We start from the raw sequence: 43,021 nt of genomic DNA, 5'->3' as shown, positions 1-43,021 counted from the left end.
TTAAGGAACTCGGCAAAATGCCCCCGTAACTTCGGGAGAAGGGGGGCCATCACTGGTGATCCGATTTACTCGGTGAGCTGGGGGTGGCCGCAGAGACCAGCGAGAAGCGACTGTTTACTAAAAACACAGGTCCGTGCGAAGCCGTAAGGCGATGTATACGGACTGACGCCTGCCCGGTGCTGGAACGTTAAGGGGACCGGTTAGCTGACTTTCGGGTCGGCGAAGCTGAGAACTTAAGCGCCAGTAAACGGCGGTGGTAACTATAACCATCCTAAGGTAGCGAAATTCCTTGTCGGGTAAGTTCCGACCTGCACGAATGGCGTAACGACTTCTCGACTGTCTCAACCATAGGCCCGGTGAAATTGCACTACGAGTAAAGATGCTCGTTTCGCGCAGCAGGACGGAAAGACCCCGGGACCTTTACTACAGTTTGATATTGGTGTTCGGTTCGGCTTGTGTAGGATAGGTGGGAGACTTTGAAGCGGCCACGCCAGTGGTTGTGGAGTCGCCGTTGAAATACCACTCTGGTCGTGCTGGATGTCTAACCTCGGTCCGTGATCCGGATCAGGGACAGTGTCTGATGGGTAGTTTAACTGGGGCGGTTGCCTCCTAAAGAGTAACGGAGGCGCCCAAAGGTTCCCTCAGCCTGGTTGGCAATCAGGTGTTGAGTGTAAGTGCACAAGGGAGCTTGACTGTGAGACCGACGGGTCGAGCAGGGACGAAAGTCGGGACTAGTGATCCGGCAGTGGCTTGTGGAAGCGCTGTCGCTCAACGGATAAAAGGTACCCCGGGGATAACAGGCTGATCTTCCCCAAGAGTCCATATCGACGGGATGGTTTGGCACCTCGATGTCGGCTCGTCGCATCCTGGGGCTGGAGTCGGTCCCAAGGGTTGGGCTGTTCGCCCATTAAAGCGGTACGCGAGCTGGGTTTAGAACGTCGTGAGACAGTTCGGTCCCTATCCGCTGTGCGCGTAGGAATATTGAGAAGGGCTGTCCCTAGTACGAGAGGACCGGGACGGACGAACCTCTGGTGTGCCAGTTGTCCTGCCAAGGGCATGGCTGGTTGGCTACGTTCGGAAAGGATAACCGCTGAAAGCATCTAAGCGGGAAGCCTGCTTCGAGATGAGTATTCCCACCCCCTTTGAGGGGTTAAGGCTCCCAGTAGACGACTGGGTTGATAGGCCAGATGTGGAAGCCCGGTAACGGGTGGAGCTGACTGGTACTAATAGGCCGAGGGCTTGTCCTCAGTTGCTCGCGTCCACTGTGTTGGTTCTGAAATAACAACCGCCGTGTTTTCATCCGGTTGGTTAATTTCATAGTGTTTCGGTGGTCATTGCGTTAGGGAAACGCCCGGTTACATTCCGAACCCGGAAGCTAAGCCTTTCAGCGCCGATGGTACTGCAGGGGGGACCCTGTGGGAGAGTAGGACGCCGCCGAACAATTTTTCCGGGAGACCCCCGTGCCTTGTGGCACGGGGGTTTTCTGCGTTCTGAGCGTCTAGGCTCGAACCATGCGCTACGAACTGGTCATCTTCGACAACGACGGCGTGCTCGTCGACAGTGAGCCGATCTCCAACACGATCCTCGCCGCGTACCTCACGGAGCTCGGTCACCCCACCACGTACGAGGAATCCCTCCGCGACTACATGGGGTCCGCCGTGCACCGGGTGCACGATCTGGTCCTGGAGCGTACGGGCGGGAAATTGCCCGACGACTTCGAGACGACGCTCAACGCCCGCCTGTTCGCCGCCTTCCAGGAAGAACTCGTCGTCGTCCCCGGAGTCGAAGGCGTGCTGGAGGCGCTCGTCGCGGAGGGAGTGGACTACTGCGTGGCCTCCTCCAGCAGTCACGAGCGGATTCGCGTCAGCCTGCAGAAGGCCGGCCTCGACCAGTGGTTCGAGGAGGAGTGGATTTTCAGCGCGGAGGACGTCGGCCGCGGGAAGCCGGCGCCGGACCTGTTCCTCCACGCGGCGCGCTCGATGGGCGTCGCCCCCGAGCGGTGCGTCGTGATCGAGGACAGCCCGCTCGGCGTCGAAGCGGCGCGGGCGGCGGGGATGGACGTCTACGGCTTCACCTCGATGATGCCGGCCGACCGGCTCACCGGAGTGACCGGGCACTTCTCGGACATGGCCCAACTCGCCACATTGCTCGCCTGATCCGTCTACCCACGGGTAGATCTGGGCCCTACGCTCCCGCCATGACAGAAGCGCGGTTGCGGTACGGCAGGGGTTCGTTGGCGTTCAGCTTCTTCGTGCAAGGGGTGACCTTCGCACTGCTGGTGACGCGTATCCCCGCCATCCAGGACCAGTACGGGATATCCGACGGGCTGCTGCCCGTCTTTCTGGCCGCCGTGCCGATCCTCGCCGGGGTCGGCAGCGTGGTCACCGAGAAGGTGGTCGCGCGGGTGCGGCCCGGGACCGTCCTGCGTGGGGCCCAGCCCTTCGTCATGCTGGCCCTGCTCGGGGTCGGCGCGGGCGACGCGGTGTGGCACGCGGCCGTCGCGCTCGCTCTCTTCGGGCTCTCCGTGGGAGCGCTCGACGCTTCCATGAACATGATGGGCGTCAGCCTCCAGCGGGCCTACGGCCGCAGCATCATGCTCGGCTTCCACGCGGTGTTCAGTCTCGGCGGGATCGTCGGGGCCTCGCTCTCCTGGGCCGGTGCGCACGGGGACCTCTCCCTCCTCGTCTCGTATCTGCCGGCGGTGGCCGTCCTGCTGCCCGCCGCGCTGATCGGCAGCCGCTGGTACACGGAGGGCGGGGCGAAGGGCGAAGAGGCCGAGGACGCCGGCGGGGCCGCGGCGGCGTCCGTGTCCTTCCGGCTGCTGCTGCCGCTCTGCCTGGTGATGTGCTTCGCGTACATAGGGGACTCGACGGTCTCCAACTGGAGCGCCAAGTACCTCCAGGACGTGCTGGGGAGTTCGGAGCAGCTGTCGACGGTCCCGTACAACGTGTACATGGTGACGACGCTGCTGGGGCGGGCCGTGGGGGACTACGGGGTGCGGCGGATCGGGGCGGCGGCCGTGGTGCGGCTGGGTTCGGTGGTGGCGGCCGTCGGGTTCGGGGTGGTGGCGGTGGCGCCGGGCGCGTGGGCCGGGATGGCCGGGTTCACTCTGCTCGGGTTCGGGCTCTGTGTGATCGTGCCGCAGACCTTCGCCGCCGCCGGGCGGCTGTTCCCCGGTGCCAGTGACGTCGCGGTGGCCCGGCTGAACATCTTCAACTACGTCGGGTTCCTGGTCGGTTCGCCGCTGGTGGGCGCGCTCGGCGATGCGTGGAACTACCGCGGCGCGATGCTGGTGCCGATGGTCCTGGTGCTGGTGACGCTCGTGTACGCCCGGTCGTTCGGCGGGGGCGGCGCCCGATACGGTGGCGGGCATGAGCGGGCGCGCACGGTTGATGTGGGATGACGCGGTAACGGGATACGACTTCGGGCGTGGCCATCCGATGGACCCGGTCCGGCTGGCACTGACGATGGGGCTGGTACGGGCGTTCGGGCTGGACGGGGCCGTGGACGTGCGGTCGGCGAAGACCGCGGGCGACTCCACCCTGCGGCTGGTGCACCGGCCGGACTACGTGGCGGCGGTACGGGCCGCCTCGGCCGATCCCCTCGCCGCCGACCAGGATTACGGTCTCGGTACCACCGACGATCCCGCCTTCGCGGGGATGCACGAGGTCTCCGCGCTCATCGCCGGGCTCTCCGTGGGCGCCGCCGAGGCCGTGTGGCGGGGCGAGAGCGACCACGCGGTGAACTTCACCGGCGGCCTGCACCACGCGATGCCCGGGGCCGCAGCGGGGTTCTGCGTCTACAACGATCCGGCGCTCGCCATCGCCCGGCTGCTGGAGCTGGGCGCCGAGCGCGTCGCCTACGTGGACGTGGACGTGCACCACGGCGACGGGGTCCAGGCGGCTTTCTGGGACGATCCCCGGGTACTGACCGTGTCGCTGCACGAGCACCCGCGCGCGCTCTTCCCGCACACCGGCTTCCCGCAGGAGACCGGCGGCCCGGCGGGCGAGGGCGGGGCGGTCAACGTGGCGCTGCCGCCCGGGACCGGCGACGCGGGCTGGCTGCGGGCCTTCCACGCGGTGGTGCCGGAGCTGATCGCCGACTTCCGTCCCCAGGTGCTGGTCAGCCAGCACGGTACGGACACCCACTTCGACGACCCCCTCGCCCATCTGGCGGTCACGCTGGACGCGCAGCGGGCCGTGATGGAGGCGTGCCACGAACTGGCGCACGCGCACGCCGAGGGCGGGCGGTGGGTGGCGCTGGGCGGCGGCGGGTACGCGGTCGTCGACGTCGTGCCGCGCTCCTGGACCCACCTCGTGGGGATCGCGGCGCACCGGCCGGTCGACCCGGAATCGGTGATCCCGGCTTCCTGGCGGGACGAGGTGCACGCCCGCACCGGGCAGCCGGGCCCCCAGCGGATGACGGACGGCCGCACCCCCCACTGGCAGTCCTGGGAGTCCGGTTACGACCCGGTGGACCGGCTCGACCAGGCGGTACTGGCGACGCGTCGTGCCGCGTATCCGTTGCGCGGACTGCTTGCCTGAAAGATGCGCGAAAGTACGGCGGCTGACGGGGCGTCGGGCGGCGTCGGCCCGGGGGCCGGTTGTTCGTTACGCCAACGGTGGTGCGGCTCGCGGGTTTTGGTGTCCGCGGGACGCTCGTGCGGAAGCATGGCAAGGGTGTTGAGCACCGGGGCGCTGCGCGCCCACCTGCTGGCGGCCCGGTTGGCGGGGCCCGTCGCCACCTCGCGCGAGAACAGCCTGCGCAGCTACCGGCTCTTCGCCGCCGGAGACCCGCGGGTGACCCTGGGGGTCCGCCCGGAGGGGGTCTGGGGCGCGGGGGAGGTCCTCGGGCTGATGGCCGAGAGGTGCGGGGTGTCGGCTGATCCCGGGCGCGTGACGGGCGGGGACACGATCGACCCGGAGCGCACCCTCGCGCGGCTGGACGCGTTCGCCGCGCGGCTCGCCGAGGCGGCCGCGCGGCGCGCACCGGTCCTGTTCGGTACGGGCCACCCCGAGCGGCTGATCGGCTTCTACGCAGGGCTGGCAGACGCCCTGTCGGCGGCCGGCTGTACGGTCCTCACTCCCGCGCGGGGCCGTCGTGTCGACATAACGACTCGATTCGGCGTACGTCCGTACAGGCTCGATTACGTACGCGGGGTCGCGCTCGTGCGGGAGCCCGGTGCACGCGGCACGAACGGGGGAGCCGGGGCGCACACCCACTCCCCGCTGCCCGTGCGGGCCGTGCTGGAGAGCGCCGCGGCCGAGTCCGGCGGGCTGCCCCGGCTGGTGATCGGTGACCACGGATGGGCCTGCGGTGCAGGTCAACTGGGCATCGAGGCCATGGGGCCGGCCGATGTGAACGACCCGGCGCTCTTCGTCGGCGAGGCGGAGGGGCGGGTCTCGGTCGCGGTGCCCCTGGACGACGCCGTGGCGGCGGAGCACTACCTGCCGGTGACGCGCTATGTGCTCAATCGGGCCCGTCTGTCACAGTAGGCGCCCGATCGCCTCACCTCTTCCCCACTCGCATCACCCGCCCCTAATCTGGGCAGTGAGCGCACAACGACGAAGAGTCACCGGAGGGGAAGCCGGTGCGCGTCGCCTGCGGAAGGTACAGGTGGGTCATGGCTGCTGGCAGCGAGAGACCTCTGAACGAGGTCAAGTTTCTGACCGTGGCGGAAGTCGCCTCGGTCATGAGAGTGTCGAAGATGACCGTGTACCGCTTGGTGCACAGCGGTCATCTGCCGGCGATCCGGGTGGGCAGGTCCTTCCGGGTGCCGGAGCAAGCGGTTCACGAGTACCTCCGAGAATCCTTTGTGGGGGTCGAGTCGGCCTGACGTCTTTCCCTCGGATTACGTCCCTCACCAAGTGACGGGTAGGCTAGGCCGACGTAGGTCGTGTGGGCCCAGACGCCCCGCACCAGGATGAGAAGTGAGCGAGGGTAGTCGTGGGCTCTGTTATCAAGAAGCGGCGCAAGCGGATGGCCAAGAAGAAGCACCGCAAGCTGCTCAAGCGCACGCGCGTTCAGCGTCGCAACAAGAAGTAAGCGAACGCAGTTCGTGCCTCCGCAGCCCCTCCGCCGTCATGGCGGAGGGGCTGCGGTATTTTCCCGCCGCGGTTTTCCCGGTGCCGCCCGTGGTGCCTCTCTCGGGGCCGCTTCCGGTGCGCTCCGGGTGCGGTTTCTCCGGCGCCGGTCGAGGTCCTGGACGCGACGAGTTCGTCAAACCCCGCTCCGGGGAACCCGCAGGGAAACATCCACCCGCTACGGTGACCGGCAGGGGACGGCCCTTTCCGCGGGCGTCCCGCCTCGCGGACCGACGGAAGGCGCTGATCTTGGGGAAGGTCGTGCTCGTCACAGGAGCGGCTCGGCAGCTGGGAGGCCGCTTCGTACGGCGCGTCCAGCGCGACCCCGGTGTGGACCGGGTGATCGCCGTCGACGCGACCGAGCCCGGGCACCGGCTGGGCGACGCGGTGTTCGTGCGCGCCGACATCCGGCAGCCCGCCATCGCACGGGTGCTCGCGGAACACTCCGTGGACACCGTGGTCCACCTGAACGTCTCCGGCAAGGCGCTCGGCGCGGCCGGCCGGACGGCGATCAAGGAAACCAACGTCATCGGCACCATGCAGCTCCTCGGTGCCTGCCAGAAGTCGCCCACCGTCCAGCGCCTGGTGGTGAAGTCCACCACCAGCGTCTACGGCTCCGCCCCGCGCGACCCGGCCGTCTTCACCGAGACGACCCCGCCGAAGTCGCTGCCGAGCGGCGGCTTCGCCAAGGACGCGGTGGAGGTCGAGGGGTACGTGCGCGGCTTCGCCCGCCGCCGCCCGGACGTCGCGGTCTGCGTCCTGCGCTTCGCCAACATCCTCGGCCCGATGCCGGACTCGCCGCTCGCGGACTACCTCGCGCTGCCCGTACTCCCCACCGTCCTCGGGTACGACCCCCGGCTCCAGTTCGTCCACGAGGACGACGTGATCGACGTGCTGGGGATCGCGGCGGGCGAACCCCGGCGGTCCACCCTCAACAGCGGCACCTTCAACATCGCCGGCGACGGGGTGCTGCTGCTCTCGCAGTGCGCGCGCCGCCTCGGGAGGCCCACGGTCCCGGTGCTGCTGCCCGCCGTCACCTGGGTCGGCTCCGCGCTCCGCGCGGTCGGCATGACGGACTTCTCGCCGGAGCAGATCCGGCTGCTCACCCACGGCAGGGTGGTCTCCACCACCCAGATGTACGAGACGCTGGGCTTCCGCCCCAGGTTCACCACGGCCGGGACCTTCGCGGAGTACGCCCGCAGCCGCGGCCCCGGGCTGCTGCCGCCGGAGGTGGTCGGCCGCGCGGTCGACCACCTCGCGGCGCTGCCGCTCGCCGGTCCGGCGCGCCGTACCCCGCCGGCCGACCCGACGACGGCCCGTACGACGACGCAGACGACGCACGGCGCCAGGTAGAGGAGCGCATCGACGATGGCGGACGCCAAGGTCATTCCGTTCGACGAGGACCGGCCCCGGGGAGGCGCGGGCGGATCACGTTCCGCGCGGCGCCGGACCGGTACGGGCCCCGGCGCGCCGGCCGGGCGGCCCGAGGGCACCGCCGCGCCCGTGAGCGCCCTGCCGGGCGCCCAGGTGCCCGGACAGGGCCGCGCGGGCGCGGGGCCGCCCCAGGACGCGCGCGAGCCCCACGAGGGGGCGGGGGCGGCAACCCCCGGGACGCAGGAGGCGCACGAGGCGGAGGAGACCCACGGGAGCCCGGCGCGCGCCGACTGGGACCGGCGGATCGCCGGCGGACTGGCCTTCCTGCGGCGGCGGGTGACCGGTGATTACGAGGTGGACGAGTTCGGCTACGACGAGGAGCTGACCGACCAGGTCCTGATGTCGCTGCTGCGCCCCCTCGCGGACAAGTACTTCCGCGTCGAGGTGAAGGGGATCGAGAACATCCCCGCGGACGGCGGCGCGCTCGTCGTCGCCAACCACTCCGGGACCCTGCCGCTCGACGGGCTGATGCTCCAGGTCGCCGTGCACGACCACCACCCGGCCGAGCGCCACCTGCGGCTGCTCGCCGCCGACCTCGTCTTCCGGCTGCCGGTCGTCAACGAACTGGCCCGGAAGGCCGGTCACACCCTGGCCTGCGCGGAGGACGCGCAGCGACTGCTCGAACTCGGCGAGATCGTCGGCGTGATGCCGGAGGGCTTCAAGGGACTCGGCAAGCCCTTCGGAGACCGGTACAAGCTCCAGCGCTTCGGCCGGGGCGGGTTCGTGTCCACCGCGCTGCGGGCCGGGGTACCGATCGTGCCCTGCTCGATCGTGGGCGCCGAGGAGATCTACCCCATGCTCGGCAACGCGAAGACCGTCGCGCGGCTGCTGGGCTTCCCGTACTTCCCCGTCACCCCGACCTTCCCCTGGCTCGGCCCGCTCGGCATGGTGCCGCTGCCGACGAAGTGGACCATCCAGTTCGGCGAGCCCATCCCGACCGACGGCTACCCGCCCGAAGCGGCGGAGGACCCGATGCTGATGTTCAACCTCACCGACCAGGTACGCGAACAGATCCAGCACACGCTCTACAAACTGCTGGTGCAGCGCCGCTCGGTGTTCTTCTGACCGCAGCCCGAAGCAGACCGAGCGGGCGGACGTCCGGTGTCGATCCGGATGCCCGCCCCCTGAGGGCCGTCCCGCAATTCCTGGCGGGTGCGCGACGACAGCTACGGCACCTGGCGGCGTTGTCGGACCGCCCGAGTACATCCCGTACTCGGGCGGTCCTCCGCCTTGCGACGCACCGCCCCGGACACCGCCCGCTGACCCGACGCGCATGGTCAGACACGGCCGGCGCCGTACGGATGGCCTCTACTCGCCCGCGTCCTCCGCGCTGATGCCCAGGCCGGGGAGGAGGCCGGGCAGGAGCGGCGGCAGGGTGACGTCCGGCGTGCCGGAGCTGTCGGAACCGCCCGAGCCCTCCGCGTCGCCCGAGCCCGAGGGCGTGCCGCCGTCGTCCGTCGGCAGGCCGTCCAGGAGACCGTCCGTACCGCCGAGGAGGCCGTCCCCGGACTCCGGGGACGCCGAGCCCGAGGGCGAGGGAGAGCCGCCCTCGGCGGACGAGGCCGCGGAGGAGGGCGCCGACGACGGCGCCGCGGACGGGGCGGTCCGCGAGGAGCCGCCTCCTCCCTGCGGTACCCCGGACCGCTGCGTGGTGCCCCCGCCGTTCTTGTCCGGGGTACGCGGCAACAGCGATTCCAGCGGTGCGACCTCTTCGTCTATGGCCGCCAGCACCGAGCTGACCTTGTCCCCGACGTCGGTGAGCTGGACGGGAAGCCGGTCGCGCAGGCTGCTCCAGCTGTCACGGTGCGAACGGGAGAACGAGTCCAGGGTCTGGATGGGACCGAGGGTGCCCTCGCGTTCGTACGCGGCGTGGAGCAGCCGGTGCCCCTCGGAGGCGTCGTGCGACATCCCGCTGAGGGCACGCCGGATCTCGCCGAGCGACTCGTGGTCCAGGTGGCCGGACCGGCCGCGCTCCATCAGGCGGCGCGCTTCGCTGAGCCGGGTCGAGGCCTGGTCGAGGAAGGCCTCGCCCCGGTCGGTGTCGCTGTCGGCCATGGAGCGCTGGATGTCCTCCATGCCCCGCTTGAGGCCGTACAGCGAGTCACCGGGGAGGGCGTCGGAGCTGGCGGCGGCGACACCGCCGAACGCGCCCGCCGCCACACCCACGGTCAGTCCGCCGGCCGTGAGCCCCTTCGCCCAGCGGGAACGGGGCCGGAGCTTGCGGAGCGGGGAGGCCCGGTGGGCTCCCCTGGGGCGTTGCTCGGGCACCGTAGGGCCCGTGGACGCGCCACCCTCCGCGAACATCGCCTCCATGGCGGCGACGAGCTGTGCTCGCTGCACCACTTTGACTTCGGGATCGAACTGCGGCGACGGCAGTTCACCGAGGCCGTTCGCCAGGGCCAACAGTGCTCCGTGGTCGGCCTGTTCGGCCGGTTCCTCGGGCTGTACGGCCGCCGCACCCTGGGGCGACTGCTCCTCCAGGGCCTGGGCGAAGGCGTTCGCCCGCCGGTGTGCCGAAACGTTTGCGATCACTGGCGGCACCTCCTCTCGTCATGACGGTCGACTCCCCTGAGGGTCCGGAAGGTTGTACACCCGGAGTCGATGCCACTCGATGGGGTGAGTGGCGCCGGTCGAGGTGTAGCTACAGGGGGCCTGCGTCCGGCACAACGAGCGGCGCGGCACTTGGGTTACGGACGAAAGATGATCGGACCAGTGCGTCATGAACGCGACACACTGGGCGACAGGGCTGTGCCCTGCCGGCGGCGGCCTACGGCGGGCCGCGTCAGCGGGCGTCGTCCGGCAGCAGGCGGGCGAGCGTGCGGACGGCCCGGTACTGGAGGGTCTTGATCGCGCCCTCGTTCTTGCCCATCACCCGGGCCGTCTCGGCGACCGAGAGCCCTTGCAGGAACCGGAGCGTCACGCACTCCTGCTGCTGCGGGTTGAGGCGTCGCACGGCCTGGAGCAGCGCGGCGTTGGAGAGGGACTCCAGGACGGAGTCCTCGGGGGAGCGCTCGACCTCGTTGGCGTCGAGCATCTCGCCGGTGGTCACCTCCAGCCGGAAACGGCTGGACTTGAAGTGGTCGGCGACGAGGTTGCGCGCGATGGTGACCAGCCAGGCGCCGAAGTCGCGGCCCTGCCAGGTGAACGTGGAGATGCGGCGCAGCGCGCGGAGGAAGGTCTCGCTGGTGAGGTCCTCCGCCGTGGCCTTCCCACCCACGCGGTAGTAGATGTACCGGTACACGGTGTCGCTGTACTGGTCGTAGAGGCGGCCGAACGCGTCGGCCTCGCCGGCCTGCGCGCGCTCGACGAGGTCCATCATGCGGGCGCTGTCGCTGTCGGCGGTGGGACGGCGGACGGCCGTCGTGGCCGGCGTGGACGAGGCCGACGACGACGCGGAGGATGCGGTCGAGGCGGCGCGGTTGCTGCGTCTTCCGACCACCGCACCGCGTTCCGCCAGGGCATGGCAAGGGGCGGCAGGTGCGGGTGCAGGGGTGGCGAGCGCGGGTACGGCGTACGCGGTGGGGACGAAGCCGCGCAAGCGGTCGAGGACCGTTGCACGCAGCGTAGCCAGGCCCGAGGCGTCAACCCCGACGTGTGGGTACACGGGACTCCCAGAGGCAGAGCTTCCATCACGAGCAGTTCGAAATCCGTCACCTTTTACCTGGGGTGGCGGGCTCCGTCATGCGTTTGAGGAGAATAACGCTTCGTACAGGCGGCGCTACACCGAGTTGCTAAAATCACCGGTTGCGCCAGATTCCGTACCGCTCGGTGACTACTTTGATCGCAGATGGTGACCGGTTATTGATCGAATTGCTTCGGGATCTGTCTCTGCTCGGTACCGGTTGTGGTCGGTCGCCGCCCCTCGGCAGCCGCCGGGGCTGGGCGGCGCGGGGCTTTCGCGGCCTTCCCGCAGGAGGTCGCGCGGGCGTGTGGACCCGGCCGCGGCCGTGCGGGGGCGCGGGTCGACGGAGGGGGAGCGTGCGGCGCACAAGGGCGCGCGGGCGGAGTGTTCGGAGGGCCGCGCGAAGGCGCACAGATGTCCGTGTCGGGGTAGAGCGGCCGGGAGGTCGCGCGTCCGTACGGATGTGCAGGCGCACGAACGCCCGCACGCACCGGCGTTCGGCGGGGCGAACGACGGGTGAGCGCGGGCGGAGACGGGCGGTGACGGGCGTGGCCGGGAGGCGGGGCGGGCGGAGGTGGGCCGACCCGCTCGCCGCCGGGGCGGCGAAGTCGGGTCAGCGGCGGCGGCGGTGCAGCGCGACGGCGGCGACGGTGCCGCCGGCCAGCGCTCCGACCCCGGCAGCGGCCGGGAGGGCGACCTGCGCGGCCTTGCGGCCGGTGCGGTAGTCCCGCAGTCGCCAGTCGTGGGCGCGGGCGTGCTTGCGGAGCTTGGCGTCGGGGTTGATCGCGTAGGGATGGCCGACCAGCGAGAGCATCGGGATGTCGTTGTGCGAGTCGCTGTACGCGGCGCAGCGCCCGAGGTCCAGGCCTTCGCCCGCCGCCAGGGCGCGCACCGCCTCTGCCTTCGCGGGGCCGTGCAGCGGTTCGCCGACCAGGCGCCCGGTGTAGACGCCGTCGACGGACTCGGCGACCGTGCCGAGCGCGCCGGTGAGGCCGAGCCGGCGGGCGATGATCGTGGCGGTCTCCACCGGAGCGGCGGTGACCAGCCAGACCTTCTGGCCCGCGTCGAGGTGCGCCTGGGCCAGTGCCCGGGTGCCCGGCCAGATGCGGTCGGCCATGTACTCGTCGTAGATCTCCTCGCCGATGGACATCAGCTCGGAGACGCGGTGCCCCTTGACGATGGAGAGGGCGCTGTCGCGGGCGTCCTGCATGTGTTCCGGGTCTTCCACGCCGGCCAGCCGGAACCACGCCTGCTGCCAGGCGAACCGGGTCAGCTCGCGGCGCTGGAAGAACTTCCGTTTGTAGAGTCCCCGGCCGAAGTGGAAGAGCGCGGCGCCCTGCATGACGGTGTTGTCGAGGTCGAAGAACGCGGCGGCGCGGTCGTCGCCGGCCACCGGGAACGCGGGTTCCCCGGGCTCGCCCTCGCCCGGTTTCGCTTCGAGGAGAGTGTCGCCGTCCCCGTCCAGCGTCGCCTTGCGGGCGGCCTCGGCCGCCGCCTCGCCCGCCAGCACGCTCCGTGCCGTGGCGGGGCGCCTGCGAGGTGTGAGCCATCCAAGAGAGGCCATGCGGCGAGCATAACCATTTCGCCGGGCACTTCCCGTCCCGCCGGGTGCCGGGGACGTGAACTCTGCGGTACCCACTCGTTGAGCCGATGCGCGGGGCGGTGTCCCGGCGGTGGCGCGTACGCGTCCGGGCCACCGGAACGCGGTGCGCGACGGGGTGCCGGAGCCGGGAGCGGCGGGCGGAGAATGGGGGCATGAGTGCCCTGCTGCGTCGTACGAAGAAGAAGCCCGCCGACCGGGTCGTCACGCTGCTCCAGAAGCCCGGCTGTCATCTCTGCGAGGACGCGAGGGCGGTGGTGGAGGCGGTGTGCGCGGAGACCGGCTCGGTGGTGGAGGAGAAGGACATCACCCAGGACGAGGCGCTGTACGCGCGGTACTGGGAGCAGATCCCGGTGGTGCTGATCGACGGGGAGCAGCACACCTTCTGGCGGGTGGACCCGCAGAGGCTCCGTACGGCGCTGGGCCGCGGCTGACGAGGCGCGGACGCGGCACTGGGTGCCTGAGTCAACGATTTTCGCGTACCATCATGGGCGTTTTGAGTGGTCTCGGGGGCTTGATCATGAGGAGTGTGTTCGGTTTTGCCCCCTTCGAGCCCGCAACGGGTTGATGCGATCCGTGGTTCCGGGATCAGGCGGCGAATTCGCGTGACCCCGGTCACTTTGACCGGACAAAACGGACACAATCTTTGTGCACGTGTTCACAAAGACATAGCCTGCATTCGACGGGGCGGTCTTGGGACATACGGCCGCCTACAGCCCCGCTCATCCCGCAGGAGCACCGTGGCAACTGGCCGAACTCACCGACCGGCGACCCGAAGCCGAGGAATTCCCGAGGCCACTGTCGCCCGACTCCCCCTGTATCTGCGCGCACTGACCGCGCTGTCCGAGCGTTCCGTACCGACGGTCTCGTCCGAGGAACTCGCCACGGCCGCGGGGGTCAATTCCGCGAAGCTCCGCAAGGACTTCAGCTACCTGGGGTCCTACGGCACCCGGGGTGTCGGCTACGACGTCGAGTACCTCGTCTACCAGATCTCCCGTGAGCTCGGCCTCACCCAGGACTGGCCGGTCGCCATCGTCGGCATCGGAAACCTCGGCGCCGCTCTCGCCAACTACGGCGGGTTCGCCTCCCGCGGCTTCCGGGTCGCCGCGCTGATCGACGCGGACCCCGCGATGGCCGGTACGCCGGTCGCCGGGATTCCCGTCCAGCACACCGACGACATGGACCGCATCCTCACCGAAAACGGTGTGTCCATCGGCGTGATCACCACCCCGCCCGGCGCGGCCCAGCAGGTCTGCGACCGTCTCGTGGCCGCCGGTGTCACCTCGATCCTGAACTTCGCGCCGACCGTCCTCTCCGTCCCCGAGGGCGTCGACGTGCGCAAGGTCGACCTCTCCATCGAGCTCCAGATCCTCGCGTTCCACGAGCAGCGCAAGGCCGGCGAGGACGGCACCGCGGACGAGACCGACGAGGCCGCGCCGCCTATGCGCGCGACCCCCGTGAACCGGAAGGGACCCGACGGGGACGTGCCCGCCGTGATGCCGGCATGAGCCTTCTCGTCGTCGGACTGAGTCACCGCAGTGCCCCCGTCTCCGTGCTGGAGCGGGCCTCGCTCGCCCAGGACGCCCAGGTCAAGCTGTTGCAGGACACCCTCGCCGCGGAGCCCGCGGCCGAGGCCACCGTGCTGGCCACCTGCAACCGCATCGAGCTCTACGCCGACGTGGACAAGTTCCACGCGGGTGTCGCCGAGCTGTCGACGCTGCTCGCGCAGCACAGCCAGGTCGGGCTGGACGAGCTCACTCCCCATCTCTACGTGCACTACGAGGACCGTGCCGTCCACCACCTCCTCTCGGTGGCCTGCGGGCTGGACTCGATGGTCGTGGGCGAGGGGCAGATCCTCGGCCAGATCAAGGACGCGCTCGCCCTGGGGCAGGAGCTCCACACCGCGGGCCGGCTGCTGAACGACCTCTTCCAGCAGGCCCTGCGGGTCGGCAAGCGTGCCCACAGCGAGACGGGGATCGACCGCGCCGGACAGTCGCTGGTCACCTTCGGCCTGGAGCAGCTCGCCGCCGGACAGGACGTCGACGCCTGGGCCCGGGGCAAGCGCGCCCTGGTCATCGGGGCCGGTTCGATGTCCTCGCTGGCCGCCGCGACACTGGCCCGTACCGGGGTCGGCGAGATCGTCGTCGCCAACCGGACCCGGGCCCGCGCCGACCGTCTCGTGGAGATCCTCGGCCAGGCGTCCGGGCCGGAACTGCGTGCCCGCGCCGTGGAGATGAGCACCGTCACGGACGAGCTGACACGTGCCGACATCGTGGTGTCCTGCACCGGTTCCACCGGTCTGGTGCTGACCGCCGGGGCGATCGCGAAGGCCGTCGGCGCGGAGTACGACGCCGCGGCCGTCCCGGCGCCGAAGACCGGGTCCGCCGCGCCCGTGGACGCGCTGGACCAGCACGCCGCCTGGGTGGAGAACGGCTCGTCCGCTCCGGAGGACCACGACGCGCTCGGCACGGGTGCGAACGCGCGGGCGACCGCGCCGCGTCGCACCATCCCCGCGCAGAACAACGGACCCGTGCGGCTCGCGATCCTCGACCTCGCGATGCCGAGGGACGTGGACGGCGGGGCGCACCGCGTCGACGGCGTACGCCTCGTCGACATCGAGTCGCTCGCCGAGGCGTCCGCGGACGCCCCGATGGCCGCCGACGTCGACCGGGTGCGGGGCATCGTCTCCGCCGAGGTGGCCGCCTTCGGCGCCGCCCAGCGCGCCGCGCACATCACCCCGACCGTCGTCGCCCTGCGCACGATGGCCGCCGACGTGGTGGCCGGCGAGATCGCCCGGCTCGACGGGCGGCTGCCCGACCTCGACGAGAAACAGCGCGCGGAGATCACGCAGACCGTGCGCCGTGTCGTCGACAAGCTCCTGCACGCGCCGACCGTGCGGGTCAAGCAGCTGGCGAGCGAGCCCGGCGGCGCCGGGTACGCGGACGCGCTGCGAGAACTCTTCGACCTCGACCCGCAGACGGTGGCCGCCGTCTCCCGGGCAGACCTGAACGACCCGAATAGAGGGCGGTCATGACCGACAGCTCACCCCAGGGTGGGACCGACAACACGCCGCTGCGGCTCGGCACCCGGCGCAGCAAACTCGCCATGGCCCAGTCGGGCCTGGTCGCCGAGGCGGTCAGCGAGGTGACCGGGCGCGCCGTCGAACTGGTGGAGATCACCACGTACGGCGACGTCTCCCGCGAGGACCTGGCGCAGATCGGCGGCACCGGCGTGTTCGTCGCCGCGCTGCGCGAGGCGCTGCTGCGGGGCGAGGTGGACTTCGCGGTCCACAGCCTCAAGGACCTGCCCACGGCACAGCCCGAGGGACTGGTGCTGGCCGCCGTGCCGCTCCGCGAGGACCCGCGCGACGTGCTGGTGGCGCGCGACGGGCTGACCTTCGAGGAGCTGCCGCCCGGTGCCCGGGTGGGTACGGGTTCGCCGCGCCGCATGGCGCAGCTGAACGCGTACGCCCGGTCGCACGGCCTCTCCATAGAGACCGTGCCGATCCGCGGCAACGTGGACACGCGCATCGGATTCGTCCGCGACGGCGTGCTGGACGCGGTGGTTCTCGCCGCGGCCGGTCTCAGCCGTCTCGGCCGGACGGACGAGGTGACCGACTTCCTGTCGCCCGACACCGTCCTGCCCGCTCCCGGTCAGGGAGCACTGGCGATCGAGTGCGCCGCTTCGAGCGCCGACCTCGCCGCCGCGCTCGCGGAGCTCGACGACCCGTACACCCGGGTCGCCGTCGCCGCCGAGCGATCCCTGCTCGCCGCCCTGGAGGCCGGCTGCTCCGCACCCGTGGGTGCGTTGGCCGACCTCCTGGTCGACGGTCAGGCTGTCAACGAACTGCGCCTGCGCGGTGTCGTCGGTTCCCCCGACGGTTCCTCGCTGGTTCAGCTGTCCACTACCGGTCCCGTTCCCACGTCGCAGGACGACGCGGCGGCCCTCGGTCGCGAACTCGCGTCGGAGATGCTCGCCAAGGGTGCGGCCGGTCTTATGGGGGAGCGAGCACTTTGAGCCCCACCGGCCCCGCCGTGTCCGACTTTCCGCTGCTGTCCGCACAGGGACACGTCACCTTCCTCGGCGCCGGTCCCGGCGATCCGGGTCTGCTGACGCTGCGCGCCGTCGAGGCGCTCGCGAGCGCGGACGTTCTTGTCGCAGAGCCCGAGGTGCTCGACGTCGTGCGCACGCATGCGCGGGCAGGCGTGAGCACCCCTGAGCTGACCGTCGTTGACTCCGCGTCAACAGCCGCCGGAGTGCCTGTACTCAGGGACGCGGCCAATATTGTCATGGAGGCCGCGAAGGGCGGCAGGCGGGTCGTCCGTGCTGTCGCCGGTGACCCGGGACTGGACGGTGGCGCGGGGGCGGAGATGCTCGCGTGCGCCGCCGCCGGGGTGCCCTTCGAGGTCGTCCCGGGTGTCGCGAACGTCGTCGGCGTGCCCGCGTACGCCGGTGTGCCGCTGCGCGACGCGCAGGGTACGGACGTGCGCTTCGTGGACGCCCGTACCGCGACCGACCGCTGCTGGAGCGAGGTCGGCGCGAGCGATTCGACCGCAGTCGTCTCGACCACCCTGGACTCCGTCGCGGCGGCGGCGGGCGAGCTGGTCTCGGCGGGCCGCAAGCCCGACACGCCGCTGACCGTCACGGTCGCCGGCACCACCACGCGTCAGCGGACGTGGACGGCGACGCTGGGCACCATCGCGCAGCTCTTCAAGCAGACGAAGGTGCTCCCGTCGCCGGACGGCCACCAGCCGGTCATAGCCGTGGTCGGGGACCGTACCTCCGCGGCCCAGCGCGACCAGCTCGCGTGGTTCGAGTCCAAGCAGCTCTTCGGCTGGAAGGTGCTCGTCCCGCGGACGAAGGAGCAGGCGGCCTCGCTCTCCGACCAGCTGCGCTCCTACGGCGCGGTGCCGCACGAGGTGCCGACGATCGCGGTCGAGCCGCCGCGTACGCCCCAGCAGATGGAGCGTGCGGTCAAGGGCCTGGTCACCGGCCGGTACGAGTGGATCGCGTTCACCTCGGTGAACGCGGTGAAGGCCGTACGGGAGAAGTTCGAGGAGTACGGGCTCGACGCCCGTGCCTTCGCCGGGATCAAGGTCGCGGCCGTGGGCGAGCAGACCGCCGCTTCGCTGGTCGATTTCGGTGTGAAGCCGGACCTGGTGCCCTCGGGCGAGCAGTCCGCCGCGGGTCTCCTGGAGGACTGGCCGCCGTACGACCCGGTCTTCGACCCGATCGACCGTGTCTTCCTGCCGCGCGCCGACATCGCCACCGAGACCCTGGTGGCGGGTCTGATCGACCTGGGCTGGGAGGTCGACGACGTGACCGCGTACCGCACGGTCCGCGCGTCGCCGCCGCCGGCGGACACCCGGGAGGCGATCAAGGGCGGCGGTTTCGACGCGGTGCTCTTCACCTCGTCCTCGACCGTCCGCAACCTGGTCGGCATCGCGGGCAAGCCGCACAACGTGACGGTCATCGCCTGCATCGGCCCGGCCACCGCGAAGACCGCCGAGGAGCACGGCCTGCGGGTCGACGTCCTCGCGCCGGAGCCCTCGGTGCACAAGCTGGCCGAGGCGCTGGCGGAGTTCGGCGCGCGGCGCCGGGACGCGGCCAAGGAGGCCGGCGACCCGGTGACCCGCCCGAGCGAGCGGCGTCCGGGCGCGCGGCGGAGGCGTACGACGACCTGACGGGTCGGCGCGGACGTGACCGGGCCCGGCGGCTCCCCTCGGGGGGCTGCCGGGCCCTTTCCACGGGCGGGGGAGCGGCCCGGGTTTCCCGGCAGGGGTGTCGGTAAGAGCCCGGTGTGGGCGGGTCTATGGTCAAAGGATGACTGCGTACGGAAACTTCCCCGGCTCCCGCCCCCGGCGGCTGCGGACGACCCCGACGATGCGACGGATGGTCGCCGAGACCCGCCTCCACCCCGCGAACCTGATCCTGCCCGCGTTCGTCCGCGAGGGCATCGACGCGCCGGTGGAGATCTCGGCGATGCCGGGCGTGCGGCAGCACACCCTGGACACCCTGCGGAAGGCCGCTGCCGACGCGGTGGCGTCCGGGGTCTCCGGGATCATGCTCTTCGGAGTGCCGGCCGACGAGAAGAAGGACGCCCGGGGCACGGCGGGGACGGACCCGGACGGCATCCTCCAGCAGGGCCTGCGCGCGGTGCGCTCCGAGGTCGGCGACGACCTCGTCGTCATGTCGGACCTCTGTCTGGACGAGTACACCGACCACGGCCACTGCGGTGTGCTGACCGAGGACGGCCGCGTCGACAACGACGCGACCCTGGAGCGGTACGCGGAGATGGCCCAGGTCCAGGCCGACGCGGGCGCCCACACGGTCGGCCCCAGCGGCATGATGGACGGTCAGATCGGCGTGATCCGGGACGCGTTGGACCAGACCGGGCACGAGGACGTGTCGATCCTCGCGTACACCGCGAAGTACTCCTCGGCGTTCTACGGCCCCTTCCGGGAGGCCGTCGGCTCCTCGCTCCGGGGCGACCGCAAGACGTACCAGCAGGACCCGGCGAACATCCGCGAGTCCCTGCGCGAGCTGGCGCTCGACCTCGAAGAGGGCGCCGACATGGTGATGGTCAAGCCGGCGGGGCCGTACCTCGACATCCTCGCCAAGGTCGCCGACTCCGTGAACGTGCCGGTCGCGGCGTACCAGATCAGCGGCGAGTACGCGATGATCGAGGCCGCCGCCGAGAAGGGCTGGATCGACCGCGACGCGGCGATCATGGAGAGCCTGACGGGCATCCGGCGTGCGGGTGCGCAGATGATCCTGACCTACTGGGCGACCGAGGTCGCGCAGCGGCTGGGCGGGCGTTCGGTGTAGTACGCGGTGCGCCGGGGGTCGGGGCCCGGGGGTCGGGGCCGGGGTCGGCTTAACGGGGTTGCCGCCCATGCCCGCCCCTTGGGACGATCCCCCGGTGAACCAGTTCTCGTGCTCCTCCACCTGTCCCGGTCACGGGGGTCCCCGCGACCCGGCGGACCCCGTGCCGGCCGAGCCCGGCCGGTGGCCGGAGCTGGAGGCGGCGCTCGCGGTGGTCAACCGCGACGTGCGGGCGACCCTGCCGGGCCAGGAACCGCTGGTACTGGTGAGCGTCCCCTCGTCCGAGCCGCCGTCCCCGGCCTCCACCGGTGGCGAACAGGTCTACGTGGCGATGCCGGACGGAAGTTGGCAGGGCAACGCGGTCAACGCGTGGGAACCGGACGAGGATTACCCACCGGAGCCGGACGACCCGGACACATTTCTCGCCGTGGTCGCGGAGGCCGCGCAGGAGACCCTGATGGAACTCCTTCGGCGGGTATGGCCCGTCTGCCCGGCCCACGGGACCGGCACGCACACCTACCCTCCGGAGAGCGCCGACGGCGAGCGCCCGGGCGAAGCGGACCTGTCGGGCCCACCGGCGTGGTGGTGCGGGGGCGGGCGCGGCGGCCGGTGGCACAAGGTCGCCACGGTGGGGGAGCTGGCCGCGGCCGTCTCCACCTGACCGGTTCGCAGGTCCTCGGGCCCGCCCGTCGGTCCCGTCAGCCTTGCGGGTCCCGTCCCGCCCCGTCCCGCCCCGTCGGTCCCGTCAGCCCCGCGGGTCCCAGAGTCCGCCGGCGGCGCCGCGTGCGAGGTGGTCGGAGTAGATGCCGACCTTCCGGGCGATGACGGAATGGCACTCCTCCAGCGCCCGGATCCGGGCCTCGACGCGCTTCTGATGGGCGTTGAGGAGCTGGAGGCGGTCCGCTTCGTTGCCCGGCCCGTCCTGTACGAGCCCGGCGAACCGCTTGAGCTCGGCGAGGGGCATTCCCGACTCCCGCAGTCGCACGCAGATCAGCAGCCATTCCAGGTCCGCGGTGGTGTAGCGGCGCCGGCCGCCCGTGTTCCGCCGGACCGGTGCGATCAGCAGGCCCTCGCGCTCGTACAGGCGCAGTGCGTGCACGCTGAGACCGGTCCGCTCGGCCACCTCGCCGATGCTCAGCTGCTCCGCGCGGGTCTGCTCCGCGCGGGTCTCGGGAGACGTCATCCCCGCACTCTAAGGCGTCCTGCGATTCCTGGCGGGTGACGACAACCACGGCATCTCGCCGCGTTGCCGGAAGTCCGGTGGTCCAAGGGCCTCCGCCCACCGAGGCACCGCCCGTGACGCCGCACCACGATCCACCACGCATCGCGGGACGGCGGCAGGGCTTGATCTAGACCCCGCTCCAGCTCGTAGCGTTCTCGGTATGACCACCCAAGACCAGCAGCCGCTCGGCTCGCCCTTCTCCGCCGCCAGTACCGCCGAGGACGTCATGGCCGGTGTCGATCTCTCCGGGAAGACCGCCGTCGTGACCGGGGGCTACTCCGGTCTCGGTCTGGAGACCACCCGGGCTCTCGCGGCCGCCGGGGCCCGGGTGATCGTTCCCGCACGGCGGCCCGGCATCGCCGCCGCCGCCCTCGACGACGTGAAGGGCTGCGAGGTCTTCCCCATGGACCTGACGGACCTCGACAGCGTGCGGGAGGCCGCCGCGCGCATCACCGCCTCCGTGACCCGGCTCGACCTCCTGATGGCGGTGGCCGGCGTCATGGCCACCCCCGAACGGCGCGTCGGGCCGGGCTGGGAAGGCCAGTTGGCCGCCAACCACTTCGGGCACTTCACTCTCGCCTGCGAGCTCTACCCGCTCCTCGCCGCCGCCGGTGGCGCGCGCATCGTCGTCAACAGTTCCAGCGGGCACGCCCTGACCGGCTTCCGTCGGCACGACCCGCACTTCCGTACCGGATACGACAAGTGGCTGGCCTACGGCCAGTCGAAGACCGCCAACGTGCTGTTCGCCGTACACCTCGACACCCTTGGACGTGACGACGGCGTCCGTACGTTCGCTCTCCACCCCGGAAAGATCATCACCGGGCTGCAGCGGGATATGACGCTCCAGGAGCAGATCGATCGAGGCTGGGTGGACGAGCGACGGAACGTCGTGGGGCCCGACTTCAAGACTCCCTCGCAGGGCGCCGCCACCGGTCTCTGGGCCGCCACGTCCCCACTCCTCGAAGGCCGGGGCGGGCTCTACCTCGAAGACTGTGACATCGCGCACGCCCGGACCCCGGACTCCACGGACGAAGACGGTGTCCGTGACCACGCCGTCGATCCCGAAGCGGCCGAACGGCTCTGGGAGTTGTCCATGGCGGCGACCGGCGCCACCCCGGTCGGCAGGTGACCCCGCAGGCCGGGGGCCGGGCGGCCTCCGGCCTGCGGGGCGGGGCGCCCCCGTACCCCGGGGGCCGGGGAGCCGGCCGCCGAGGTAGAAGGGGGCATGGACCCTGCCCTTCTGGAACGCCTGAACACGGATGTCGATCAGCTCGTCGTGCACCACGGATACACGAACCGCATGCGCGACTACGAGGTCGTCTTCGACGTGGGCCCCGGCGGCCCGCACGCCGGGACGCCGACCTTTCTGCGGTACCTCTTCCGGTACTGCGTCGAGGCCCGGTGCGAGACGTCCCAGTCCGCGGAGATCTGGCGGGCGTCTCTGGACGATCGTCTGCTCGACCTCGACACCGCCGACCCCGCCCTCGGCGCGTACGTGTGGGGCGTGAGGTTCCACGAGCTGTACGACATCCGGCTCCTCCCCGGGTCGGACGCCACCCGCCGCTGGACGGAGGCCGTCGGGATCGACTTCCACGAGGTCCGCATGGAGACGAACGCGCACGACCTGAACCTCCTCTTCTCGGATCTTGAGGTGAGTGAGGTCCCGGTCGGGTACGCGCCCTTCGTCGCGGGGGAGGATCTCGGTCCGTCCGGATCCGTCCCGCCCGGGGTCCCGTCCGGGGGTCCGTCCGCCGGTTCCTGAACGCCCGGGACGACGAGTCGTTGACCCTCGACCTGGTGGAGGGCCCAGAGTTCCGGACGTGGAGAGCGAGATGCGCAGCATTGGTGGGATGGCCCGGGAGAGCGGGCTGAGCGTGAGCGCCCTGCGGTTCTACGACGGTGCCGGGGTGCTGGTCCCGGCCCGGGTGGATCCGGTCAGTGGATACCGCTGGTACGGACCCGAGCAGCTGGAGGAGTCACGGCTGCTCGCACGGCTGCGCCGGGCGGGTATGCCGTTGGCGGACATCCGGCTGGTGCTGGCGGGCTGGTCCGGAGCCGACACCGACCTGGTGCGGAAGCTGCTGGAGGCACATCTGCGCCGTCTCGAACGGGGGCTGTCCGATGCCCGCACCGAGTTCTCCGCGCTCCGAGCTCTACTCGACCGCAGGGAGAATCCCATGACCGTGCTCCGCACCGACCCCGTCCGGCTGACCGTTTCCGCGCCCGAGCTGGCCGCGGCGTTGGACGCGGTCCGGTTCGCCGCCGGAACCGACCCGGAGCTGCCGATGCTCGGCGGTGTCCTGTTCGACATCGAGGGCGAGGTTCTTCACGTCGTGGCCACCGACCGGTACCGGATGGCTGTCGCGCGAGCCGGTGCCACCGGGTACGACGGGGCCCGTGTGCAGGCCGTCGTGCCGTCCCCGCTCGTCGACGCCATGCGGGCGCTGCTCGGCGACGACGCGTCCGTCCGGCTCACCGTGGACGGTGGCCGCGTGATCCTGGAGACGGGGGACCGGCAGGCGGCCGGCCAGTGCGTCGATCAGGGCTTCCCCGACTACCGTCGCCTCGTCCGCCTGCCTGCCGGGCTCCGTGCCCCCGTCGATGTCGCGGCGTTCCGGGAAGCGGTGGAAGCGGGGCCCGTACGCCCGAGTGAGGCGCGGGAGCAGGACGGTGTCTCCTTCGACCTCAGCGTGCTGGAGGTGGCGGCGGACGGCCGGGTGACCGTGTGCGAGGACGGTGACGGTGGCGGGAGCCGTGTCGCGGTCAACCGCGCGTTCCTCCTGGAGGCCCTCGCCGCCGGTTCCCCGGACCGGCTGATCCTGGAATTCGGTGCCCCCACGGCACCGTTGGCGATCCGCCGGACCGACACCGACGACACCTTTTCGATGCTGATGCCGGTCCGCCTGGAGAGCTGACCGCTGGACGGGCGTGCGCCCGCGCCCAAGCCGGGACCGGCGGCGACGGGCCCGCAGCACGGGACAGGCCCTACCCGGTCGCCTCCTGCTCCCAGCCCGCGAGGATGCGGACGGCCTCGTGGCCGAGGTGGGTGTCGGTGGACAGCCGGCGGAGCACCTCGGCCCGGCCCTCGCTCGGACCGGCTTCGCTGAGGGCGGCGAGGGCGTTGTCCCGTACGAGCGGGTCGGGGTCGCTCAGGACGGCTTCGGCCAGCGCCGCGTGCACGACGGAGTCGTCCGCGTACGAGCCCAGCGCCATCACCGCGTACTGCCGGACCAGGTCCTCGTCCGGGTGTTCGACGGCCGTGACGAGGACGGCACCCGCGAGGCGCCAGGTCTCCGGGTCGGACGGGGGCCAGAGCCGCAGCGGCTTCGTCGCCTCGACGCGGGCGAGGTCGTACGCCTCCTGATCGGCGACGACCTCGATGAGGAACGACAGGATGCCCGGATGGTCCGGCTCGGTGGAGAGCATGCCGCCGAGGTCGTAGACGATTTCCCGCCTGCGGTCGCTCTCCTGGGGCAGCGTTCCGTACTCCGCGATCAGCTTTTCCGTCCGGTTCATGGGATATGCGTTTCCCCGGACGCGATGTTCCACGCATGGGGCCGCGTCCCGGCACCCCGCTCCGTGGGTGAGCACGCGGTACGGGCCGGGCGGGCGCGTGGGCGGGCGAGGACCGGCGCGGCGGCACCGGGACGGCGTCCCGCCCCGGCCCGTCGTGCCGGTGGACGGAGCGCGGCCCGGCTTCTCCCCTCGTGGAAGCCGGACCGCGCGTTCACAGGAGGACCCCACCGACCGGTCAGGTCCGGCAGGTCCGGATGGCCGGGTCCGGCCGGTCAGTCCCACCAGAAGGACCAGGACTCGCGGTTCAGCAGGTGCTTCTCGGCGTACGCGTCGAGGTCGTACGGCGGGTTCTGGTCGATGGTGTCCGGGCAGAAGGCGTAGTGCTCGGCCGCGAGCGCCCGCGCCTCGGCGAGCGTGGTCGGCGGGCGGCCGACCGACACGGTCAGGGTGTCGAAGCCCAGTGCCACGACCCGGATGCCGAACCGGTCCTCCCAGGAGCGGAGCACCGCGCAGAGGCGGGCGACGTCGTCCTCGTGGTTGACCGGACCCGTCCAGCCGATGGCGGCGGGGATGTCCGCGCTGCGCCGCGCGGGTACGAGCGCCGGGCGCAGGCCTGTGCCGTCGCCGTCCAGGTGGAGGCTGCTGAGCATGTCGGCGAGACCGGCGGCCAGTTGATCGGGTTCGCCGGGACCCGCGGCGGCCGGGGACGGGGCCAGGCCGGGCCACTCGGGGCCGTCGGCGGTTTCCTCGCCGGCGTCGCCGGCTTCGTCTGCGGCGTACGGCTCCCAGAAGCTGAGGAGCACCTCCTCGGCGTCGTGGTCCCCCGGGTAGGAGACGCGTCCGGGATCGAGGTCCCAGGCCCCGGGCGGCTCCTGGCGCGGGCCCTCGTCGATCAGCACGGGCAGCAGCCCGACCGGTCGGCCGATGGCGCGCAGGGACGCGAAGCCGCCCGGGGTCGCCGCCGTGTTCCCGTACCAGAACAGAGGTTCGTGCCAGGGGCCGTCGATCGTGATGTCCACGAGAGAGCCGGACGGCAGATCCAGCCCATGGGAGGCAAGGGACGGGAGGGGGTTCGGAAGCGTCGCCATGCCGCAGACACTAAGGGGGACCACTGACAGAGTCGTCGCGGCGTTACTGACACCGTGCCTGACAGGGGGGCTCGGTACGGCCTGAAGTGCTCGAACACTCCTTTTTCTGGGCCCGGTTCGCGCGAGAATCCTTCGGCGGGGCATCCGCAGAGCCCCCGCCGCCGAAGAGGAGACATGGCCCCTCAACCGAAGCACCCCGAGCGCCCCGATCCGTCGAAGCGACCCGAGCGGTCCGGATCGGCGCGGCAGGGCGACCAGAAGCGCGAGAACGACCAGAGTGGCGCGGTCGGCCACGCCAACCCGGCCAAGCGGACCAAGACTTCGCGCCTCCCGGACGGCCGGCTGCTCATCGCGGACATCGACTTGGAGCTTCCCCCCGGCCGGAGCCCCCTCCAACGGGCCCTGCGTACAGCCGATATCAACCTCCCGCCGGCCCGGTCCAGGACGTCCGGAGCCACCCACCCGGGCGGTGCGGCCGTGGACGGAGCGGTCGTGGACACCGCTCCCGTGGACGCCCCTCCGGTGGACGGAGAAGCCGCCGAGGGGTGAACAGGCCCTCCCGTGCGCGCCGTTCAGTCCCCCTTCGGCGTCGTCGCGTACGTGAACGGGCCGACGACGCCGGCGCTGTGGTGGGCCGCCGCCTGGAGTGCCGCGGTGATGCGCTGCCGAGGTTTCAGGTCGAGCGCGCCTGTGGCGTGGAGCGCGCCGAGGGCGATGTCGTCCCCGCAACCGACCGCCGCGTACTGGTCGGAGGGTTCGCCGACCTGGTAGTCCGAGTGGATGGTGTAGAGCCGCCCGGCTATGCCGACGAGGAACGTGCCCGCCTGCTCCTGCTCGGACTCCTTGCGTGCCCAGCCGCCGTCCTTGAGGCAGGAGCGCAGCGCGTCGACGAACTTGGTGACCATGAAACGGTCCAGGTCACCGCTCGGGTGCGGTACCTCGAACGCGTACCGCAGGAGCTGTCCCATGCGGAACGACGAGGTGAACCCCATGACGTAGGGGCCGTTCCGGAACACCTTGAGGTCCCGGCGCACGGTGATCGAGAGACCGGCGACCCCTGCCGAGTCGCCGCCGAGGTGGACGCGGTTCTTGTGGACGAGCCCGACGATCACGGTCATACGGAGGCAACCTCACGAGGTGTTCGGAGCCGGAGCGGCCCCCGGGGCGGGAGCCGTGCGCGGTGGGCGGGACCCGGGCCGGTGGGCCCCGGGCGGCAAGGCGGATGCCGGTCGGCACCGGCTCCAGCCGGTGGCACGGGACGGGTGTCAGGAGATGCTGCCCGGGGTGGTGCCCGGCGAATCGCGGCCGGTGGCGCACTGGGGGGCGCACGAGGGGCGGGGAGTACGGGGCGCGTGCACGTACCCGACGCGCTCTCGTCGGGTTACGAGTGGGTGAGGTACGGGAGACCCGGGGGTCCCGGGGCCCCCGCCCGGCCGGTGTGTCCCCGGACCGGCCGGTGTGTCCCCGGACCGGCCGGGTGTGCCCCCGCCCCGGCCCGGCGGTCGAGCGGCGCCGGTACCGTCGCTCCCCCGCTCGTGGCCGCCGGGTCGCCCGTCGCCGCGTCCTCCTACGGTCGTGCCCGCGTCGGCAGGGTGAGAATCTCGGCTCCGTCCTCGGTGATGGCGATGGTGTGCTCGCTGTGCGCGGTCCGGCAGCCCGTGGCGCTGCGCAGCGTCCAGCCGTCGGCGTCGGTGACGAGTGTGGCGGTGTCGGCCATGATCCAGGGCTCCAGCGCGAGCAGCAGTCCGGGGCGCAGCTCGTATCCGCGGCCGGGCCGTCCGGTGTTGGCCACGTGCGGGTCCTGGTGCATGGTCGAGCCGATGCCGTGCCCTCCGAACTCGGTGTTGACCGGGTAACCCGCCTCGCCGAGTACCGTGCCGATGGCGTGGGAGAGGTCGCCGATGCGCGCCCCGGGCTTGGCGGCGGCGATGCCGGCGGCGAGCGCGCGTTCGGTCGTCTCGATCATCGCCACGCTCTTTGCGGGCCTGGCCTTGCCCACCAGGAAGCTGATCGCGGAGTCCGCGGCCACCCCGCCCTTGGCCACGGCGAGGTCGAGTGTCAGCAGGTCCCCGTCCGCCAGGGTGTAGTCGTGAGGCCGTCCGTGGAGCACCGCGTCGTTGACGGCCGTGCAGATGTAGTGCCCGAACGGGCCGCGCCCGAAGGAGGGCGCGTAGTCGACGTAGCAGGACTGCGCGCCCGCCTCGGTGATCATTTCCTTGGTCCACCGGTCGATCTGCAGCAGGTTCGTCCCGACCGTGCTGCGCCGTTTCAGCGTGTGCAGGATGTCTCCGACCAGGGCGCCGGTCTCTCTCGCCCGTTCCAGTCGCGCGGAGTTCAGGATCTCGATCATGGGGTCTCTCCCGTACGTCCAATAACTATACCGGTCTAACTATACCGGTATGAGAATGGGGATCCCGACAGGCCCACCGGGCCGCGTACGGCATCGCCAGTCCGGCGAGCACGAAGACGCCGCCGAGGGCCAGCCAGCCGGGAACGCCCCAGGCGATGCAGAACAGGCCCAGGACGGAGGGTGCGAGGGAGCTCGCCAGGCCGGTGCCGGTGGCGCCGAGTCCGGAGTACTGCCCCTGGGCGTGGGCCGGAGCCAGTCGGAAGCTCAGCTCGAACGAGGCGGCGGTGTACCACAGTTCGCCGACCGTGTGCACGACGACGCCGACGACGATCAGGGCGGTGGCGAGCCACGCCGGGGCCCCCGCCGCGAGCGCCACCGACGCCATGCCGAGCAGGAACGCCACTCCGGAACGGGCCGCGCCCCGGCCCGCCGAGGCGGTGTCGACGACCGACCGGCTCGCGCGTACCTGGAACGCCACCACGATCAGGGTGTTGATCACCGCGCACCCGCCCACCAGCCACTGCGGGGCCGCGCTGTGCCCGACGATCCACAGGGGCAGCGCGAACACCAGGACGTGCCCCTGGAGCGAGAGGACCGAGTCCAGCGCGGTGACCGCCACGTACGGACGGTCCTTCAGCACCTCCCAGCGACTCAAGGGTGGGACGCCGGTCCCGGACTCCTGCTGCCGGGACGGCGTCTGGTGCGGCAATCTGCCCACGAGGGCCGCGCAGAGCAGGAAGCTCAGGGCGTTGGCCAGCACCAGCGCCAGGTATGCGCCCCGGGTGTCCAGCTGCACCACCACGCCGGCCATGACCCCGCCGCAGGCCCCGGCCAGATTGGCAACGGCCCGCAGGTAGGACCGGTACTTCGTGGGCTCGGCCCCGGCGAGCCCACGCGTCAGCGGCCCCCGGGCGGCGGCGCCGGCCGAGGAGGCGAGCTGAGTGACGGTGATGACCAGCACGAACATGCCGAACGAGTGCACCAGCACCAGCACCGCCATCGCCACGGCCTGCACCAGCTGGATCACCCGATACGTCTCGCGGGGTCCGCGCAGGTCGGCCACCCGCCCCACCGGAACCCCGGCCGACAGGCCGACGAGGGCCGCCACTCCCATGCCCAGGCCGACCTGCGCCACCGACAGCCCGACCGAGCGGGTGAAGAAGAGCGCGGCGGCGGTCATGAAGAGGCCGTTGCCGATGGAGCTGATGAAGGTCGCCGCCGCGAGAGTCCGCCGGGGACCCGGCTCGGGCAGCAGCCCGCGCGTCACGAGCCCCGACCCCCGGGATCGGGCCGCCTGGTCCGGTACCGCTGGCGTGTCGGGACCGTCCGACGCCGGGCCGGATGCCCCGTCGGCTTCCACGCCGCGCGAAGTCCTCAAGTGTCTGTTCCCCTTCCTGCGGGCCTCGTGGCCGCCCCGGGACGATGCACCACGGCCCTCCCGCCGCGATAGCCGTGCCGACCTGGCGAAATGTCACATCTCCCAGGGGAACCGGGAGTCGCTCGCGGGGCGTTGTGACGAGTGACGGTGGGCCGGTTCGGTGACCGCTCCATCACGCTTCCACCCCGTATGACCGCCCCGGCGTCCCCACCGCGCTGTTCCGGCCCCGCCGGCCCCGCGTGTGGCGCGCCTCCCGGAGGGGTGAGGCGGACGCCGCCGCTCTGGTAGCGGAAGCGGCGGGCTGGTCCGCTTGCCGGGAATCGGATCGCCATCAACGGGGTTGGTGGTGGGAAAGCCGTTGTTGGAGGGGTCATGCGGGCGATTCAGGTGTACGAAGTGGGCGGTCCCGAGGTGCTGCGGGAGGCCGAGGTGGACCAGCCGCGGCCGGGTCCGGGCGAGGCGGTCGTGGAGGTCGCCGCGTCCGGGGTCAACTTCCTCGACGTCTATTACCGCGAAGGCCGCTACAGCCTCCCGCTGCCCTTCACCCCGGGCTCCGAGGGCGCCGGCACGGTCGTCGACGTCGGCCCCGGCGTCGACGACGTCGCAGTCGGGGACCGGGTCGGCTGGGTGGAGATTCCCGGCACGTATGCCGAGCGGGCCGTCGTGGACTCCTCCCGGCTGGTGCCGCTGCCCGACGACATCGGCTTCGAGACCGCCGCCGCCGTGCTCCTCCAGGGCATGACCGCGCACTATCTCGTCAAGGACGCCTACCCGGTTCAGGGGGGCGACACGGTGCTCGTGCATGCGGCTGCCGGTGGCATGGGGCTGCTCTTGACCCAGCTCATCACCCATCTCGGCGGCAGGGTGATCGGCACCACGTCGACCACGGCGAAGGCCGAGCTGGCGAAGCGTGCCGGGGCCGCCGAGGTGATCCTTTCCTCCGCGGTCGGCGATCTCGCGGCCGAGGTGAAGCGCCTCAACGGCGGTCAGGGACTGCCGGTCGTCTACGACGGCGTCGGCGCGCACACCTTCGACGCGAGCCTCGCCAGCCTGCGAACCCGCGGCCATCTCGTGCTCTTCGGCGCGGCAAGCGGTGCCGTGCCGCCGTTCGATCCGATTCGGCTCGCCCACGGCGGTTCGCTGACCCTGATCCGGCCCAGCCTCGGGGACTTCATCGCCGATCGGTCCGAACTGCTCCGACGGGCCGCCGATGTGTTCGAGTGGGTGCGCTCCAAGGCGCTTGAGGTCACCGTGACGGGCCGCTACGCGTTGTCCGAGGCCGCCCGGGCCCACAGCGATCTGGAGGCTCGGCGTACCACCGGCAAGCTGCTCGTCGTACCCGACGCGGCCGCTCTCGGACGCCGCGAGGAGACGCAGAGCTGATCGCGGGCGACGGGGTCGGGGGTCAGCGGGCCAAGATCAAGTGGTGGCGGGTTTCTGGCGTATCCGGGTCACGCCTCTGTCACCGGAAGCCGCTGTACCCGATGTTCCCCGGGGCCTGACATGCCGGGCGGGTACGGGTCACGGGCCGGGCGGCCCCGCCCGCGTAACGTTTCGGGCCACCCGCACCCGTACGCGGTACCCGTGCTCCGCACGCCGTGCCGCGTACCCCAGTCGATCCGCGAGGCCGCCGATGCGCAAGCTCATCCTGTCCATCTCCGTCTCCCTTGACGGGTTCTTCGAGGGGCCGGACCACGACATCGACTGGCACTTCGTGGACGAGGAGCTGCACCAGCACTTCAACGACGAGCTGGGGAGGATGGGCGCGTTCATCCACGGGCGGGTGACGTACGAGCTGATGGCCGAGTTCTGGCCCACGGCGGACGCCGACCCGGCGAACACGGGGACGGTGGCCGAATTCGCCGTCATCTGGCGGGACATGCCGAAGTACGTCTACTCCCGCACCCTCGACCAGGTCGGTTGGGGTTCCACCCTCGTGCGCGAGGTCGACCCCGACGCGATCCGCGCGCTGAAGGCGGAACCGGGCGGTGACCTGGTGGTCGGCGGACCGACGCTGGCGGACGCCTTCCGGCGGCACGGGCTCATCGACGAGTACCGGATCTACGTCCACCCCGTACTGATCGGGCGCGGCAGCCCCCTCTTCCGCGACACCGACGCCCGTACGAACCTGCGCCTCGTGGAGACCCGGCCGTTCGGCAGCGGGGTGGTGCTGCTGCGGTACGAGGCGGAGGGCGGCAGCACGGGCGCGGAGGGGCCTGCGAGCTGAGCCGTTCCGGGAACCCCCGCACCGCAGATCGTCGTCACAGGGCTCCGAACGCCTCCGTGACGGCCGTGCAGGTCGCTGCGAGGTCGTCGTCCGTGAGGCTGGCGGAGACGAACCAGCAGGCCATGGGGAAGGCGTTGGCGTGGATTCCGCGTTTGAGGAGTTCGTGGCGGAAGGCGTGCGACCGGGCCTGGTCGACGCGCAGCAGGTCGCGGTAGTTGCGGGTGGGCAGGCCGTCGGAGGTGAAGACGGTCTGGAACATGGCGCCGACGCCCTGGACCGAGCAGGGGATTCCCCGGTCGTGGGCGGCCTTCTGCGCCGTTTCCATCACTTGCCGGCCGGCGTCCTCGATGCGCTGGACGACGTCCGGGTCACCGAGTTGTCGCAAGGTCACCAGCGCGGCCGTCGCGCAGAGCGGCGAGGCGTTGTACGTGCCACCGTGCTTGACGCGTCCCGAAGCGAGTTCTTCCATGATCTCCCGGCGTCCGGCGAAGGCGGCGATGGGCAGTCCGCCCCCGAGGGCTTTGGAGAACACGGCGATGTCGGGCACGACGGCGAAGAGGGCCTGGGCGCCGCCGGGGCCGGTGCGGAACCCGGTGCAGACCTCGTCGAAGATCAGCACGATGCCCCGGGCGGTGCACTCCTCGCGGAGGGCTTCGAGGTATCCCGGCTCGGGCATGGTGCAGGCGTTGTTGGCGACGATCGGCTCGCAGATGACAGCGGCGAGAGCCCCGGCGTTGGCGTCGAGGACCATGCGCAGTGCGGCCGGGTCGTTCCACGGGCACACCACCACGTCGTCCACGACGCCGGCGGGGATTCCCGGGGAGTGGGGCACGGACCGTGGGGCTGTGCGAGGGCCTGCTTCGGCTTCGGTGGGGCGGTTCGAGATCGCCAGGGTGTCCGACCACCCGTGGTAGTGCCCTTCGAACTTCAGGATCCGTGAGCGTCCGGTGTGGCCGCGGGCCGCGCGTACGGCGCCCTGTACGGCCTCGCTGCCGGAGTTCGCGAAGCGGACGAGCTCCGCGCAGGGCACCATCCGGCAGATCGTCTCCGCCAGCTCGACCTCCGGGACGTTGCAGGTGCCGAACATCGTGCCGGTGTGCAGTACCCGGGTGAGGGCGTCCGTCAGCACGGGCGGGGCGTGGCCGAGGATCGCACTGCCGTAGGAGATGAGGTAGTCGACGTACTCGTTGCCGTCGACGTCCCGGATGCGGGAGCCCGCCCCGCTGGTGATGTAGAGCGGGTAGGGGTGCGGGCCCGTGGAGGTGAGACGGGAGGAGGAGCTGATCCCGCCCGCGAGTGACTGCTTGGCGCGTTCGAACCAGGATCGGCTGCCGTCCGTGCCGTGCAGGGCCTGTAAACGGTCATTCATGGTCGCTCCTGTTTGCTGGGTCGTGCCCGGGGACACGCTGTTGGATGTTCGTGCCCGTTGCTGCAGAGGGTGTTGGCGAAGGGGTGGTGCGGTGTGGTGAGGACTGCTGTGGTCACGGGAGCGGGCAGCGGCATCGGACGCGCCTGCGCCCTGGGCCTCCTGGCCGACGGATGGACGGTCGTGCTGACCGGCCGGCGGGAGGAGCGGCTGCAGGAATCGGCGCGCCTGGCCGACGCCTCCTGCCGCGCGCGTGCGGTGGTGCTGCCCGCGGACGTCACCGACCCGCAGTCGGTGGACGCGCTCTTCTCCGCGGTGGTGGAACGGTGGGGGCGGCTGGACCTGCTCTTCAACAACGCCGCCGACCTGATGCCGTACACGGCCACCGAAGACGTGGACGTGGCGGACTGGCACCGGGTCATGGACTCGGTCGCCACCGGAGCCTTCCTGTGCTCGCGAGCGGCCTTCCGGATCATGAAGACACAGACTCCCCGGGGCGGACGGATCATCAACAACGGTGCTCCCTCGGCGCAGATCCCGAGACCCGACTCGATCGCTTTCACCGCCGCCAAGCACGCCGTGGCGGGCATCACCCGCTCGCTCTCTCTCGACGGCCGCCGTTTCGACATCTCCTGCGGGCAGATCGACATCGGCAACGTGACTCCCGCCGACCGCCCCCAGCCCGCCGTCCGGCAGCCCGACGGCTCACTGCGGGTGGAGCCCACCATGGACGTCCGGCACGTGGTCGACACGTTCCGGGCCATGGCCGCCCTTCCGGTCGGGGTGAACATCCAGTCCGTCCTGGTGATGCCCAGCGCCATGCCCTACGTCGGCCGGGGGTAGGCCCGCCACGTAAGCCTTCAGGGTCCGGCCGGGTACCAGCAGACCGGCCCGCTCCCAGGCCAGCATCCGGTGCAGCCCGTCCAGGTGGATCAGCCCTTCCCGGACAGTCAGCCGTTCGTAGTCCGGACCTCCTACCGCCCGGGCGCTCAGGAACACCGCGGTGGGTACGGCGCGGGACTGGCGGTCCAACTTGTGTGCACACAGCGGGTTGGACCGGGTGTACGTGGCCCCGAGCGTCGTCAGCCGGGCGGCGGCGACCCGCACGGTGAGACCGGTTCTCGGGATCAGTTCGACGTCCCCTCCCTCGCCCAGATGCCAGGGCAGCACCACACCGCGGACTTCCGGTCCCTCCAGCAGCACTTCGTGCCAGCGGCCCTCCGAGAGGGTCTGCGCGTTGCGGATGTGGTGCTCCGCCTCGTCGTTGGAGTTGGCGGTGTCCCCGGGGCGGTACGGATGGTGCCGCCCGAAGTGGCTCAGTACCTCGTCGAAGGAGACGGCCTGGAGAATCCTCATGCCGCACGCCCGGCGCCATGCGATTCGTACGCGCTGAAGTGACGTTCCTCGAAGAGTTCCTGCCACCGTTCCTGCCCGTCCCGGAGCTTCCGGCCGGCTGCCAGTATCCGCCGCCAGTACGGTTTGACCGGAGGCCACAGCTCACCCGTACGGCAGTACGACGCGTCGATCAGGTAGCGGTCCGGCTCCCCGGACGCGGAGGCGTCCGTGGCGCGACGGGTGTGGAACAGCGCGGAGTGAAGGACCACGGCGGACCCCGGGGGCAGTTCGGTGATCAGTGACTCCCCGGGCAGGACCCCCGTCCCCAGATGGCTGCGGGCGTCCTTCTCCGCGACCTCGTGGTGCGAGCCGGGCAGCACGGCGAGAGCCCCCATGCCTGGCCGCAAGCCCTGGACGTAGTGGAGGACGTGAACCATCGGAAGCCGCCGATGGCGCTGGGGCCGCTGCTCGTAATCGTGGTGCCAGGGCTTGCCCGGAGCCCCGGGCGGGCGGCGGTCGCTGTGGAGGTGGTGGAACACGAAAGCAGGGCCGAGCAGGTTCTCGTTCTCCAACAGCTCCAGCAGCGGCGGGTAGGCGACCAACTCGCCGTGCGCCGCCATCTCCAGCTCGACCGCTTCCGGCTCCGGGGACCGTTCGGGGCATAAGCAGGCGTCGATGGACCGCTGCCTCAGACCCGAGTCCACCCAGTGATCGACCTCCCGTGTCAGGCGCCTCACGAACTCGGCGGGCAGCAGGCCCCGAAGGACCAGGAAGCCCTTTTCGTCGAACTCGTCGATCTGCGTTGCGGCATGCGAAGAGACGGTCACGCGGCTTGACCTCCGATGTACGCCGATGGGTGACCCGGGGGGTGGCACGGGTCGTGCCATCCATATCCCGGCCCCTCCGCGACCATGCCGACACGCAGCGGAATGGCCGGTCACCGGCGCCCGCGGTGTGACGCCGGTGTCTCGGAGAGGCGGAGAGGGTTTCCCGAAACGGGTGATGCACCGATGTCCGGCGGAGGACGGCCGGAATGCGCACCGGGGGACGGGAACCGGCCCGACGTGGGGTGGCCCCGGGGCCTTTCTCCGAGTCAGGCGGCGTCTTCGGACCGCCGCCGGTCGACCGGCGACGCCCTCACGAACGGGCGCATCGTCACGCCGGATGCGCCCCACCGGCCGACATCTACTGGATCGTGCCACGGGCTCCTACGCGGAAGCCGTGGCCGCGTAGGCGGCGAATGCGCTCCAACTACCGGTGGCGACGGTGAGGATGGGGCCCTCGGGGTTCTTGGAGTCGCGGATGTGGACGGCGGCGGGGTGGGCGGAGACCTCGACGCAGGCGCCGCCTTGTTCGCTGCTGTAGCTGGACTTCCGCCAAGAGAAAGCGACTTCTACACAAGCGCCGCCCTCGCTACCGCTGTAGCTGGATTTGAACCACATGTGTGCGGTGCTCATTGCTCTCCTAGCAGCCGGTCCAGCAGGCCCTTCGAGTCTTCCGCATTGAGAGCCTGCGTCCGCAGCATTGCATATTTCTGAGTGAGGATGCTGACCTCGTTCGCGTCGGCCACGAGTTGGCTACCCCGCTGGGTTTCGGTGTATCCCAGGTGCTGGAAGTCGGGCGTCTCCAGCAAGATGAACGGACCATCGAGTGCCGCGTGATCTGTCCGGCCCAGGGGCATAACCTGCAGGGTGACACCCGCGAGATCTGTGCAAGCGTGTAGGTGCTGAAGGGTCACGAAGTAGACCCTGTCACCGCCAAGACGATCTCGGACCACGGCTTCCGAAATGATGAAGCTCAGGGTGGGCGGGGAGTCGCGTTGCAGGATGTCCTGCCGGGCGATGCGAGTGGCAACCTGCTTCTCGATCTCCGTCGGGCTAAGGACGGGTACCTTGCTGCGGAACACCGCCCGCGCGTACTCCTCGGTCTGGAGCAACCCCGGCAGCACCTGGTTCTCGAACCACGACAGCGCCAGCGCCTCGCGTTCCAGGTCCATGTACTGCTCGGCCCAGGCCGGGATCAGGTCCACCTCCGGGAGGTTCTCCACCGCTGTCGCCAAGGCGCCCTTGGTGTCGAGTAGTTCGTCCAGGCGGTGTGCCAGGTCGGGGAGGAGGGCGCGTCTGCCCTGCTCGATCGAGGCGATCGTCTCGACCTGAACGCCGACGCTCGCCGCCAACTGGGTCTGGGTGAGGCCTGCCTCGATACGGAACAGGCTGACCAGTTTGCCGACGAGCTTCATGGCTGACGCATTCCTGCGCTGCCGATTCCTGGTGTGCATGCCCTCCCCATCCCCACGGGGACCCGTACGTCACGCGCGCGTGACCCGTACAAAAGATTTGTACGGGTGCGCGCACTGCATCAGCGTAGTCACCGAGGGTGACTCTGGCCCGGTGAACGAAACAAAAGAGACCACCTCTCGCCCCGTGCACCCCACGCTCCCCGTGCGTGCCAAGCCTGCCGCTGCTGTGCGTGAGATCTTTTTCTGGCGCCATCGGCGTTCGGTCACCGCTGTGAGGGAGTTCGTGCGGCGCGTCGCCCAGGAGTGGGGTTTCGGCGAGCGCGTTGACGATGTCGTGCTGTGCGCGAGCGAGTTGGCGACCAACGCCGTGCTGCACGGGGTGCCGGCCGGGCGGGGGTATCTCGTACGGATCGAGAGCATCGACGCCGAGGCCGGGTTGCGGATCGAGTTCCACGACAGCGGTGACGGCCCGGAGTCGGTCCGGGCCTCGGAGAGGGCGTGGCCCGAGGAGAGCGAGTCGGCCGACGAGTCCGGGCGCGGGCTGATCATCGTGAACGCGCTCGCCGACCGTTGGGGAGCCGTGGTGCGGCAGCCCGGGAAGATCGTCTGGTGCGAGTTCGCGAAGGGCACGGCACCCCGGTGACGTACGGCCGGATACGGCCCGGCGGGTGCCGGCTCGCGCCCGGCACCCGCCGTGTGGGTGACGCCGCCTCCACCGCTGCGGGGAGCAAGGCGGACGTAAGTCCCGTAGGAGAGTTCCTCAGAACGAGGTGGCGGTCTCGAAGTCGGACTGCCAGTAGGTGACCTGCGCGGAGCTGTCGATCCAGACGGACTTGCCGAGGGTGACGGTCACCTGACCGCCGCTGAAGTCACCGCCGTTGTCCTGGAAGTTCACCCGCAGCGCCTTCACGTCGAAGCCGCCTTCGCCGCTGCCGTCCGCGGCCGAGGTGCGCACGGAGGCGTACGCGGACTGGCCGGGCTCCAGCGCGATCACCGACTGGGGCACGCTGTTCTCGTCGTAGGCCATGACCGCCTGGGCGCCCTCGTAGCCGATGCCCGGGTAGCCGACGGCGTTGCAGGTCCTCGATCCGGTGTTCGTGACCGTCAGCAGGACGTGGTTGATCGGGCGGCTCAGGATGCTGCCCTTCACCTTGCTGTTCGTGCCGTCGCAGCTCGGGTAGTTGGGCGCTTCGTCGTCCGAGGAACTGCGGGACGAGCCGGCGGACGATCCCGTGGAGGAGCTGCCGGATCCCGAGGTGCCCGAACCGGAGGACTTGCCCGAGCCGGAAGCGGAACCCGAGGACTTCGAGCCCGAGGAGCCCGAGGAGCCGGCGGAGGTCGAGGTGTTCGCCTGGGTGGCGGTCGTGCCGTCCGTCGTGGCGGCGCCGGTGGCGGCCGGGTCCGGCAGCGGGGCGCCGTCGTCGGCGACGGCCGGGGACGAGGCGATGGCCCGGTCGATCGTGGCCCGGTCCTCCTCGCTGCAGGCCGTCAGGGAGAGCGCGCCGATCAGGGCGGCGACGCCGAAGACGGAGGCACGGGTGATACGGCGGGTGCGGAGCTGACGCATGATGAGTTTCCTCTTTCCGGAAATGCCTTGGGCGGAACGGGGCGCGCCGCTTGGGCGTCCCGAGGGTGAACCGGTGTGCTGGACAATGACGTGGTCGTCAGTGCCACAGGAGTGGGAGAGCCGCCGCGGAGACGGTGATCGGTACCCCTGTGGCCACGGCTCCGATGAGGCCTGCTCGGCCGGATTCGGGCATGACGACTCCGTGTGTGAGGTGGGTGGGTGTCTGCCGTTCGCGGTCGGCGACCCGGCATGGCCACATGTTGTCCGGCTCCTCGTCCCAGCGGCAATGGATCACGGCCGACCTGGGACGCCGGAACGCTGGAACGGCCTCTGACCTGCGGATATATGAGGTGCCTGGAACGCTCTTCCGGGACGGGAACGAGGGGGGAACTGTCGGGTGGGCACGGAAATCCAGGACTTCGCCGCAGCGCTGGCCGCGCTGAAGGAGCGGTCCGGCATGAGTTACGGGGCGCTGGCCAAGCGGCTCCACATGAGTACGTCCACGGTGCACCGCTACTGCAACGGCGACGCGGTTCCCCACGAGTTCGCGCCGGTCGAGCGACTGGCCAGGCTGTGCCGGGCGGCACCGGACGAGATGGTCGAGCTGCACCGGCAGTGGATTCTGGCGGACCAGGCGAAGAAGCAGGGTGGCGCGCGGAAGGAACAGGCGGCGCCGCCCGCACCCGCCGCTCCCACCACCCCCTCCTGGGCCCGGCCGGACGACGCGGAAGCGGAATCCGTGGCGGACGAGGAAGCGGAACCAGTTGCGACCCCGACCCCGGCCGTGGCTCCGGTTCCGACCCCGGCCCCGGCCTCGGCCATGGCCACGATTCCGGCCCCGGCCGCACCTGACGCCGATGAGCCGCTGGTGACGGGACGCCAGGGAGCGCCCGGTGGGCCCGGCGGATCCACCGGCCCCGGTGGTCCCGGTCGTCCGTGGTCCCGGCGTAGGCGCGTCCTGCTGGCCGCCGCCGTGGTGATCGCCCTCAGCGTGCCGTCCGTGCTCATCGCCCGTAACGTCGCGGGCGGCTCCGACGACGGCCGGAACACCGACGCGGTCGGGGCCACCGCCACCGCCGTACGGAACGCCTCGCCGAGCCCGTCCCCCAAGCCGTCGGCCAAGCCCACGGCGTCCCCGTCGGCGTCCGCGTCGGCGTCCGCGTCCGCCACCGCCTCCGGGCCGACCGCCACAGCGGGCCCGGCGAAGAAGGGGGCGGGGGCGGTGTCGTCGGACGGGGTTCCGCTGCGCGCCACCATCACCTCGTACAACTGGGATTCGCCCTGCGGGCAGTACACCCTGCTGGACGACGATCCGAACGACGTACCGCCTCCACCGTCCCCGCAGAGCAGCCGGGGCTGGGCGAAGTCGCTGGGCGGTGTGGATGGCGGCTCGCAGCTGCTGGAACTGACGCTCCAGGGCTCCTCGTCCGAGGCGGTCGTCGTCAGCGGCCTCCACGTGCGGGTCATGACGCGGAAGGCGCCGCTCGCCTGGAACGCCTTCTCGATGGCCGACGGATGCGGCAGCGCCATCACCCCGCAGAGCTTCGACATCGACCTGGACGACGACCAGCCGCGCACCAAGCCGGTCGCAGGGCAGCAGGGGGACGCCGTCGTCCCCGCGCAGGACTTCCCGTTCCGTACGAGCTCCACCGACGTCCAGGTCCTCAACCTCGACGCCCACGTGGAGGGGCACGACGTGTCCTGGTACCTGGAGCTCGACTGGACCAGCGGGGACCGGAGCGGCACTCTGCGCGTGGACGATCACGGCGAGCCGTTCCGCACGAGCAGCATCAAGGCCCGGCCCGAGTACATCTACTGGCAGGACAGGGCGCAGTGGATGGACAAGGACTACTCCGACCCGTCCATGGCGGACGAGGGGGAGTGACGAGGGCCGCTTCCGCTCCCTGGGATACGAGTGGAACATGAACTGACCGTGGGCCGTTCCCGAGGCCGTCGCACCTGAAGGGAGTCGGATCGCATGGCGGACGAAGCTGCTGAGTACCACTACGTGTGGGACGGTTCCGAGGAGGGCTGGGTCGTCCTCCGCACGAGGGTCGCGCTGGGCACCATCTTCAACACGCGTGATCGCCTCGCCCTCGTCATCGAGGACGACGCCGTGTACGCGCGGGTGATTCACCTCATGAGCGTGCACGGGCGGCCGTTCCTGGACACCCTCCCCCCGTGACCTGAATACCAATCTCTGTGGACAGCCCTCAGGCGGTCTCCTCGCCCTCCCGGAAGGTGACGATCGCCTCGCCGTTCTCCCGCGCCCATGCGGTGAGCATCCGGATGGGCTCCTCCAGGGTGCGCCCGAGATCGGTCAGGCTGTACTCCACGCGTGGCGGTGCCTCGGCGTACGCGTGCCGCTCGACGAGCCCGTTGGCCTGGAGGCGGCGCAGCGTCTGGGTCAGTACCTTGCGCGAAATGCCACCGCTCAGTTCGACCAACTCGCCGTGCCGCAGCGGGCCGTCGGTCAGCGCGAAGAGCGTGACCATGGACCATTTGCTCGCGATGATCTCCATGGCGAGGAGAGCGGGGCAGTCGGCGAGGAACAGGTTTCCGGGTCGCAGGCTCACACCCTGAAGGTTACCCGGAGGTTCCTGACGGTTGCCTATCGTCGTCGAGGTGCGCACGCCTCCTGCTCGCCCACCGCATGATCGGGGTGTCCCGTGTTCATCTCCCTCGCCGTCACAACTGTGGTCATGGCGGCCCTGCTTCTGGTCTCGGCCACCGCCAAGTCCCTGCGGACGCGCCACATCACCGAGCAGATGTCCACCCTCGGTGTGCCACAGAGCCTGATGGTGTTCCTGATAGCCGCCCAGATCGCGGGCGCGGCCGGTGCGGTCGCCGGACTTCGTTGGGGGCCCGTCGGAATCGCCGCCGCGATCGGCCTGACGCTCTACTTCGCCGGGGCCGTCGCCTCCCACCTGCGCGTCGGCGACCACAAGGGCTCGCTTCCGGCGGCGAGCCTCGCGGTGGCCTCCGTCGCCCTGATCGTGCTGCGTGCCGCCACCCTCTGAACCGCCGTGCCAGGCCACGCCGCCTCGCCTGTTGAGGACCGTACGGGAGTGACCCGGCGTATCGCGGGCAGCCGGAACGACGGCCGACCGCTCGTCCCCGGCCCCCGCCGGGGGCAGCGGGCCCCAGTCCTCGTCCTCCGGAAGGTGATCCATGACCAGCAGCACGCTCGACGCCGCGCCCTCCGGCAGCGGCGCGCCCGACCCCGTCGGCACGATCGACCCAGAGCTCTCCGCAGAGCGGGTCCAGCGTCTCAGACGGAGGCTGGAACGGCTGATCGGGATCGCCGCGACCGAGGGGAACGACCTGCTCCCGCTGCGGAACGGCGACGAGATATTCGGCGCGATGCTCGGGGCGATACGGGCAGCCGAGCACACCGTGGACATGATGACCTTCGTGTACTGGCGCGGGGACATCGCCCAGCGGTTCGCCGAGGCGCTCTCCGAACGCGCACGGGCCGGGGTCCGGGTACGGCTGCTGCTCGACGGGTTCGGCAGCCGGCTCATCGAGAAGGACCAGCTGGCGATGATGAGCGAGGCGGGCGTGCACGTCGCCTGGTTCCGCAAGCCGCTCTACCTCTCGCCGCTCAAGCAGAACCACCGCTGCCACCGCAAGGTCCTCGTCGTCGACGAGCGCACCGCCTTCACCGGAGGGGTCGGGATAGCCGAGGAGTGGTGCGGCGACGCGCGCGACGAACACGAGTGGCGGGACACCCACGTGCGGCTGCGCGGCCCCGCCGTCGACGGCCTCGCCGCCGCGTTCGCGCAGAACTGGGCCGAGTGCCACCCGGAACTCTTCGACGCCGAGGACCGGTTCGTGCCCGGCGCCCAGGAGGGCGACTCGATCGTGCAGGTGGTACGCGGCTCCGCCAGCTTCGGCTGGCAGGACATGCAGACCCTGATCCGGGTCGTCCTCGAATCCGCCGAGGAACGCGTCCGCCTCACCACCGCGTACTTCGCGCCCGACGCGTACTTCACCGAGCTGCTCTGCGCCGCCTCCCGTCGCGGTGTCGAGGTCGAGATCCTGCTCCCCGGCCCGCACACGGACAAGCGGGTCTGCCAGCTCGCCGGGCAGCGGTACTACGAGGACCTGACCGCGTGCGGCGTGAAGATCCACCAGTACCAGCCGACGATGATGCACACCAAGACCCTCACCGTGGACCGGGTCGCCGCCCTCATCGGCTCCACCAACTTCAACCGGCGCTCCCTCGACCACGACGAGGAGGTGATGCTCGCCGTGCTGGACCCCGAGTTCACCGCCGTGCTCGACGGCCACTTCGAGCAGGACCGCGCGCGGAGCGAACTGATCGACGGCCGCCGCTGGCGCCGCCGCTCGCTGACGCAGCGGGCCCGCGAGGCGTCGGTGTACCCGATCCGCCGGTTTCTCTGATCCCTGCCTGGCCCAGGTGTGGCACGTTCCGCGCGGGGCAGACGGAAGGCCCCAGCCGCCGTACACCCGGGCCGCCGCCCGCCCCGGGACGTACGTCACCTGAAGGGAGTGGCCCATGAGCGCGTTCGCCGACACTTCACGGGAAACGACGGCGGCGGTGATCACCGAACCCCTGCCCGATCTCCAGCTCCAGCTGCTGATCCAACTGCTCGACCGCGAACTCCGCTCCAGCCTGCCGCTGACCCTCACCATCGCCGGAGGCGTCCTGCACGGAGACGTCATCGGCCACGAGGAGTGGAAGGCCGAGTGGGCCCGGAGCCTGCGCCAGGTGGAGGGCGAGGGGGCGAACCTCCTCGCCGAGTTCCCCGAATCCGTCGACCAGGGACTCAGCGAGTTCGGGGCCGAGGAGGATCCGGGGCTGCCGCGCTGGATCCACCTGCGGGACGTCACCCTCAGCGTCGGCGGGGTGAGCCCGGTGCTGCTGCCCCTCTGGCGCGGCCGGCTCTCCGACGTGTCGGGATGGGCGCTGGGCCGGCCGCAGTAGAGGTGTCCGTCCCGCACCCATGCCGAAGGCCCGGCGGATCGGGTGATCCGCCGGGCCTTCGTACGTCAGGTGCCGTCAGGCGCCGGTGACCGTCAGAGGCGCTCGGGCGTCCGGATGCCCAGCAGCTCCATGCCCGTGTGGAGGGTGCGGGCGGTCAGCTCCACGAGGAAGAGCCTGTTCTCGACGACCTCGGGGGCGTTGTCGTCGCTGAGGACCTG

Annotated in this window: 43 protein-coding genes, 2 rRNA genes and 2 pseudogenes (2 of these 47 running past the window's edge); 30 read left to right on the top strand and 17 right to left on the bottom strand. The window is 70.9% G+C overall.

Annotated elements, in window-relative coordinates:
* From OHT52_RS12045 to OHT52_RS12000, 10 genes are all read left to right on the top strand, one after another.
* Window positions 1–1,247 (top strand): 23S ribosomal RNA (locus OHT52_RS12045) (it extends 1,879 nt beyond the left edge of the window).
* Window positions 1,248–1,323: 76 nt separating this feature from the next.
* Window positions 1,324–1,440, top strand: a 5S ribosomal RNA gene (rrf, locus tag OHT52_RS12040).
* 71 nt (window positions 1,441–1,511) lie between these two features.
* Window positions 1,512–2,156, top strand: a complete 645-nt coding sequence (locus OHT52_RS12035) for an HAD family hydrolase (protein WP_328720142.1) — start codon at window positions 1,512–1,514, stop codon at window positions 2,154–2,156.
* Between the two features lie 41 nt (window positions 2,157–2,197).
* Window positions 2,198–3,403 (top strand): MFS transporter, encoded by a 1,206-nt coding sequence (locus OHT52_RS12030; protein ID WP_328720141.1) that lies wholly within the window; start codon window positions 2,198–2,200, stop codon window positions 3,401–3,403.
* On the top strand, window positions 3,372–4,544 hold the full coding sequence (locus tag OHT52_RS12025) for an acetoin utilization protein AcuC (protein WP_328720140.1): 1,173 nt from the start codon (window positions 3,372–3,374) through the stop codon (window positions 4,542–4,544). The genes OHT52_RS12030 and OHT52_RS12025 overlap by 32 nt, the downstream gene beginning before the upstream one ends.
* Window positions 4,545–4,679: 135 nt before the next feature.
* Window positions 4,680–5,495: a phosphatase gene (locus OHT52_RS12020; protein WP_328720139.1), complete on the top strand. Its 816-nt coding sequence runs from the start codon at window positions 4,680–4,682 to the stop codon at window positions 5,493–5,495.
* Between the two features lie 128 nt (window positions 5,496–5,623).
* The gene (locus tag OHT52_RS12015; RefSeq protein WP_014046653.1) at window positions 5,624–5,836 is read left to right on the top strand and encodes a helix-turn-helix domain-containing protein; all 213 of its coding nucleotides are present in this window, start codon (window positions 5,624–5,626) and stop codon (window positions 5,834–5,836) included.
* Window positions 5,837–5,946: 110 nt separating this feature from the next.
* Window positions 5,947–6,045, top strand: coding sequence for a 30S ribosomal protein bS22 (locus OHT52_RS12010; protein WP_003948845.1), 99 nt, complete (start codon window positions 5,947–5,949; stop codon window positions 6,043–6,045).
* 287 nt (window positions 6,046–6,332) lie between these two features.
* On the top strand, window positions 6,333–7,436 hold the full coding sequence (locus OHT52_RS12005) for an NAD-dependent epimerase/dehydratase family protein (protein WP_328720138.1): 1,104 nt from the start codon (window positions 6,333–6,335) through the stop codon (window positions 7,434–7,436).
* Window positions 7,437–7,451: 15 nt separating this feature from the next.
* Window positions 7,452–8,582, top strand: coding sequence for a lysophospholipid acyltransferase family protein (locus tag OHT52_RS12000; protein ID WP_328720137.1), 1,131 nt, complete (start codon window positions 7,452–7,454; stop codon window positions 8,580–8,582).
* Window positions 8,583–8,825: 243 nt separating this feature from the next.
* Here OHT52_RS12000 and OHT52_RS11995 read toward each other — a convergent pair whose 3' ends face one another.
* From OHT52_RS11995 to OHT52_RS11985, 3 genes are all read right to left on the bottom strand, one after another.
* Complete coding sequence (locus OHT52_RS11995; protein WP_328720136.1) at window positions 8,826–10,049, bottom strand: DUF5667 domain-containing protein; 1,224 nt, start codon at window positions 10,047–10,049, stop codon at window positions 8,826–8,828.
* A gap of 250 nt (window positions 10,050–10,299) precedes the next feature.
* The gene (locus OHT52_RS11990) at window positions 10,300–11,121 is read right to left on the bottom strand and encodes an ECF subfamily RNA polymerase sigma factor, BldN family (protein WP_328720135.1); all 822 of its coding nucleotides are present in this window, start codon (window positions 11,119–11,121) and stop codon (window positions 10,300–10,302) included.
* A gap of 631 nt (window positions 11,122–11,752) precedes the next feature.
* Window positions 11,753–12,703 carry an HAD family hydrolase gene (locus OHT52_RS11985; protein ID WP_328720134.1) on the bottom strand — a complete coding sequence of 317 codons (951 nt, stop codon included), beginning with the start codon at window positions 12,701–12,703 and terminating at the stop codon, window positions 11,753–11,755.
* A gap of 191 nt (window positions 12,704–12,894) precedes the next feature.
* On the opposite strand from OHT52_RS11985, the gene OHT52_RS11980 reads away from it, so the two are divergent.
* The 7 genes from OHT52_RS11980 (at window position 12,895) to OHT52_RS11950 (ending at window position 20,225) form a co-directional block, all read left to right on the top strand.
* Entirely contained in the window at window positions 12,895–13,173 is a 279-nt protein-coding gene (locus tag OHT52_RS11980; RefSeq protein WP_328720133.1) for a glutaredoxin family protein, read from the top strand.
* A gap of 306 nt (window positions 13,174–13,479) precedes the next feature.
* Complete coding sequence (locus tag OHT52_RS11975; protein WP_328720132.1) at window positions 13,480–14,247, top strand: redox-sensing transcriptional repressor Rex; 768 nt, start codon at window positions 13,480–13,482, stop codon at window positions 14,245–14,247.
* A complete protein-coding gene (locus OHT52_RS11970) occupies window positions 14,244–15,773 on the top strand; it encodes a glutamyl-tRNA reductase (RefSeq protein ID WP_328720131.1) in 1,530 nt (509 codons plus the stop codon). Before OHT52_RS11975 ends, OHT52_RS11970 begins: the two co-directional genes overlap by 4 nt.
* Entirely contained in the window at window positions 15,770–16,756 is a 987-nt protein-coding gene (gene hemC, locus OHT52_RS11965; RefSeq protein WP_328720130.1) for a hydroxymethylbilane synthase, read from the top strand. Before OHT52_RS11970 ends, hemC begins: the two co-directional genes overlap by 4 nt.
* Complete coding sequence (locus OHT52_RS11960; RefSeq protein WP_328720129.1) at window positions 16,753–18,423, top strand: bifunctional uroporphyrinogen-III C-methyltransferase/uroporphyrinogen-III synthase; 1,671 nt, start codon at window positions 16,753–16,755, stop codon at window positions 18,421–18,423. The genes hemC and OHT52_RS11960 overlap by 4 nt, the downstream gene beginning before the upstream one ends.
* Before the next feature lie 139 nt (window positions 18,424–18,562).
* A complete protein-coding gene (gene hemB, locus OHT52_RS11955) occupies window positions 18,563–19,567 on the top strand; it encodes a porphobilinogen synthase (RefSeq protein WP_328720128.1) in 1,005 nt (334 codons plus the stop codon).
* A gap of 94 nt (window positions 19,568–19,661) precedes the next feature.
* The gene (locus OHT52_RS11950; protein ID WP_328720127.1) at window positions 19,662–20,225 is read left to right on the top strand and encodes a hypothetical protein; all 564 of its coding nucleotides are present in this window, start codon (window positions 19,662–19,664) and stop codon (window positions 20,223–20,225) included.
* A gap of 84 nt (window positions 20,226–20,309) precedes the next feature.
* Here the strand turns inward: OHT52_RS11950 and OHT52_RS11945 are convergent, their stop codons facing one another.
* A complete protein-coding gene (locus tag OHT52_RS11945) occupies window positions 20,310–20,747 on the bottom strand; it encodes a MerR family transcriptional regulator (protein ID WP_328720126.1) in 438 nt (145 codons plus the stop codon).
* A 199-nt stretch (window positions 20,748–20,946) separates the two neighbouring features.
* On the opposite strand from OHT52_RS11945, the gene OHT52_RS11940 reads away from it, so the two are divergent.
* The 3 genes and pseudogenes from OHT52_RS11940 (at window position 20,947) to OHT52_RS11930 (ending at window position 23,701) form a co-directional block, all read left to right on the top strand.
* On the top strand, window positions 20,947–21,915 hold the full coding sequence (locus OHT52_RS11940; protein ID WP_328720125.1) for an SDR family NAD(P)-dependent oxidoreductase: 969 nt from the start codon (window positions 20,947–20,949) through the stop codon (window positions 21,913–21,915).
* 96 nt (window positions 21,916–22,011) lie between these two features.
* A pseudogene (locus OHT52_RS11935) lies at window positions 22,012–22,473 on the top strand (YxiG-like protein); the annotation flags it as partial.
* 145 nt (window positions 22,474–22,618) lie between these two features.
* Window positions 22,619–23,701 carry a DNA polymerase III subunit beta family protein gene (locus tag OHT52_RS11930; RefSeq protein WP_328720123.1) on the top strand — a complete coding sequence of 361 codons (1,083 nt, stop codon included), beginning with the start codon at window positions 22,619–22,621 and terminating at the stop codon, window positions 23,699–23,701.
* A gap of 70 nt (window positions 23,702–23,771) precedes the next feature.
* Here OHT52_RS11930 and OHT52_RS11925 read toward each other — a convergent pair whose 3' ends face one another.
* Together OHT52_RS11925 and OHT52_RS11920 are read right to left on the bottom strand one after the other, a co-directional pair.
* Window positions 23,772–24,302, bottom strand: coding sequence for a HEAT repeat domain-containing protein (locus OHT52_RS11925; RefSeq protein ID WP_328720122.1), 531 nt, complete (start codon window positions 24,300–24,302; stop codon window positions 23,772–23,774).
* Between the two features lie 272 nt (window positions 24,303–24,574).
* The gene (locus OHT52_RS11920) at window positions 24,575–25,390 is read right to left on the bottom strand and encodes a DUF4253 domain-containing protein (RefSeq protein WP_328720121.1); all 816 of its coding nucleotides are present in this window, start codon (window positions 25,388–25,390) and stop codon (window positions 24,575–24,577) included.
* Between the two features lie 174 nt (window positions 25,391–25,564).
* Here OHT52_RS11920 and OHT52_RS11915 point away from each other — a divergent pair, with 174 nt between their 5' ends.
* Window positions 25,565–25,939, top strand: a complete 375-nt coding sequence (locus OHT52_RS11915) for a hypothetical protein (RefSeq protein WP_328720120.1) — start codon at window positions 25,565–25,567, stop codon at window positions 25,937–25,939.
* Window positions 25,940–25,962: 23 nt separating this feature from the next.
* Here OHT52_RS11915 and OHT52_RS11910 read toward each other — a convergent pair whose 3' ends face one another.
* The 3 genes from OHT52_RS11910 to OHT52_RS11900 form a co-directional block, all read right to left on the bottom strand.
* Window positions 25,963–26,508: a hypothetical protein gene (locus OHT52_RS11910; RefSeq protein WP_328720119.1), complete on the bottom strand. Its 546-nt coding sequence runs from the start codon at window positions 26,506–26,508 to the stop codon at window positions 25,963–25,965.
* Window positions 26,509–26,957: 449 nt separating this feature from the next.
* Window positions 26,958–27,740 (bottom strand): type I methionyl aminopeptidase, encoded by a 783-nt coding sequence (gene map, locus OHT52_RS11905; RefSeq protein ID WP_328720118.1) that lies wholly within the window; start codon window positions 27,738–27,740, stop codon window positions 26,958–26,960.
* A 25-nt stretch (window positions 27,741–27,765) separates the two neighbouring features.
* Window positions 27,766–29,007: an MFS transporter gene (locus OHT52_RS11900; RefSeq protein WP_328720117.1), complete on the bottom strand. Its 1,242-nt coding sequence runs from the start codon at window positions 29,005–29,007 to the stop codon at window positions 27,766–27,768.
* 483 nt (window positions 29,008–29,490) lie between these two features.
* Here OHT52_RS11900 and OHT52_RS11895 point away from each other — a divergent pair, with 483 nt between their 5' ends.
* Complete coding sequence (locus OHT52_RS11895; RefSeq protein ID WP_328720116.1) at window positions 29,491–30,501, top strand: quinone oxidoreductase family protein; 1,011 nt, start codon at window positions 29,491–29,493, stop codon at window positions 30,499–30,501.
* Between the two features lie 250 nt (window positions 30,502–30,751).
* On the top strand, window positions 30,752–31,345 hold the full coding sequence (locus tag OHT52_RS11890) for a dihydrofolate reductase family protein (protein ID WP_328720115.1): 594 nt from the start codon (window positions 30,752–30,754) through the stop codon (window positions 31,343–31,345).
* A 34-nt stretch (window positions 31,346–31,379) separates the two neighbouring features.
* On the opposite strand, the gene OHT52_RS11885 is transcribed toward OHT52_RS11890, so the two are convergent.
* Complete coding sequence (locus OHT52_RS11885) at window positions 31,380–32,714, bottom strand: aspartate aminotransferase family protein (protein ID WP_328720114.1); 1,335 nt, start codon at window positions 32,712–32,714, stop codon at window positions 31,380–31,382.
* Window positions 32,715–32,807: 93 nt separating this feature from the next.
* On the opposite strand from OHT52_RS11885, the gene OHT52_RS11880 reads away from it, so the two are divergent.
* Window positions 32,808–33,554 (top strand): SDR family oxidoreductase, encoded by a 747-nt coding sequence (locus tag OHT52_RS11880; protein WP_328720113.1) that lies wholly within the window; start codon window positions 32,808–32,810, stop codon window positions 33,552–33,554.
* Window positions 33,555–33,590: 36 nt separating this feature from the next.
* On the opposite strand, the pseudogene OHT52_RS11875 reads toward OHT52_RS11880, so the two are convergent.
* The 4 genes and pseudogenes from OHT52_RS11875 to OHT52_RS11860 all read right to left on the bottom strand — a co-directional run.
* A pseudogene (locus tag OHT52_RS11875) lies at window positions 33,591–34,067 on the bottom strand (DUF6309 family protein); the annotation flags it as partial.
* Window positions 34,064–34,873: a phytanoyl-CoA dioxygenase family protein gene (locus OHT52_RS11870; protein WP_328720112.1), complete on the bottom strand. Its 810-nt coding sequence runs from the start codon at window positions 34,871–34,873 to the stop codon at window positions 34,064–34,066. The gene OHT52_RS11870 and the pseudogene OHT52_RS11875, both read right to left, overlap by 4 nt.
* Window positions 34,874–35,254: 381 nt before the next feature.
* The gene (locus tag OHT52_RS11865; protein ID WP_328720111.1) at window positions 35,255–35,503 is read right to left on the bottom strand and encodes a DUF397 domain-containing protein; all 249 of its coding nucleotides are present in this window, start codon (window positions 35,501–35,503) and stop codon (window positions 35,255–35,257) included.
* Window positions 35,500–36,285: a helix-turn-helix domain-containing protein gene (locus tag OHT52_RS11860; protein WP_328720110.1), complete on the bottom strand. Its 786-nt coding sequence runs from the start codon at window positions 36,283–36,285 to the stop codon at window positions 35,500–35,502. The genes OHT52_RS11865 and OHT52_RS11860 overlap by 4 nt, the downstream gene beginning before the upstream one ends.
* Window positions 36,286–36,469: 184 nt before the next feature.
* Between OHT52_RS11860 and OHT52_RS11855 the strand changes: the two genes are divergently transcribed.
* Entirely contained in the window at window positions 36,470–36,928 is a 459-nt protein-coding gene (locus tag OHT52_RS11855) for an ATP-binding protein (RefSeq protein WP_443046784.1), read from the top strand.
* A gap of 117 nt (window positions 36,929–37,045) precedes the next feature.
* Here OHT52_RS11855 and OHT52_RS11850 read toward each other — a convergent pair whose 3' ends face one another.
* The gene (locus OHT52_RS11850; RefSeq protein WP_328720108.1) at window positions 37,046–37,852 is read right to left on the bottom strand and encodes a DUF4232 domain-containing protein; all 807 of its coding nucleotides are present in this window, start codon (window positions 37,850–37,852) and stop codon (window positions 37,046–37,048) included.
* A 397-nt stretch (window positions 37,853–38,249) separates the two neighbouring features.
* Here OHT52_RS11850 and OHT52_RS11845 point away from each other — a divergent pair, with 397 nt between their 5' ends.
* Both OHT52_RS11845 and OHT52_RS11840 read left to right on the top strand, forming a co-directional pair.
* Window positions 38,250–39,737, top strand: coding sequence for a helix-turn-helix domain-containing protein (locus OHT52_RS11845; protein WP_328720107.1), 1,488 nt, complete (start codon window positions 38,250–38,252; stop codon window positions 39,735–39,737).
* 93 nt (window positions 39,738–39,830) lie between these two features.
* Window positions 39,831–40,037: a hypothetical protein gene (locus OHT52_RS11840; protein WP_328720106.1), complete on the top strand. Its 207-nt coding sequence runs from the start codon at window positions 39,831–39,833 to the stop codon at window positions 40,035–40,037.
* Between the two features lie 28 nt (window positions 40,038–40,065).
* On the opposite strand, the gene OHT52_RS11835 is transcribed toward OHT52_RS11840, so the two are convergent.
* A complete protein-coding gene (locus OHT52_RS11835; protein ID WP_328723705.1) occupies window positions 40,066–40,374 on the bottom strand; it encodes a winged helix-turn-helix transcriptional regulator in 309 nt (102 codons plus the stop codon).
* A gap of 147 nt (window positions 40,375–40,521) precedes the next feature.
* Between OHT52_RS11835 and OHT52_RS11830 the strand changes: the two genes are divergently transcribed.
* From OHT52_RS11830 to OHT52_RS11820, 3 genes are all read left to right on the top strand, one after another.
* Window positions 40,522–40,872, top strand: coding sequence for a DoxX family protein (locus OHT52_RS11830; protein WP_328720105.1), 351 nt, complete (start codon window positions 40,522–40,524; stop codon window positions 40,870–40,872).
* 151 nt (window positions 40,873–41,023) lie between these two features.
* On the top strand, window positions 41,024–42,259 hold the full coding sequence (locus OHT52_RS11825) for a phospholipase D-like domain-containing protein (RefSeq protein WP_328720104.1): 1,236 nt from the start codon (window positions 41,024–41,026) through the stop codon (window positions 42,257–42,259).
* Between the two features lie 115 nt (window positions 42,260–42,374).
* Window positions 42,375–42,803 carry a hypothetical protein gene (locus OHT52_RS11820; protein ID WP_328720103.1) on the top strand — a complete coding sequence of 143 codons (429 nt, stop codon included), beginning with the start codon at window positions 42,375–42,377 and terminating at the stop codon, window positions 42,801–42,803.
* Window positions 42,804–42,895: 92 nt separating this feature from the next.
* Here the strand turns inward: OHT52_RS11820 and argS are convergent, their stop codons facing one another.
* On the bottom strand, window positions 42,896–43,021 hold the 3' portion of the coding sequence (gene argS / locus OHT52_RS11815; RefSeq protein WP_328720102.1) for an arginine--tRNA ligase. 1,659 nt of this gene lie beyond the right edge of the window; only the last 126 of its 1,785 coding nucleotides appear in the window; its start codon lies off the right edge, out of view; its stop codon occupies window positions 42,896–42,898.

This window comes from Streptomyces sp. NBC_00247 (genome assembly GCF_036188265.1).
Taxonomy (GTDB): domain Bacteria; phylum Actinomycetota; class Actinomycetes; order Streptomycetales; family Streptomycetaceae; genus Streptomyces.
Note: the sequence above shows the minus strand (reverse complement) of the source record. Positions and strands in the feature narration are given on the sequence as shown.

Bases quoted from the DNA above. Each gene is read 5' to 3' on its own strand.
- OHT52_RS12035 (WP_328720142.1), top strand. From the start codon at position 1,512: ATGCGCTACGAACTGGTCATCTTCGACAACGACGGCGTGCTCGTCGAC.
- OHT52_RS12030 (WP_328720141.1), top strand. From the start codon at position 2,198: ATGACAGAAGCGCGGTTGCGGTACGGCAGGGGTTCGTTGGCGTTCAGC.
- OHT52_RS12025 (WP_328720140.1), top strand. From the start codon at position 3,372: ATGAGCGGGCGCGCACGGTTGATGTGGGATGACGCGGTAACGGGATAC.
- OHT52_RS12015 (WP_014046653.1), top strand. From the start codon at position 5,624: ATGGCTGCTGGCAGCGAGAGACCTCTGAACGAGGTCAAGTTTCTGACC.
- OHT52_RS12000 (WP_328720137.1), top strand. From the start codon at position 7,452: ATGGCGGACGCCAAGGTCATTCCGTTCGACGAGGACCGGCCCCGGGGA.
- OHT52_RS11985 (WP_328720134.1), bottom strand. From the start codon at position 12,703: ATGGCCTCTCTTGGATGGCTCACACCTCGCAGGCGCCCCGCCACGGCA.
- OHT52_RS11980 (WP_328720133.1), top strand. From the start codon at position 12,895: ATGAGTGCCCTGCTGCGTCGTACGAAGAAGAAGCCCGCCGACCGGGTC.
- OHT52_RS11970 (WP_328720131.1), top strand. From the start codon at position 14,244: ATGAGCCTTCTCGTCGTCGGACTGAGTCACCGCAGTGCCCCCGTCTCC.
- hemC (WP_328720130.1), top strand. From the start codon at position 15,770: ATGACCGACAGCTCACCCCAGGGTGGGACCGACAACACGCCGCTGCGG.
- hemB (WP_328720128.1), top strand. From the start codon at position 18,563: ATGACTGCGTACGGAAACTTCCCCGGCTCCCGCCCCCGGCGGCTGCGG.
- OHT52_RS11945 (WP_328720126.1), bottom strand. From the start codon at position 20,747: ATGACGTCTCCCGAGACCCGCGCGGAGCAGACCCGCGCGGAGCAGCTG.
- OHT52_RS11940 (WP_328720125.1), top strand. From the start codon at position 20,947: ATGACCACCCAAGACCAGCAGCCGCTCGGCTCGCCCTTCTCCGCCGCC.
- OHT52_RS11930 (WP_328720123.1), top strand. From the start codon at position 22,619: ATGCGCAGCATTGGTGGGATGGCCCGGGAGAGCGGGCTGAGCGTGAGC.
- OHT52_RS11925 (WP_328720122.1), bottom strand. From the start codon at position 24,302: ATGAACCGGACGGAAAAGCTGATCGCGGAGTACGGAACGCTGCCCCAG.
- OHT52_RS11920 (WP_328720121.1), bottom strand. From the start codon at position 25,390: ATGGCGACGCTTCCGAACCCCCTCCCGTCCCTTGCCTCCCATGGGCTG.
- OHT52_RS11915 (WP_328720120.1), top strand. From the start codon at position 25,565: ATGGCCCCTCAACCGAAGCACCCCGAGCGCCCCGATCCGTCGAAGCGA.
- OHT52_RS11910 (WP_328720119.1), bottom strand. From the start codon at position 26,508: ATGACCGTGATCGTCGGGCTCGTCCACAAGAACCGCGTCCACCTCGGC.
- map (WP_328720118.1), bottom strand. From the start codon at position 27,740: ATGATCGAGATCCTGAACTCCGCGCGACTGGAACGGGCGAGAGAGACC.
- OHT52_RS11895 (WP_328720116.1), top strand. From the start codon at position 29,491: ATGCGGGCGATTCAGGTGTACGAAGTGGGCGGTCCCGAGGTGCTGCGG.
- OHT52_RS11890 (WP_328720115.1), top strand. From the start codon at position 30,752: ATGCGCAAGCTCATCCTGTCCATCTCCGTCTCCCTTGACGGGTTCTTC.
- OHT52_RS11885 (WP_328720114.1), bottom strand. From the start codon at position 32,714: ATGAATGACCGTTTACAGGCCCTGCACGGCACGGACGGCAGCCGATCC.
- OHT52_RS11865 (WP_328720111.1), bottom strand. From the start codon at position 35,503: ATGAGCACCGCACACATGTGGTTCAAATCCAGCTACAGCGGTAGCGAG.
- OHT52_RS11860 (WP_328720110.1), bottom strand. From the start codon at position 36,285: ATGAAGCTCGTCGGCAAACTGGTCAGCCTGTTCCGTATCGAGGCAGGC.
- OHT52_RS11850 (WP_328720108.1), bottom strand. From the start codon at position 37,852: ATGCGTCAGCTCCGCACCCGCCGTATCACCCGTGCCTCCGTCTTCGGC.
- OHT52_RS11840 (WP_328720106.1), top strand. From the start codon at position 39,831: ATGGCGGACGAAGCTGCTGAGTACCACTACGTGTGGGACGGTTCCGAG.
- OHT52_RS11835 (WP_328723705.1), bottom strand. From the start codon at position 40,374: ATGGAGATCATCGCGAGCAAATGGTCCATGGTCACGCTCTTCGCGCTG.
- OHT52_RS11825 (WP_328720104.1), top strand. From the start codon at position 41,024: ATGACCAGCAGCACGCTCGACGCCGCGCCCTCCGGCAGCGGCGCGCCC.
- OHT52_RS11820 (WP_328720103.1), top strand. From the start codon at position 42,375: ATGAGCGCGTTCGCCGACACTTCACGGGAAACGACGGCGGCGGTGATC.